We start from the raw sequence: 57,671 nt of genomic DNA, 5'->3' as shown, positions 1-57,671 counted from the left end.
CGAAGCGATTGTGGAGCACATGGGCGCGATGCTCGACGATGTCGAGGCGCGCGCCGCCCTGGAGCAACGCTTCGCCGCCCTGCACGCCGGACTGCAGCGCAATGCCAGTGCCAGGGCGGTCGAGGCCATAGAAGCTTTGGTCGAAGGGCGTACGCTGCCCGATTCGGTAGCGAGTGAAATGCTGGAACACGATACGGTGAAGCAAGGAAACAGGAGCGAGACATGAACGCGCCTCTCTTTCCCCCGTTGACGATCGACTATCAGGGCCATCTGCTGGCCGGCGTCGATGAGGTAGGCCGCGGGCCGCTGGTCGGCGCGGTGGTGGCCGCGGCGGTGATCCTCGACCCGCTGCAACCCATTGAAGGCCTGACCGACTCCAAGAAGCTGACGCCGGTGCGTCGCGAGGAGCTGGATGCGGAGATTCGCGACAAGGCGCTGGCGTTTGCCGTGGCCGAAGCGAGTCATGCCGAGGTGGATGAGCTGAACATCTATCACGCCACCCACCTGGCCATGCGCCGGGCGATCGATGCCTTGCCGCTGACCCCGGAGTACCTGCTGGTGGACGGCAATCGCCTGCCCGGGCATCATGTCCCCGGCCAGGCAATCGTCAAGGGCGATGCCCGTCACCCGGCCATCGCAGCCGCCTCGATACTGGCCAAGGTGGCCCGCGACGCCCAGATGGTCACCCTCGACGGCCTCTTTCCCGGGTACGGCTTCGCTCGCCACAAGGGCTACGCCACCCCCGAACATCTGGACGCCCTGGAGCGCTTGGGGCCGTTGCCCGAGCACCGTCGCTCCTTTGCGCCGTTGAAAGGCCAGCTGGTGCTGCTCTAGCTGTCTCGACGGCATCAGCCTGCGGGCTTTCGTATATCGTTCACCGCCACGCATTGAGTCCCTATGACCACGCCCTTCGTACACCTGCGCGTCCATACCGAGTACTCCCTGGTCGACGGCCTGGTACGGCTCAAGCCGCTGCTCAAGGCAACCGCCGAGCAGGGCATGCCGGCGCTGGCGGTGACCGACGAATCCAATCTCTTCGGCCTGGTCAAGTTCTATCGCGGCGCCCAGGGCAGCGGGCTGAAGCCGATCATCGGCGCCGATCTCTGGCTGGCCAATCCGCATGACGAGACGCACCCTCACCGGCTGACGCTGCTGGCCATGAACGACACCGGCTATCGCAACCTCACCGAACTGATCTCGCGGGGCTGGATGGAGGGGCAGCGGCAGGGGCGGGCGCTGCTCGACAAGCGCTGGGTGCTCGCCCAGAGCGAAGGCTTGATCGCCCTCTCCGGCGGCCGTGACGGCGAGATCTGTCGCCACCTGCTTGCCGACCACCGCGAGGAGGCGCGCGTGCTGCTCGAGGAGTGGCAGGGTGCCTTCCCGGGGCGTTTCTACCTGGAGCTGACCCGCACCGGGCGGCCGCTGGAAGAGGAGTGCGTACATCTGTCGGTGGAGCTCGCTATGGCGATGGGTACGCCGGTAGTGGCCACCAACGACGTGCGCTTTCTCGAACGCGGCGACTTCTGGGCTCATGAAACGCGGGTTTCCATCGGTGAGGGCAGGGCCCTTGACGACCCACGCCGCGAGCGCAAGTACACCGAGGAGCAGTATCTCAAGAGCCCGGCGGAGATGGCGGAGCTGTTCGCCGACATCCCCGAGGCGCTAGAAAACAGCGTGATGATCGCCACGCGCTGCAACGTCGACGTGCGCCTGGGCGAGATCTTCCTGCCGGAGTTCGAGATACCCGAAGGCATGACCCAGGACGAATTCTTCCGCAAGGTCTCCCACGACGGCCTCAACGAGCGCCTCGACTTTCTCTACCCGGCCGAGAAGTACCCGCGTGACGGCGCCGAATACGCCGAGATCGACAAGCGCTACCGTGAACGCCTCGACTTCGAGCTCGACATCATCATTCAGATGGGCTTCCCCGGCTACTTCCTGATCGTGATGGACTTCATCCAGTGGGCCAAGGACAACGATGTCCCGGTGGGGCCGGGGCGCGGTTCCGGTGCCGGCTCCCTGGTGGCCTACGCACAGAAGATCACCGACCTCGACCCACTGGAATACGACCTGCTGTTCGAGCGCTTCCTCAACCCCGAGCGGGTCTCGATGCCCGACTTCGACGTCGACTTCTGCATGGAGAAGCGCGACCGGGTGATCGAGTACGTGGCCGACCGCTACGGCCGCAATGCGGTATCGCAGATCGTCACCTTCGGCACCATGGCGGCCAAGGCGGTGGTGCGCGACGTCGCCCGCGCCCAGGGCAGGCCCTATTCGCTCGGCGACAAGCTCTCCAAGCTGATCCCCTTCGAGGTCGGCATGACCCTGGCCAAGGCCATCGAGGCCGAGCCGGCGCTCAAGGAGTTCGTCGAGAACGACGAGGAGGCCGCCGAGATCTGGGAGATGGCGGTCAAGCTTGAGGGCATCACCCGCGGCACCGGCAAGCACGCCGGGGGCGTGGTGATCGCGCCGACCAAGCTCACCGATTTCTCGCCGCTGCTGTGCGACGAGGAGGGCAACGGGCTGGTGGTGCAGTTCGACAAGAACGACATCGAGGAGGCGGGGCTGGTCAAGTTCGACTTCCTCGGCCTGCGTACCCTGACCATCATCGACTGGGCGCTGGAGATGGTGGACAAGGTCCGTGCCGTCAAGGGCCAGGGGCCGCTCAACATCGATAGCATCCCGCTCGACGACGCGCCCACCTTCGAGATGCTCAAGCGCGCCGAGACCACGGCGGTGTTCCAGCTCGAATCCCGCGGCATGAAGGAGCTGATCAAGCGGCTGCTGCCCGACTCGCTGGAGGACATGATTGCCCTGGTCGCGCTGTTCCGCCCAGGGCCGCTGCAGTCGGGCATGGTCGATGACTTCATCAACCGCAAGCATGGTCGCGCCGAGCTCTCCTATCCCCACCCGGACTATCAGCACGAGTGGCTAAAGCCGGTGCTCGAGCCCACCTACGGCATCATCCTGTACCAGGAGCAGGTGATGCAGATCGCCCAGGTGCTGGCGGGTTACAGCCTGGGCCAGGCCGACATGCTGCGCCGCGCCATGGGCAAGAAGAAGCCCGAAGAGATGGCCAAGCAGCGTGCCGGTTTCATGGAGGGTTGCGCGGCCAACGGCATCGACAAGGAGCTGGCCGGCAACATCTTCGACCTGGTGGAGAAGTTCGCCGGCTACGGTTTCAACAAGTCGCACTCGGCGGCCTACGGTCTGGTCTCCTACCAGACCGCCTGGCTCAAGACGCACTACCCCGGCCCGTTCATGGCGGCGGTGATGTCCACCGAGATGGACAACCTCGACAAGGTGGTGCCGCTGATCGAGGAGTCGCGGCGCATCGGCCTCACCGTGACCCCACCCGACGTCAACATCGGCGGCTACAAGTTCACAGTCGATACCGAAGGCCGCGTGGTCTACGGCCTGGGGGCGATTCGCGGCGTGGGCGAAGGCCCCATCGGCGCCATCGTCGAGGCGCGTGAGGCCGGTGGCCCGTTTACCGATCTGTTCGACTTCTGTCGCCGGGTCGACCCCAAGCGCATGAACAAGCGTACCCTGGAGGCGCTGATCCGCTCGGGAGCGCTGGACAACCTGGGGCCGAACCGGGCGGTGCTTGCCGCCGCGCTGGACGATGCGATCCGTGCAGCGGCCCAGACCCAAAGCAATCAGAACCTGGGCATGATGGACATGTTCGGCGAGGCCTTCGCCGACGACGAGGCAGAGAGCGACCCCTACGAGGCCTATCGCCGTGCCCGCGAGTGGACCGACAAGGAGCGCCTGGCCGGAGAGAAGGAGACCCTGGGGCTCTATCTCACCGGCCACCCCATCGACGAGTACGAGAAGGAACTCTCACGCTTCGTTTCCACCCGCATCAGCGACCTCAAGCCCTCTCGCGAGCCGCAGCGCGTGGCGGGTCTGGTAGTGGCGGTGCGCACCATGAAGTCCAAGCGCGGCGACACCATGGCCTTCATCACCCTGGACGATCGTACCGGGCGCATCGAGGCGTCGCTGTTCGGCGAGCTCTACGATCAGCTGCGCGGGCAGATCGAGGCCGATCAGGTGCTGATCGTCGAGGGCGAGGTCTCAAGCGACGACTTCTCCGGCGGCCTGCGCCTGCGCGGCAAGGAGGTCACACCGATGGTGGCCGCCCGTGCCCGCTTCGGCGAGGCGGTGGAACTATCGCTGGACGGCACCCGGGTCAACGGACGCTTGATCGACACTCTGCGCGACAGCCTCACACCGCACCGCGACGACGGCGGCCTGCCGGTGCGCCTGCGTTATCGCAACGACGCGGCCGCCGGCTGGCTGGAGCTCGATGCGCAGTGGCGCGTGGCCCCCAGCGACGAGCTGCTGATCGCGCTGCGCGAGGTAGAGGGGCAGGATGGTGTGCGTCTCAAATACCGTTAGGCCTAAGAAAAATGCCTGCGCTCGGTCATACGGCGTTAAAAAACGGCTTAAAATGCTCATTTACTAAAGTAAACTCCGCTTTTGCGCCGTTTTTTGCCTTGTCTGACCATCGCTCGCCGACTTTTCGACAGGACCTGGACTCACCACTTTGGCTGCGAGCGGCGCCGGGGACAGGTCGCAGCGGAGGTCTTTTGCCATGGATGGCAAAAGTAGCGCCCAGGGATGGGTTCACAGCGCCTCCGCAGAGACCTGTCGCCGGAAAAGCCGCTGTTCCGCGCCTTGCGCCGTGCGTTGAGGGTGCGATAATGCCCGACACTCGATTTTATGGCTTCCGGGGCGAACAGCGTTCATCATGCCCCGGCGACAGCAATGACAAGGCGGCCCAGCCACTATGAATCCCAACTACCTCGATTTCGAACAGCCCATCGCCGAACTCCAGGCCAAGATCGAAGAACTGCGCCTGGTCGGCAACGACAGCCAGCTCAACCTCAGCGACGAGATCAGCCGCCTCGAGGAGAAGAGCCGCAAGCTCACCGAGTCGATCTTCAAGGACCTGAGCCCCTGGCAGGTGTCGCAGCTCTCGCGCCACCCCCAGCGTCCTTACACCCTGGATTATCTCGAATATATCTTTACCGACTTCGACGAGCTGCACGGCGACCGTCGCTTCGCCGACGATCCGGCCATCGTCGGCGGCGTTGCCCGTCTCGACGGCCGTCCGGTGATGGTCATCGGCCATCAGAAAGGGCGCGAGGTTAAGGAGAAGGTGAGACGCAACTTCGGCATGCCGCGCCCCGAGGGCTACCGCAAGGCGTGCCGTCTGATGGAAATGGCCGAGCGCTTCAAGATGCCGGTGCTGACCTTCATCGACACCCCGGGCGCCTACCCCGGAATCGATGCCGAGGAGCGCGGCCAGAGCGAGGCCATTGCCTACAACCTGGCGGTCATGTCGCGGCTCAAGACCCCGATCCTCTCCACCGTGGTGGGAGAGGGCGGCTCCGGCGGCGCCCTGGCCATCGGCGTGTGCGACGAGCTGGCCATGCTGCAGTACTCCACCTATTCGGTCATCTCGCCGGAAGGCTGTGCCTCGATTCTGTGGAAGAGCGCCGAGAAGGCCGCCGATGCCGCTCAGGCCATGGGCATCACCGCCGAGCGGCTGAAGGAGCTGGGCTTCGTCGATACCCTGATCGAGGAGCCGCTGGGGGGCGCTCATCGCGAACCTCTGGTGACTGCCGAGCGGGTCAGGGATTCACTGCTGGCGAGCCTGGATCGGCTCGAAGCGATGGAAACCGACGCCCTGCTCGAACGCCGCTACGAGCGTCTGATGAGCTATGGCGCTCCAGCATAAGCGAGCGTCACTACAGGCCCTGATCGACGACGCCCTGGCGGAGACCCCGCCGGGGCGTGTCGTTTGGGTGGCGCTCTCCGGCGGGCTCGACTCCTCGCTGCTGCTCAGCCTGGCGGCGCAGGCGAGTCGACGCCATCCGCGACCGCTCCATGCGCTGCATGTTCATCACGGCCTGCAGTCCGCCGCTGCCGATTTCGAACGTCACTGCCGCCGGCTCTGCTCGCGCCTCGGCGTGCCTTTGTTCGTCGAGCGCGTGAAAGTCGAGCGCGACGCCGGCCTGGGGCTCGAGGGGGCGGCGCGCCAGGCGCGCTATGGTGCCTTTGCCTGCCGTGTGGGGCCGGGCGAAACGCTATGGCTGGCCCAGCACCGTGACGACCAGGCCGAAACCTTCCTGCTTGCCGCCATGCGTGGCAGCGGCGTGCGCGGCTTGGCGGGAATGCCGTCGGACCGCGAGTGGCTGGGAAGGCGCCTCGAACGCCCGCTGCTTGCACGTTCTCGGGCCGAGCTCGAATCCGAGGCATCGAATCGAGGGTTGAGCTGGATCGAGGATCCCACCAATGCCGACGAGGCGCTGGACCGGAACTTTCTGCGTCGCTCCGTGCTACCGCTGCTGGAGGCGCGCTGGCCCCATGCGGCGGCAGCGCTGGCGAGTAGCGCACGCCATGCTGCCGAGGCGGAATCGCTGATCGAAGAGCTGGCCGAGCGGGACCTCGGCGCGCTGGGCGGGAACCCGGGCCGCCTAGGGGTGGAGGGGCTGCTGGCACTGGCACCGAGGAGGAGGCGCGCGCTGGTGCGCCACGTCTGCCGCAAGCGAGGGCTGGCTGCACCGCCGGAGGCGCGTCTGGAAAGCCTGCTGTCACAGCTCGAGGCGCGATGTGACGCCCAAGTGCGGGTTGACTGGCGTGGCGGCGAGGCACGCATCTGGCGCGGTCACCTCTACCTGCTGCCCCCTTGCGACCCGCTGATGTCGGGGTGGAACGTCGGGTGGGACGGCAGGGCGCCGCTGCAGTCGCCCTGGGGCAAGAGCGAGGTCGGCTTGGAGCGTGTCGACGGCCAACCGGCACGGCTGACGCTGAAGGCTCGCCAGGGCGGCGAGCGGCTGCGTATCAGTGAAAGAGGCGGCCGCGACCTCAAGCGCCTGTTGCAGGAGACCCAGGTGCCGCCCTGGGAGCGCGAGCGCGTCGTAGTGGTCTGGCACGAGCAGACGCCGATAGCGGCACTGCTGGTGCCCGAAGGGCGCTGGTTGGCGGTGGCGGAGGGCTGGCGGGGCCGCACCGTCATTTCAGACTCAGCTTGAAACCTGCCGCCTTCTGGTAGGCGATCTCCTGCTCGAGGTCGGTACGCAGAAGAGCCTGATCGCTCTCATCGCCACCCAGCAGCAGGCACAGGGCCTCGCCATGGGCCTGTAGTTGGGGAGTCTCGGTAGGCGGCTCACCGCGCGAATGGTTGAGCAGTACCGCCAGGCGCAACAGCCGTGCCAGGCGTGCATGGGAAGCCTGCTGCGACTCCGGTAGCGCCCGCCATTCGCGCAGCGGGAACTTGCGGCGGTGTGCCCTGACCAGAAAGGCCAACAGCCGTTGCTCTGGGCGCGAGAAGCCTGGCAGGTCTGCATGCTCCAGCAGGTAGGCGCCGTGGCGGTGGAATTGGCTGTGGGAAACGCTCAGGCCAATTTCGTGAAGCCGTGAAGCCCAATCGAGAAAGCGTGCCTGTTCGTCATCCAGGCCCCACGCCGAACGCACCTGGACCAGTAGCTCACTAGCGGAGCGCGCTACATTGTCGGCGTGGCGCTCGTCTACGGCATGGCGCTGCGTGAGCGAGGCGAGAGTCTTAAGGCGAGAATCTTCGGGTCCGTTGCGACCCACCATGTCGTAGAGTACGCCTTCACGCAGGGCGCCGTCGGCATAGCGCAGTTGTTCCAGGTCGAAAGCCTCGAAGATAGCGCTGAGAATGGCTACCCCGGCGGGGAAGACCCGCGCTCGCTCTTCCTTCAGACCGGGCAAGGCCACGCGGTCCAGATGGCCGCATTCGACAAGCGAGCTGCGTACACGGCTGAGCCCTGCTCGGGTGACCATGCCCTCGGGCATGCCGTCCGCTGCGGCGATAACCGAGGCTGCGGCCTTTATCGTGCCGCTGGAACCCACCGGGTCGTCCCAGCCGAGCTCGAGGTAGGGGCGGCGAATGTTGGCTAGCTCCGACAGCGCTGCCAGCTCGGCACGGCGCATACGCTTTTCGTTGATTTCGCCCCCCTCGAAGAAGCGCCTGGTGTAGGTGACGCAACCCAACTGCAGGCTCTCCAACGCAAGCGGCTCGAAGCGTTCGCCGATGATGAATTCGGTGGAGCCACCGCCGATGTCGATGATCAGCCGACGCCCGTTTTCGGCCAAGGAGTGGGCAGCGCCGAGATAGATCAGGCGTGCCTCTTCGCGGCCGCCGATGATCTCGATACGGTGGCCCAGCAGGGCTTCGGCACGACCGATGAGCTCCTGGCTGTTGTTGGCGTCACGCAGGGCATTGGTGCCTACGACGCGCAGACTTCCCGGTGCTATGTCGGCGACGAATGGGGCAAAGCGAGCCAGGCAGTCCAACGCCCGCTGTATGGCGGCATGTTCCAGCATGCCCTCGGCGTCGAGTCCGGCGGCCAGCTGTACCTTTTCACCGCGGCGTGCGACGACCTGCAGTCTGTCGTCCTGATAATGGGCGACCAGCAGGTGAAAGCTGTTGGAGCCCAGGTCGATTGCCGCGAGTCGTTGCAGGCTCGCTTGCTGAGACGAGGCGGCGTTATTGTCGGTGGGTTGAAGCCGTTCCATGGGTGGATTCATCGAGGCGTCCTTATAGCGAATGAGTCAAGGTTGCGGCGATGGCCCGAGCGTGTCAATCGCGCCGGGTTGATAAGCAGGGTTGCGTTCGTCGCCGCCCTTGACTAACATCGAGACGTTCGCCTGTTCCGAATGCTTTCCGACCGCGTCGCGGTCAACATCAAGTCGTCAGTCAGCCCCTTCATTGTCGCTCGTTGTCATGTGCCGAGAGCCATGGTGGCACTTGAAACACATCAGGCGATGAGTTCAGCGACAAGAAGCGCTGCCCCCTCGAACACGATATCGTGCCAGCGACCCCCTCCCGCAGAGTGGTCGTACCGCGCAAGCATCGCGCATGAGTGGCAGCTTCAGGCTCTGAACGCACCCAAGCGGCGTACCGTCTTTTCCGTACTATTCTCCCGGCCGCCGTGCCGCCACGCTGACATGAGCCACTTCTGAACACACCGATGAATCTTACCGAACTCAAGCAAAAATCCGTGCCAGACCTCTTGGAGATCGCCCGTGAAATGGGCATCGACAACCTGGCCCGCTCACGCAAGCAGGACATCATCTTTGCCATCCTCAAGAAGCACGCCAAGAGCGGCGAGGACATCTATGGCGATGGTGTACTGGAAATTCTCCAGGACGGCTTCGGCTTCCTGCGCAGCGCCGACAGCTCCTATCTGGCCGGCCCCGACGACATCTACGTCTCACCGTCGCAGATTCGTCGCTTCAACCTGCGCAAGGGCGACTCGATTTCCGGCAAGATTCGTCCGCCGAAGGAAGGGGAGCGCTACTTCGCGCTGCTCAAGGTCAGCCAGATCAACTTCGACAAGCCGGAAAACGCCAAGCACAAGATCCTGTTCGAGAACCTCACGCCGCTGTTCCCCCAGGAGCGGCTGCGCATGGAGATCGGCAACGGCTCCACCGAAGACCTCACTGCCCGCATCATCGATTTGACTGCACCCATCGGCAAGGGTCAGCGCGGTCTGATCGTCTCGCCGCCCAAGGCGGGCAAGACGCTGATGCTGCAGAACATCGCTACCTCGATCACGCGCAACAACCCCGAGTGCCACCTGATCGTGCTGCTGATCGACGAGCGCCCCGAGGAAGTGACCGAGATGTCGCGCACCGTGCGCGGCGAAGTGGTTGCCTCGACCTTCGACGAACCGCCGGCCCGCCACGTGCAGGTCGCCGAGATGGTCATCGAGAAGGCCAAGCGTCTGGTCGAGCACAAGAAGGACGTGGTCATCCTGCTCGACTCCATCACCCGCCTGGCACGTGCCTACAACACCGTGGTGCCGAGCTCCGGCAAGGTGCTCACCGGAGGTGTCGACGCCCACGCCCTGGAGAAGCCCAAGCGCTTCTTCGGTGCCGCGCGTAACATCGAAGAGGGCGGTAGCCTGACCATCATCGCCACCGCGCTGGTCGATACCGGCTCGAAGATGGACGAGGTGATTTTCGAGGAGTTCAAGGGTACCGGCAACATGGAAGCCCATCTGGACCGCAAGCTCGCCGAGCGGCGCGTCTATCCTGCCCTCAACATCCGCCGTTCCGGCACTCGCCGCGAGGACCTGATCGCCTCCGAGGATGAAATGCAGCGCATGTGGATCCTGCGCAAGCTGCTCAACCCGATGGAAGATACCGCGGCAACCGAGTTCCTCATCGACCGTCTGAAAGACACCAAGACGAACCTGGAATTCTTCGAGGCGATGAAGCGCCGCTAGGCGGGATCGGCGGTGCGTGAAGGGGCAGCATGCTATGCTGCCCCTTTCGTCGTTCCGGAAACGGGAATTGCAATGAAGTACAAAGATCTGCGTGACTTCATCGCCGCGCTGGAGGCCCAGGGCGAGCTGATACGTGTTTCAGCCGAGGTGGACCCTTACCTCGAGATCACCGAGATCTGCGACCGCACCCTGCGTGCCGGCGGCCCGGCGCTGCTGTTCGAGAACGTCAAGGGCCACGACATGCCGCTACTGGGCAACCTGTTCGGCACGCCGAAGCGGGTCGCCATGGGCATGGGCCAGGACAGCGTCGAGGCGCTTCGCGAAGTAGGCAAGCTGCTCGCCTTTCTCAAGGAGCCGGACCCGCCCAAGGGCTTCCGCGACGCCTGGGACAAGCTGCCGATCTTCAAGCAGGTGATGAGCATGGGGCCCAAGACGGTGCGCAGCGCCCCGGTGCAGGAGGTGGTGCTGGAGGGCGACGACGTCGACCTCGGCCGCCTGCCGATCCAGCACTGCTGGCCCGGCGATGCGGCGCCGCTGGTCACCTGGCCGCTGGTGGTCACCCGTGGACCGCACAAGAAGCGCCAGAACCTGGGCATATACCGCCAGCAGAAGCTGGGCAAGAACCGCCTGATAATGCGCTGGCTGTCCCATCGCGGCGGTGCGCTCGACTTCCAGGAGTTCCAGCAGACGAATCCCGGCGAGCCCTTCCCGGTGGCGGTGGCTCTGGGTGCCGACCCTGCGACCATTCTCGGCGCGGTGACCCCGGTGCCGGATTCGCTCTCGGAGTACGCTTTCGCCGGGCTCTTGCGCGGCTCGCGTACCGAGCTGGTCAAGTGCGCTCACGCCGACCTCGAGGTGCCGGCTTCCGCCGAGATCATTCTCGAGGGCTTCATCTACCCCGATGACATGGCCCCGGAAGGCCCCTACGGCGACCATACCGGCTACTACAACGAAGTCGACGAGTTCCCGGTATTTACCGTGACGCGCATGACCATGCGCCGCGATGCCATCTACCACTCGACCTATACCGGGCGGCCGCCCGACGAGCCGGCGATACTCGGCGTTGCACTCAACGAAGTGTTCGTGCCGATCCTGCGCAAGCAGTTTCCCGAGATCGTGGACTTCTACCTGCCGCCGGAGGGTTGCTCCTATCGCATGGCGGTGGTGACCATGAAGAAGCAGTATCCGGGCCATGCCAAGCGCGTGATGATGGGCGTCTGGAGCTTCTTGCGTCAGTTCATGTACACCAAGTTCGTGGTGGTGCTCGACGACGACGTCGATGCCCGCGACTGGAAAGACGTGATCTGGGCGATTACGACCCGTATGGACCCGGCCCGGGACACGGTGATGGTGGAAAACACGCCCATCGACTACCTCGATTTCGCCTCGCCTGTGGCGGGGTTGGGCTCGAAGATGGGACTCGATGCCACTGCCAAGTGGCCCGGCGAGACCGATCGCGAATGGGGCACACCCATTGTCATGGACGAGGCCGTCAAGGCCCGCGTCAGCGAACGCTGGAACGAGCTGGGTATCGACCTGCCTTCACACCCTGACGACAAGAGGCCCGCATGACCCCGAGGACCCTGACCTGCCAGGTAACGGCAGTGGAGGACCTGACCCCCGACGTTTTTCGCGTACGCCTGGAAGGCCGCGCCGAGGCCATGGCCCATGAACCGGGCCAGTATCTGGAGCTCAAGCTCGACGACGAGACCTGGGTGCCGTTCTCCATTGCCAACGCCCATGTCGGCGACGGCATGCTGGAGCTGCACATCCAGCACTGGCCGGAACGCGAAAACTCCGCCCGCCTGCGTGAACTGATCGTGGTCGCTCACCATCTGACGGTGCGTCTGCCGGGAGGCGACTGCGTGCTCGATCCGACCAGCCGGCGTCCGCTGCTGCTGATCGCTGCCGGCACCGGTTTTTCCCAGATGAAGGCGATCGTCGAAGCCTCGCTGCACCAGTCGTCCGAACGGCCCATCGCACTGTGGTGGGCGGCCCGCGAACGGCGCGACCTGTATCTCGAAAGCCTGGCGCGGGAATGGGCCGAGAGCCATGTCAACGTGACCTTCCATGTGGTCACCGAAACGGCTCCTGAAACCCCGGTGGTGGGTCAGCGCATCCTGGGCCACGACGGCCGCATCGATCAGGCGCTGGCCGCTGGCCTCGAAGATGTCAGCGGCCACGATGTCTACCTTTCCGGCTCACCGGGCATGGTCTACGCCTGTGTCGACGTGCTGGCCTCGCTGGGGCTCGAGCCGACGCGGGTTTTTTCCGATGTATTCGCCTATGCGCCACGCCAGCCGCTGGTGCCCACCGCCGGTGTGTTGCGGCGGGGGAGTGCGGGGTGAGTGCCGCGCCGATCCTGATCACCGGCGGCGCCCAACGCCTGGGCCGCCACTGCGCCGAGCGGCTGTTGGACGATGGTCACCCGGTCATCGTCAGCTATCGTCGCGAACGGCCCGAGCTCGACGTTCTGCGTGGCCGGGGCGTCATCACCCTGCAGGCGGACTTCGCCACCGAGGCAGGCATTCTCGACTTCATCGCCCGGTTGAAGGAGGTAACGTCGTCGCTGCGTGCCATCGTGCATAACGCCAGCGACTGGGCGCCGGATAGCCGAGACGAGATGGCGGGCGCCAACTTCGAGCGACTATTCCGCGTACACATGCTGGCCCCCTACCTGATCAACCTGCACTGTCGCGAACTGCTCGACGCCTGCGGCGAACCCCAGCGCGACATCGTGCACATGACCGATTACGTAGTGCGCAAGGGCTCCAGGAAACATGCCGCCTACGCCGCCACCAAGGCGGGCCTCGACAACCTGACGCTCTCCTTCGCGGCGATGTATGCCCCCGAGATTCAGGTCAACGCCATTGCGCCGGCGCTGATCATGCTCAATGAAGGGGACGACGAGGCTTATGCCGAAGCAGCGCGGGCCAAATCGGCCATGGAGATGGTGCCGGGGCCAGGCGTGATCTACCAAAGCCTGCGCTACCTGCTCGACAACCGTTACGTGACCGGCATTACCCTGCCGGTCGATGGCGGGCGTCATCTTCGCTAGACTGACAGTCATGGACACCGATCCCTGTCGCTAGCGTACGGAGACAGGGAGAAAACGAGCTAGCTGACGCAAAGGAGGCGAACATGGCACCGCTGAAGGAGTATCACGACGAAAGTGGCCCCATTTGGTTGCTGGCCCTGGTAGCGGTCTTGGCGGTGAACCTGCTGCCGCTGATCATTGGCGTGGCACGAGCCGTACTGGCCTGAAGCCGGGCTTGCCAAGCTTGTCGCGATGCGGCACGATGATCCGAGAATCCATGGAGGCAACCATGACCCCGAGCCTTGAGACAACCAGCCCCGCTCTCGACCGCACCCCCGGTGCGGTGAGGTCGCGTGGTGTCGGTTTCGGCGGTCAGTATTGGTACTGGTTTAGCGCCGGTGTGCCGGCGGCCGGGTCCTGAATCGGACGCAGCTGCTAGGGCACACCCAACCGGGTTGCCTTCCTTCTAAAACCCCTGGTCGGCAACCCGACCGGGGGTTTTACGTTTGTAAGGCCCCATAAAAGATCGACTGAGGAGACGCACCATGACCGCATGCAGCGCCACTTTCGCCGCCCGCTCTCGCCACGACTATTATGGCTGGGGCTATGGCTGGCGATTTAGCGCCACGCGGTCGGCCCAGTGCGCCACCTCCGACCGTGAGATGACCGGTGGCAAGACGACACGATGTATGCCGAACTCACGGAGTTGACGATCATGAACGCCCCCGCATCCCTCGCTGAACGCCTAGCCGACGGCCATTCCGATATCATTGCCGGTCCGAGTCGGGCTCACAGGACCCTGCCGACCCCCGCAGAGCTGCGGCACCGACTGCCGGTATCGCGTCCGGTCGCCGAGCGCCTCGCGGCCCAGCGTCGCGCCATACAGGACATTATTGCCGGTCGCGACGACCGCATGCTGGTCGTGGTTGGCCCCTGTTCGATACATGACCCCCTGGCGGCACTGGAATATGCCCACCGCCTGGCCGAACTTGCCCCCCGGCTTTCCGATCGCCTGCTGCCGGTAATGCGGGTCTATGTGGAGAAGCCGCGCACCACGGTGGGGTGGAAGGGGCTGGCCTACGATCCCGATCTGGACGGTAGCGGCGACATGGCGCGTGGCCTGCATCTCGCGCGTCACATGATGCATGAGATCGCCGCGCTGGGCCTGCCGGTGGCCACCGAAGTCCTGCAACCGATGCTGGCCAGCTACCTCGACGATCTGCTGGCCTGGGTCGCCATTGGTGCCCGTACCACCGAGTCGCAGCTGCATCGCGAGCTGGCCAGCGGCCTAGAGGCGGCCGTGGGCTTCAAGAACGCTACGAGTGGCGACGTGGGCGTGGCCGTGGATGCCATACGTGCCGCTGCACACCCGCATCAGCATTTCGGCCTCGATGAGCAGGGCCGGCCCGCGCTGTGCGAAACGCCGGGCAATGCCCACACCCATGTGGTGCTGCGGGGCGGTCACCATGGTCCCAACTACGATAGCCGCTCGGTCGGGGAGGCCCGTCGTGCGCTGGAGCAGGCCGGGCTTGCGGCAAGGCTGATGGTCGACTGCAGCCATGCCAACGCGCGCAAGGACCATCGTCGCCAAGCCGAGGTGCTGCGCGACGTGTTGGCTCAGCGAGCAGCGGGTGAGACATCTCTCATGGGGCTGATGCTGGAGAGCCACCTCGAGGAGGGCAAGCAGCCGCTTACCCCCGGCGCGTTGCGCTATGGTATCTCCGTAACCGACCCCTGCCTGGGCTGGCAGGCCACCGAGGCCTTGCTGCTGGAGGCGGCCGAGCGGCTACGTTGACCCCAGCGTGGGCGACTGTACCTCGGCGGTCGATGCCGGGATAATCCCGGCATCGCATCGCCACAGGAGCCCCGCCATGTCCTTCATCTTCGAATATCACGAACCCGAGACCTACCGTCGCAAGGCGAAAATCATCAGCGTCGCCATGGCGGGTCAACTGATCGTCTTCGGATTGGTGTTTTCCCAGCTGCTGGTGGCGACCTTCGGCTCGAGCCTGTGGCTCAACGCGCTGGGCGTATTTTTCGGCTTGCTCGCTACCAGCTTGACCTTTGCCGTACTCCGCGAACGCCCCTGGATGAGCGAGATGCGCTATGTCTGGCAGCTCAAGCACCATCTATCCCGCCTCAGCGGCTATCTCGCCACCCTGCGCCGTGAAATGGACCAGGGCAATGCGGTAGCCCTGCACCTCATGACGGCCTACCACCAAGGCATGGCGCAGCTGGCCGAACTCAATGGCCGCACCCTGGACGACGATGCCGAGCTGCTGGGCGAGCGTGCCAGGATCGAGCGCCTGCGCGAGGAGCGGGGCTTGCCGGCGCGAGTTGAAGGCTTCGATCCCCACGACCTCGCTGCCTTCCGCAGGAGCTGATCAGGACCTTCGAGCGCGCTCATGCCTTGGTAGCATAGGCGTAGAGCAGCGTTTCCTGGGCGCTGATCGCCGCATAGGTGCCGGGTCGCTGTTGAAGATACCGACCGTCAGGCTGCAGTAGCCAGCTCTGGCAGTTGTCTACCAGATAGGTTTCCAAGTCCTTGCGCACACGTTCGGCAAGCTTGCGATCGAGCAGAGGAAATGCGGTCTCGACGCGATGGAACATGTTGCGTGCCATGAAGTCGGCGCTGGAGCACCAGGTTTCACTCTTGCCATTGTTATGGAAGTGAAATACCCGGGTGTGCTCGAGGAAGCGCCCGATAATGGAACGCACACGAATATTGTCCGATACTCCCGGCACGCCGGGCCGCAGACAGCACATGCCGCGAATGATCAGTTCGCACTCGACCCCGGCCTGTGAGGCCCGGTAGAGCGCCTGTATCAGCTTGGGCTCGGTCAGGGAGTTGCACTTGATGATGAGCTGCGCTCGATGCCCGTTTCGAGCGTACTCGGCCTCCCGCTCAATCATTGCCACGAGCCGCTCATGCAACGTGAAGGGAGCGTGAAGTAGGGTGGCAATGCGCTGGGCCCTGCCCATTCCCGAAAGCTGCTGGAACACCTTGTGTACGTCGGCACAGAGAGTGGGGTGGGCTGTCAGAAGACTGTAGTCGGTATAGAGCCTGGCGGTACGTGCGTGATAGTTACCGGTACCCAGGTGTGCGTAGTAGCGCAGCTTGCCACGCTCACGGCGTACGATGTGCATCATCTTGGCGTGTGTCTTGTAGGCCATTACGCCGTAGATCACGATGGCACCAGCCTCCTGCAGGCGAGATGCCAGAGCCAGATTGTCTGCTTCATCGAAACGGGCGCGCAGCTCGATCACCACCGTGACCTCCTTGCCGTTGCTCGCCGCTTCCACCAGCGCATTGACGATCCCAGAGTCAGCGCCGGTTCGGTAGAGCGTCTGCTTGATGGCTACCACGCCGGAGTCCCGTGCGGCCTCGCGCAGCAGATCCTCGACAGGCGAGAAAGCCTGAAAGGGATGGTGCAGCAGGATATCGCCGGCGGTGATGGCGTCGAACAGGCTCACTTTCTTGCGCATCGGCTTGGGCAGCCCCGGAATGAAGGGGCGATACAGCAGGTCGGGCCGATGCAGTTCGCTCAGTGCCGAGATCATGCGGGTCAGATTGACCGGACCATTGACCCGGTACAGATCGGCCTCGTCGAGCGCGAACTGCTTGAGCAGAAAGTCGGACAGCTCTATGGGACAGTTGTCGGCCACTTCCAAGCGCACACCGCTGCCGTAACGTCGAGCCAGCAGCTCGCCGCGCAGGGCCGAGGCCAAGTCAGAGATTTCGTCGGGGTCCACCGCCAGGTCCGCATTGCGTGTCAGCCGGAACTGGTAGCAGCCACGTACTTCCATGCCGGGGAAGACTTCTTCGGCATGGGCGTGGATCATCGACGATAAAAAGACGAACTCCTGGATGCCGGCTTGGCACAGCTCGGCTGGCAAGGCAATGACCCGTGGCAGTGAGCGTGGGGCAGGCAGTATCGCCAGCCCCCCCGCACGCCCGAAGGCATCCTTGCCTTCCAGTTCGACGATGAAATTCAGGCTCTTGTTGACCAGGCGCGGAAAGGGGTGGGAGGGATCGAGACCGATGGGGCTGATGACCGGGGCGATCTCGTTCTCGAAGTACTCCCGAATCCACGCATGCTGCGATTCAGTCCACTCGTCCCGCCGGCGGAAGTGTAGGCCCTGGGCTTCAAGGGCAGGGATCAGGGCATCGTTGAGAATCTGATATTGCCGTTCCACCTGCTCATGGGCGATCTGTGAAATCTCTCCCAGGAGAAGGCGCGGCAGAAGGCCATCGGCGCCGCTCGTCTCGTCGCCGAGAGCCACCTGATGCTTGATGCCGGCAACCCGTATCTCGAAGAACTCGTCCAGGTTGGACGAGAAAATCAACAGGAACATCAGTCGGTTGAGTAGAGGGTGTGCCTCGTCGAGCGCCTGCTCGAGGACCCTCACGTTGAACTGCAGATGCGACAATTCACGATTGAAATAAAGACTTGGGTCGCCGAGGTCTGCTACCGGGTCGGGCAGCGACTTGGGTTTGATACCGGCTCGGGTCTGGTTGAGACGTGGCTGGGCCGGCTCGGTGGGGTTGAGTTCCACCCCCCCGGCGGTGCTGACGTCGATGGATCTGTTGTCGGTGGCTTCCTGCTGGCCGGCTGGGTCGGGCGCGTCTACCATGGTTTCCCTCGTGGCGAACCGGCAGACGCACCCGGCCGTAGGCCGATCTCTGCCGTCAGGATGCGAGCAGTGTCGCTGCTCGCTTGGCGAAATAGGTCAGAATTCCATCGGCTCCGGCGCGCTTGAAGCAGACCAGAGATTCCAGCATCGCTTCGTCGGCGTCGAGCCACCCGTTGTCGAAGGCGGCCATGTGCATGGCGTACTCGCCGCTGACCTGATAGGCGTAGGTGGGCACCTTGAGCTCGTCCTTGATGCGCCGTACCACGTCCAGGTAGGGCATGCCGGGCTTGACCATGACCATGTCGGCGCCTTCGGCCAGATCGAGCATCACTTCGTGCAGTGCCTCGTTGCTGTTGGCCGGATCCATCTGGTAGGTGCGCTTGTCGGCCTTGCCCAGGTTGGCGGCCGAGCCCACCGCATCGCGGAACGGGCCGTAGTAGTGAGAGGCGTACTTGGCGCTGTAGGCCATGATGCGTACGTTGTGCAGGTGTTCCTGCTCGAGCACCTGGCGAATCTCACCGATGCGACCGTCCATCATGTCGGAGGGAGCGACCACGTCGGCACCGGCCTCGGCGTGGGAGAGGGCCTGCTTGAGCAGCGTTTCCACCGTGCGATCGTTGAGCACGTAGCCGCTCTCGTCGATGATGCCGTCCTGGCCGTGGATGGTGTAGGGATCGAGGGCCACGTCGGTCATGATGCCCAGTTCCGGCACGGCTTCCTTCAGCGCCCGCACGCTGCGCTGAACCAGCCCGCTGGCATTGTAGGCCTCCTCGGCCAGCTCGCTCTTCAGCGCCTGGTCCACCACTGGGAACAGGGCCAGCGCCGGTATGCCCAGTGCATGGGCCTCGCGTGCCTCTTCGATCAACAGATCCAGCGACAAACGCTCGACGCCAGGCATCGAGGGCACGCTTTCGCGGCGGTTCTCGCCCTCTAGGACGAATACCGGCCAGATCAGATCGGCAGCGGTGAGGGTCGATTCACGCATCAGGCGGCGAGAAAAATCGTCGCGGCGCATGCGGCGCATTCGGGTTGCGGGGAACTGGCGTGCGGTCATGTGACTCAAGATGTTCTACTCCGGCTGTGGGCCACATTCGCCATACGGTTTATTGGCGGCAGTGTGCCTGCAAAGGATGACGGTTCAATGACACTCGAAACGCATGGCCCGAGTATATCAGTGCCACCACAGGCAGGAAGTCGCGCCTTGTCGCACCCCTCGCGACTCTCTAAAGTGTTGGCTTCAGGATTCGAGGCAAAGCCCTGCTTTCAAGGCGCCTTCACAACAAGGAGAAAGGCATGAGCAAACAAGTGGCGGTCATCCTGTCGGGCTGCGGTGTCCAGGATGGCTCGGAAATCTACGAGACCACTCTGACCCTGTTGCGGCTTGATCAGTTGGGCATTGGCCATCGCTGCTTCGCGCCGGACATCATGCAGCACCATGTGATCGATCATCGTAGCGGGGAAGCGGTAGAGGGCGAGGCGCGTAATGTATTGGTCGAATCGGCGCGCCTGGCGCGTGGCAACATTGCGCCGCTCGATGAGCTCCAAGTCGATGAGTTCGACGCCGTGATCCTGCCGGGTGGCTTCGGTGCAGCCAAGAACTTGTCGAACTTCGCCGAAGCGGGCAGCGACATGGAGCCGCTACCCGAGCTGGTGGAGGCGCTGGCTCCCTTCTATGAGGCGCGCAAGCCCATCGGCCTGATGTGCATTACACCCGCGCTGGTGCCCAAGCTGCTGGGGCCGGGTATCGCCGTGACCGTCGGTCACGATCCCGGCGTGTCGGGAGCGATCAGCTCCATGGGGGGGCTGCATCGCAGCTGCGGCGTCGAGGATATCGTGGTGGACTTCGAGAACCGGGTGGTTACCACCCCAGCCTATATGCTAGCCACCCGCATCGGCGAAGCCGCCACCGGTATCTTCAAGCTGGTCGAGCGGATCGATGAGCTGATGGACATGTAACGCCGCGTCCGATACCAAGCGCCCCCGCTCGTGTCAGCGGGGGCGCTTGCGTTTGGAAGCGGCGCGATAGTTCGTCAGGCGTTATCGCGCTCTTCGTCGGACTGTGCCTCGGCCGCCTTGCGGCGGCGTCGGCGCACCAGGCGGCCAAACAGGATGCCCACTTCGTAGAGCAGGTACATGGGTACGGCGAGCAGGCTCTGGGAGATTACGTCGGGCGGGGTCAGCAGCATGCCGACCACGAAGCAGCCGAGGATGATATAGGGGCGCTTCCGCGCCAGGCTCTCCACCGTTGTCGCGCCCGAGGCGATCAGCAGGAAGGTGGCGATGGGAATTTCGAAGGCCACGCCGAAGGCGAAGAACAGCTTCAATACGAAGTTCAGGTACTGGTTGATGTCGGTCATCACCGCCACGTTCTCCGGCCCGGTCTGGGTGAAGAACTGGAACAGCAGCGGGAATACCGCATAGTAGGCGAAGGCCGCGCCGGCATAGAACAGGCCTACGCTCGATGCCAGCAGCGGCAGGGCCAGCGCCTTCTCGTTGTCATACAGCCCCGGGGCGACGAAGGCCCAGGCCTGGTGCAGTACGTAGGGAATGGCAACGAAGACCGCCACCACCAGTGTCAGCTTGAAGGGGGCCAGGAACGGGGATGCCACTTCGGTGGCGATCATCTGCGAGCCTTCCGGCAGCATCCCCATCAGCGGCTGAGCCACGAAGGTATAGATCTCGTTGGCGAACGGGTAGAGCCCGAGGAAAATCACGAAGATCGCCAGCACCGCGCGCAGCAGTCGCGAACGCAGCTCGATCAGGTGCTCGATCAGGGGGGCCTGGCCAAGTTCCTGCTTGTCATCGGAGTCGCTCATCGTGAAGCGGCATCCTTGTCATCGTCGTTGGGAGAAGAAGGCTGGCCAGCGGTGGCCCTGGCGTCGGCAAGGGCATCGTCGAGGCGCGCGGAGGCAGGCGGCGGCACGTCGCCATCTGGCTTTCGCGTAGCGGGCTCCTGGCTATCGTCATCGCCCTTGCGAGGCGTCGACGTCGAGTACGGCTTGGCGATGCTCTCCACGTCGCGCTTGGCCTTGTTCAGGCTCTCGTCGAGCTTGGTCTGCTGATCCTTGAGCTTCTGGCGCAGCTCCTCCGCCTCGAGCTGCGAGTTGATCTCCCGCTGCATGCTCGACACGGTGCGCTTGATCTTGCCGACCCACAGTCCCGCCGTACGCGCGGCCTTGGGCAGGCGTTCCGGGCCGAGCACCAACAAGCCGACGATCCCGAGAATCAGGAGTTCGAGGAAGCCGATATCAAACATAAGGGCTTACTTGCGCTCTTCTCGTTCCTCGACGCTGTCCGCCGCCTTTTTCTCTTCGGCGCGAACGTCATAGGTGTTGGGCTGCTCTTCGTGGCTCACCTTGGCCTGAGGCTTGCCATCCTTCTCTTCCTCATTGACGGCCTGCTTGAAGCCCTTGACCGCACCGCCCAGATCGGAGCCGACGTTGCGCAGCTTCTTGGTGCCGAAGATCAGGATGATGATGCCGAGTACAATCAGCAGTTGCCAGATACTGATGCCACCTAACATGAAGGTTACCTCTGAGTCGGGATTCCGGCGGATCCGGAAGTCAATTTCACTTTGACCTTGCGGCCTTCTCTTCGTGCCCGGAAATGCCGAAACGCCGGGCCAGCTCGTCGAGCACGTCCCGGTGGTCCAGGCCCAGGTGCGACAGCATCACCAGGCTATGAAACCACAGGTCGGCGGTTTCGGCGATCAACGCTTGGCGTTCGTCGTCACCACCGGCCTCGGCATCCTTGGCTGCCAGCAGGGTTTCCGTGGCTTCCTCTCCGACCTTTTCGAGTATCTTGTTTAGCCCCTTGCCATGCAAGGCGGCAACGTAGGATTCGGTAGGATCGGCGCTGCGGCGTTGGCTCAGTACGTCGAAGAGTTCATCGAGAATATCACGCATGCGAGCGACTCCGGTTGCGATGGATCAAGTTCATTGCCAAGCCAGCAGCAAGAGTCCGACGAGACCAGCCACGAGTACCGGCCAGGGCTGGTTCAAGGCCCATTGGGACAGCGGTTGCCAGGCCAATGCCAGGGCCGTCAGCAGCAGCCCCAGGCGCAGGCGTCGGCCGCCGCGGCGGCCGGCATGCAAGTGGTGCTGAATGCCGTGCAGGGCCAAGGCCTGGCGACGACGTTGCCGATGCTCCTGCTCGAGGCGGCTGAGCGCCTGATGGGCCACGCTGGGCAGCTCGGGGATCTGACGCGACAGTTCCGGTGCCTGGCGTTTGAGCGACTCCCACAGGCCGACGGCACCGGCCCGCTCCTGCATCCAGCGCTCCAGATAGGGCTTGGCGGTACTCCAAAGGTCGAGATCCGGATGGAGCTGGCGTCCCAGGCCTTCGATGTTGAGCAGGGTCTTCTGCAGCAGGACCAGCTGCGGCTGAACCTCCCTGTTGAAGCGTCTGGCGGTCTGGAACAGCCCCAGCAGCACCTGGCCGAAGGAGATGTCCTTGAGCGGTTTTTCCAGAATCGGCTCACATACCGTCCGAATCGCGGCGGCGAACTCATTGGCGCGGGTCTCTTCCCCTACCCATCCCGACTCGATGTGCAGCGCGGCGACTTCGTAGTAATCCTGATGGAAGAAGGCCAGCAGGTTGCGGGCGAGATAGTCCTGATCCTCGCGGGTCAGGCTGCCGACGATGCCGCAGTCGATGGCAATGTACTGTGGATCATTGGGGTTTTCACGGGAGACGAAGATGTTGCCCGGGTGCATATCGGCATGAAAGAAGTTGTCGCGAAACACCTGGGTGAAGAATATCTCCACGCCGCGCTCGGCGAGTCGCTTGAGGTCCGTACCCTGCGCCTTCAGCGCGGCGATGTCGGCGACCGGAATGCCGTGCACGCGTTCCTGGACCATGACCCGCTTGCGGGTGTGCGACCAGTGGATGGCCGGGACGTAGAGCAGCGGGGAGCCGGCGAAGTTGCGCTTGAGCTGTGATGTGTTGGCGGACTCCTTGCGCAGGTCGAGCTCGTCGAACAGGGTCGCTTCGTAGTCGCGCACTACCTCCACCGGGCGCAGCCGGCGCGCTTCGGGAATCAGCGTGAGCACACCGGCCACGCGGTACATCAGCGCCATGTCCTGGCGCATCACCCGGTCGATGGCGGGGCGGATGATCTTGACCACCACCTCCTCGCCGCTGTGCAGGCGGGCGGCGTGCACCTGGGCGATGGAGGCCGAAGCCAGCGGCTCGGGTTCGAAGTGAGCGAAGGCGACGTCGAGCGGCATGCGCAGCTCGGACTCTACCAGGGCGCGGGCCTCCTCGCCGGGGAAGGGCGGGACCTGATCCTGCAGCCGCCTGAGTTCATCGGCAATCTCCTCGGGCAGCAGGTCGCGACGGGTGGAAAGCAGCTGACCGAACTTGACGAATACGGGGCCGAGCGATTCCAGCGCCAGGCGCAGCCGCTCACCGCCCGAGCGCCGGCCCACCGGCACCACCCGTAGCGGTGAGAGCAGGAAGGCGAGCCGCAGCCACCAGGGCAGACGCTGCAACGGCAAGAGGGTATCGAGGCGGTAACGGGTGATGACCCAAATGATGCGCAGCAGACGAAGCCCCATCATGCCGTGGCCTCGCTGGCCAGTTGCCGGCGCAACCTGGCGAGACGGGCTTCCAGGCGATCGGCGGCCACTTCCAGCTCGGTTAGGTGATCGCGCAAGGTGTCGACCTGTTGGCGCCCGGGGAACAGACGCGCCTCCTCGAAGACGTATTCGGCGATATCGGCACGCATTTCCTGCCGGGCACGCTGGCCCCATCGAGTCATGCGTCGTAATCCTTCCGCCAGGCTATGGGCCGGGGTGTCGCCGAGCCAGCGGGCCAGCTCAGCTTCCCAGTCGATATCGAGATCCAGAAACAGGTCGCGGACCTCCTCGAGCAGGTGCACCCGCCCGTGGATGGTGAGTCGTCCACGGAGCATCAGGCGTTCCATTGGCTCCCCACCCAGCAGCTCGCCCAGCGTCTCGGCATCGAGTTCGACCACCGCGTCGGCGCCGCTTTCGTCGGCGCCGTCCGGGCGCAGGAGGTCGACCCCATGCGGGTGAAAGCTCAGCAACAGCGACAGGGCCGGGCGCTCCATGCGCAGCAGCAGCCGGCTACCGGCCAGCCGGGCCAGTCGCGTGGGGGCGGCCAGGTCGCGGGCAAGCAAGGCATTGAGTGTGCGCTCGATGCCGGCCAGCAGCAGAGTGGGAGTCAACGTCATTAGGCCCTCAAAGCTTGATGCCGCGATGCAGGGCGACGATGCCCCCGGTGAGATTGGTGTACTCGACCCGTTCGAGACCGGCGGCTTCCATCATTGCCTTGAGCGTCTCCTGGTCGGGATGCATGCGAATCGACTCGGCCAGGTAGCGATAGCTGTCGGCGTCGCCTGCCACCATCTGGCCCATGGCGGGCAGCAGACGGAAGGAGTATTCGTCGTAGGCGCGGGTCAGCACGGGGTTGTTGGGTTTGGAGAACTCCAGCACCAGGAGGCGGCCGCCAGGCTTGAGCACGCGAGCCATGGAGCGCAGCGCGGCGTCCTTGTCGGTGACGTTGCGCAGGCCGAAGGCGATGGTGATGCAGTCGAAGCTGTTGTCGGGGAACGGCAGGCATTCGGCATTGGCCTGTACGTACTCGACGTTGCCGCCGACACCGTTGTCGAGCAGCTTGTCGCGGCCTACCCGCAGCATGGACTCATTGATATCGGCCAGTACCACCCGGCCGCGTGGCCCCACCATACGCGAGAACTTCAGCGTCAGGTCGCCCGTGCCGCCGGCGATGTCGAGCACGCTGTGGCCGGGGCGCACCCCGCTGCGCTCGATGGTCAGGCGCTTCCACAGCCGGTGGATGCCGAACGACATCAGGTCGTTCATGACGTCGTAGCGCGCTGCCACGGAGTGGAAGACATCAGCTACGCGGGAAGCCTTCTCCTCGATCGGCACTTCCTGATAGCCGAAGTGAGTGGTGCTCTGGTCCCCGGGGGTGGAGTTAGGGCTCATTGCGTAAAGGCTCCCGAATCGCTGCGGAAAGGTGAGGACAAGCCTCATTTTGGGCCACATTGTAGCCTTCCCCAGCGGTTCTTGTCTTGACGCTCGCCTTTCTACAGCTGTTTGATTTCGATGCCCAGCGCTTCCCGAGATGCGCCGGCCTTCTCCAGACGCTGAAGATAGTCGGCCCAGTAGGCCTCGCGGTGCTGTGCCAGCTCGTAGAGATATTCCCAGCTGTACAGGCCGCTGTCATGGCCGTCATCGAAGGCCAGCTTGACGGCGTAGCGCCCCACCGGCTCGATGTTCTTCAGGCCGACGTCCTTCTTGCCGACCTGAAGCACGGCCTGGCTGGGGTGATGCCCGCGCACCTCGGCGGAGGGAGAGTAGACGCGCAGGTACTCCACCGGCAGGCGGTGGCTCTCACCGTCGGCGTAGGTCAGCTCCAGCTCGCGGGCCTTCTTGTGGTAGTGAATCTTGCTGGGGGTGGGGGCACTCATGCAGGACTCCGCTGACGTTGATGAAGCGCGGCTGTCCGGGCCGCGCTTGGGCAACTGCTCATATGACAGTTTAGAGAATATACCGCGACAGATCCTCGTCCATGGCCAGTTCGCCAAGCTGGGAGTCGACGTAGGCGGCGTCGATGGTCAACGGGCCACCGAAATCGGCGCCCTTGAACGAGGCGTCTTCCAGTAGGCGCTCCATCACCGTGTGCAGTCGCCGTGCGCCGATGTTCTCGGTGCCCTCATTGACCTTCCAGGCAATCTCGGCGATGCGTTCGATGCCGTCCTCGGTGAAGTCGATATCGAGCCCTTCGGTGGCCAGCAGTGCCTTGTACTGCTTGGTCAGAGCGGCGGAAGGTTCGGTAAGGATGCGCTTGAAGTCTTCCGGTGAAAGCGCCTCGAGCTCGACCCGGATCGGCAGGCGGCCCTGCAGCTCGGGAATCAGGTCCGACGGACGTGACAGGTGGAAGGCGCCGGAGGCGATGAACAGGATGTGATCGGTCTTGACCATGCCGTACTTGGTGGAGACCGTGGAGCCTTCGATCAGTGGCAGCAGGTCGCGCTGAACGCCCTCCCGGGAGACCTCGCCGCCGCTGGACTGACCGCTGCCCTTGGTGACCTTGTCGATCTCGTCGAGAAAGACGATGCCGTTCTGCTCTACGGCGTCGATGGCTCGGTGCTTGATTTCCTCTTCATTGACCAGCTTGGCGGCCTCTTCGTCGCGCAGCAGGGCGAAGGCGTCCTTGACCTTGACCCGACGGGTTTCGGTCTTGTGGCGCCCCATGTTGGAAAACAAGCTCTGCAGCTGGCTGGTCATCTCCTCCATGCCCGGCGGGGTCATGATGTCGATGCCCGGCCCCTGAGGGGTGATCTCGATGTCGATCTCCTTGTCGTCGAGATCGCCCTCGCGCAGTTTCTTGCGAAAGATCTGACGCGTCGAACTGTCGGTGCGCGGATTCTCCTCCTGGCCCCGCGGCGGCGGTAGCAGCGCGTCGAGGATACGGTCCTCGGCGGCGTCTTCGGCGCGGTGGCGCACCTCGTCCTTGGCCTGTTCGCGTACCAGCTTGATGGCGGCCTCGGTGAGGTCGCGGATGATCGATTCGACGTCGCGGCCAACGTAACCCACCTCGGTGAACTTGGTGGCCTCGACCTTGATGAAGGGGGCGCGGGCGAGCTTGGCCAGGCGCCGGGCGATCTCGGTCTTGCCCACCCCGGTGGGGCCGATCATCAAGATGTTCTTGGGCGTGACCTCGGGGCGCAGGTCGTCGTCGAGCTGCATGCGCCGCCAGCGGTTGCGCAGGGCGATGGCGACGGCGCGCTTGGCGTCCTGCTGGCCGACAATGTACTGATCCAGGGCGTGGACGATCTCGCGGGGGGTCATCTGGGACATGGTGGCGGCCTTCACAGCGTTTCGAGGGTGACGTGGTGGTTGGTGTACACGCAGATGTCGCCGGCGATCGCGAGTGATTTTTCGGTGATCTCCTGAGCCGACAGCTCGGTGTTCTCGAGCAGTGCGCGGGCGGCGGACAGGGCGAAGTTGCCGCCCGAGCCGATGGCGATGATGCCGCGCTCCGGTTCCACTACGTCGCCGTTGCCGGTGATGATCAGCGAGGCGTTCTTGTCGGCCACGGCGAGTAGCGCCTCGAGACGGCGCAGGGCGCGGTCGGTACGCCAGTCCTTGGCCAGCTCCACGGCCGCCTTGACCAGATTGCCCTGGTACTTCTCCAGCTGCGCCTCGAAGCGCTCGAACAGGGTGAAGGCGTCGGCGGTGCCACCGGCAAAGCCGGCCAGCACCTGACCGCGATAGAGGCGGCGCACCTTGCTGGCATTTCCTTTCATCACGGTATTGCCCAGCGATACCTGGCCGTCGCCCGCCAGCGCAACCTGGCCACCGCGGCGCACGGAAACGATCGTGGTCATGGAGAGAACTCCGTAACGGGGAGCCGGGGCTCCCGGTGACTTTCGGCGCCCGGGCGTGCCGGGGCCGTGAATGAGCGTTCAACTGAAGTGCGGGCGGTGACCGATGAATTCAAGCGCCTGCGGCGAAGGGGCGGCGGCTCAGTTGGTGGCGCGATGCCGCAGGGGCGTGATTCCCTGCGTCGTCATCAGGTCTTCGGCGCGGCTCAGCTCGCGGTTATCGTCATAGGGGCCGACCATCACCCGGTGCCAGGTCTGGCCGTCGGCCGACTGTACCTGGCTGACCTGGGCCATCAGGCTCAGGTTGCGCAGGCGTTGGCGCAGCTGTTCGGCGTCTCCCGGCTCGCGGAAAGAGGCGGCCTGCAGCATGTAGCGTGTGCCCTCCGGTGCCGCCACTTCGCGTTCGGGGGTGGCGTTGACCTCGTCTCGCAGATTGGCGGCAATGACCTGTGCGATGGGGTCGTCGTCAGGCGTCGGTTCGGCGGCGGCGCTGGGTTCGAGCGGCGGCGGCACGACCACCGTCGGATCGGGGGGCGAGGCGGTGGATGCTACCTCTCGCGGCGCCACGACCTCTTCCGGCAGCAGGGTGTAGAATTCGAACGTCGGCATTCGCGGTTCGCGTGGCTCGACGGTCGGGGCGGACTGCTCCGTAGGGGTTCGCGGCATCAGGCTGGCCAGCGGCGAGTCGCTGCCCTCCTGCCAGGGAGCGGTGCCGTGCTGGTGCTGAGCCAGCAGGAAGCCGGCCACTACGCCGCCGACCCCCCACACCCATCCGGGCAGGCGGAAGCCTTGGCGAGCAGCCGTTGATCGCTTGCGACTGCTGGTAGTGGCGCCGCGTTTCTTGGGCGTGCGACGGGCAGCCATGATTTACATCTCCTCCGGCGCGCTGACACCCAGCAGGTCGAGTCCGTTGCGCAGCACCTGGCGCGTGGCCAGGCCCAGCGCAAGGCGTGCATTGCGCAGTTCGTCGTCGTCGACCATCACCTTCACTGCGTTGTAACAGGAGTGGAATTCGGCGGCGAGATCGAGCAGGTACTGGGCGATCTGCTGCGGCTCGCGAGAGGCCGCGGCATGGGCAACTGCCTCGGGGAAGCGCGCCAGACGGTTCATGACGGCCTTTTCCTGGTCCTCTTTCAACTGCCCCAGGCTGACCATGGCCAGATCGAGCTCGAAGTCGAGCTGCTCGGCCTTGGCCTTGCGCAACATGCTGCAGACCCGGGCATGGGCGTACTGGACGTAGTAGACCGGATTGTCGTTGGACTGCGAGCGGGCCAGATCGATGTCGAAGGTGAGCTGCGAGTCGGCGCGGCGCGCGGCAAGGAAGAAGCGCGTGGCGTCGCGACCCACCTCGTCGATCAGGTCGCGCACGGTGACGTAGCTGCCGGCGCGCTTTGAGAGCTTCACCTCGACGCCGGAGCGGGTCACCATCACCATCTGGTGCAGCACGTAGTCGGGCCAGCCCTTGGGTATGCCGACTTCCAGCGCCTGCAGGCCGGCACGCACCCGGGTCACGGTGGAGTGATGGTCGGCGCCCTGCTCGTTGATCACCGTCTTGAAGCCGCGCTGCCACTTGTTCAGGTGGTAGGCGACGTCGGGTAGGAAGTAGGTGTAGCTGCCGTCCGACTTGCGCATCACCCGGTCCTTGTCGTCGCCGAAGTCGGTGGTGCGCAGCCACAGGGCGCCGTCCTGCTCGTAGGTATGTCCCTTCTCGATCAGGCGTTCCACGGCTTCTTCGACCTTGCCTTCGCGATACAGCGATGACTCGAGGAAGTAGACGTCGAAGGTGACACCGAAGGCCTTGAGATCGAGGTCCTGTTCACGGCGCAGCCAGGCCACGGCAAAGTCACGAATGGCGTCGAGATCGTCCGGGTCGCCCTTGGCCGTCACATGACGATCGTCGGCATGCACCGTTTCGCCGGCCAGATAGTCGTTGGCCACTTCGATGATGTAGTCGCCGCGATAACCGTCGGTGGGCCAGGCATCGTCTTCGGGAGTGAGCTTCTTGGCGCGGGCCTGCACCGACAAGGCCAGGTTGGCGATCTGGGCGCCGGCATCGTTGTAGTAGAACTCGCGGGTCACATCGAATCCGGTTGCCTCGAGCAGGCGGCAGATGCAGTCGCCGATGGCGGCGCCGCGGCCGTGGCCTACGTGAAGGGGGCCGGTGGGGTTGGCCGAGACGAACTCCACCTGCACCTTCTGGCCCCGGCCCTCGAGGCTGCGGCCGTAGGTGTCGCCGGCATCGAGCACCTGGCGTACCACCTGGGCGGCAGCATCGGTGGCGGCGAAGAAGTTGATGAAGCCGGGCCCGGCGAGCTCCACCTTGTCGATGGCATCGCTCTCGGGCAGCGCCGCGATCAGCGCCTCAGCCAGTTCGCGGGGCTTCTTGGCGGCCGGCTTGGCGAGCATCAGCGCCAGGTTGGTGGCGTAGTCGCCGTGAGCCTTGTCGCGAGTGGGGTCGACCTTGATGGCTGGCGAGGCATCGGCGGGCAGGATGCCCTGCTGCTTGAGCGTGTCGACGGCGTTCTCGAGCAGGGTAATGATCGTCTCTTTCATGAAGCGGTTATGTCCTGTAGCGACGGGCGCACGAGGTGACTTGAGGCACTGGCAAAAAGGCGCGGCCACGAGTGGGCTGGTCGGCCATTATCGGCAATTGTGCCGCGGCTTTAAAGGCCGCGTTCAGCCTAGCGTCTGCGGGTCGACATCCAGCGACCAGCGTACCCGGCGTGCCTCGGGCTTGGCTTCGAGCCAGGAGGTCAGCCGGGCGCAGGCAGCGTGCAGCTGGCTACGGCGCCCCGCGCTCAGCATCAACTGCATGTGATAGCGGTTCTGGCGCCGCTCCATGGGGGCGGGAACGGGCCCCAGGCAATTCACGTCGGGGGCATGTTCGGCGACCCATTGTCTCAGCATGTCCGCCGCTTCGCGACCGAGTACCGTGGCGGCTTCTTCCTTGGGGCTCTCCAGTCGCAACAAGGCAAGGAAACGGAAGGGGGGCAGGGCAGCGGCCCGCCGCTCCCCTAGCAGCTGCTCGGCCAGTGCATCGTAGCCCTGGTCGGCGAGCAGGCGCAGGTGGGGGTCGTCGGTATGCAGCGTCTGCACCAGCACCCGGCCCGGATGAGAGGCGCGGCCGGCACGCCCGGCCACCTGAACCAGCAGCTGAGCGCTGTGTTCCAGGGCGCGAAAGTCGCTTGCGTAGAGCCCGGCGTCGGCGTTGACGACGATCACCAGTGTCACGTGGGGCAGGTGATGGCCCTTGGCCAGCATCTGGGTGCCCACCAGCAGGCAGGGCTCGCCGCGCCTGACTTCGCCCAGCAGCTGTTCGAAGGCGTCGCGGCGCCGGGTGCTGTCGCGGTCGATACGGTGTACCGGGGCCTTGGGGAAGAGCGCGGCGAGGGTTTCTTCGGTGCGCTCGGTGCCGCTGCCCAGGGGGCGCAGATCGGCGCTGCCGCAGTTGGGGCAGGCATCCGGTACCGGTCGTCGCTTGTCGCAATGGTGGCAGGCCAGCATCGGCGGCTGGCGGTGAAGGGTCATGCGCGCGTCGCAGGAGTCGCAGTCGGCCAGCCAGCCGCAGGCATGGCAGGCCAGGGTAGGAGCGAAGCCGCGACGGTTGATGAACACCAGCACCTGATGGCCGGCCTCGAGGGTGGCGCGGATGGCCTCGATGGCCGGCGCGATGAGCCCGCCCTGGCGCGGCCGTCCGCGCAGGTCGACCAGCTCCAGCCGAGCCGGGGCGTGACGGCTGGCACGGCGGGTCAGATGCAGGTGGCGGTAATTGCCGCGGCCGGCGTGATAGAGGCTTTCCAGGGAAGGCGTGGCGCTGCCCAGCAGCAGCGGAATGGCGTGATGCTGGGCGCGGGCCACGGCCAGGTCTCGAGCGTGATAGCGCAGTCCCTCGTGCTGCTTGAACGAGCCGTCGTGTTCCTCATCGACGATGATCACCCCGGGGCGTGCCAGTGGCGTGAAGATGGCCGAACGGGTACCGATGACGATGGGTGCGCGGCCGCTGGCCACCGCCTCCCAGGCGTCGAGTCGTTCGTTGTCGGTGAGGCCGGAGTGCAGTGCCACCACCGGCACCCGGAAGCGACTGCGAAAGCGCGCCAGGGTTTGCGGCGTCAGGCCGATTTCCGGAACCAGCAGCAGTGCCTGGCGGCCGCGGGCGACCACCGCTTCGATCAACTGGAGATACACCTCTGTCTTGCCACTGCCGGTGACACCGTGCAGCAGGCAGGGGTGGAATGCGTCGAGGCGTTCGTGAAGCGCCGCCAGGGCCGCGGCCTGTTCGCGGTTGAGAGGCAGGGCCGGCTCGGCGAGCAGCTGATCGGTGGCGGGCTCGGCGGCAGTCAGCGGCGTCTCGTGACGGGTGGCGAGCTGCTTGTCCACCAAGGTCATCAGCTGTTCGCGGCTGTACCCCTGGGCCAGTATCGCCTGGGTGTGCAGTCCCTGCGGATGCTGGCACAGCATCGCCAGCAGCTCGAGCTGGCGGGGGGCGCGCTTGAGGCGCGGATCTGCTGCGTCGGGTTGCACCAGAGCCTGCCAGCGCTCGAGTATGCGTCCGGCCAGCGGTCGGCCCTGGCGCAGCAGCACGGGAAGGGCCTGGTGCAGGGTGTCGCCCAGCGAATGCTGGTAGTAGCGCGCGGTAAAGCGACACAGCCACAGCCAGTCTTCGGGTAGCGGCTCGGCATCCAGCCAGGCCGTCACCGGTTTCAGCTGGTCCAGGGGGAAGTCGCTATGGTCGCCGCACTCCATGATCACGCCGATGACCTGACGACGACCGAACGGCACGCGGACCCGGATGCCGGGCTGCCACCCACCCGGGGGGCTGTCGCGGCCCGGTCGATAGTCGAATAGGCGCCTCAGGGGGGTAGGCACCGCGACGCGCAGTATGCGAAACGGGGTTGAGGAGATAGGGTTTGACAATTGGCCTCCGCCGTCGGCTCTGCTAGAATGTGCGGCCGTCGTGGCGCCTGGCTCTTGTGAAGCAGGCCTGGCGGCTACCGGTTGGTTAAGAGTTCTGACGACAGACAACCCCGTATGCGGTGCCTGGCAACGGATCAGGTGGCGGCATACCGCTCCATGAGGCTCAAGATGAAACAAGGTATTCACCCGGATTACAAGAAGGTCACCGCGACCTGTTCCTGCGGCGCCACCTTCGAAGTCGGCTCTACCGTCGGCCACGATCTGTCACTGGACGTTTGCTCCCAGTGCCACCCCTTCTATACCGGCAAGCAGAAGCAGGCGACCACTGGTGGTCGCGTCGAGCGCTTCAACAAGCGCTTTGGTGCCGCCGTCAAGCGGGGCTGATTCGCTTCGCTGCGATGACTGCCGTAGAAAACCCGCCTACATGGCGGGTTTTTGTTTGCCTGTCATTCCAGTGGCAGGGGCAGGATAAGGTATGGGTTATGGCTGTGTCTTCAGCTATAAGTTGCAGTAAATGGCTGCAAAAATTGGCAAATACACGCCTAAAATACGCGAACGGGCGTTTCATTGAGTTATGGAAAGTTTTTCTATATGGTAGGTGACCCTTCACAAAGTTGGTTACCGGACTTTCAGCATGACAGACGCCAAGAAGCAGGCAGCCCTGGACTATCACGCCAAGCCCATTCCCGGAAAGCTCTCGGTGGAGCTGACCAAGCCCACCGCGACCGCTCGTGATCTCTCCCTGGCCTACAGTCCTGGTGTTGCCGAGCCGGTAAGGGAGATTGCCCGCGATCCCGAGAACGCCTACCGCTATACCGGTAAGGGTAATCTCGTGGCGGTGATTTCCGACGGCAGCGCCATCCTGGGGTTGGGTAATCTCGGCCCGCTGGCTAGCAAGCCGGTCATGGAAGGCAAGGGCGTGCTGTTCAAGTGTTTTGCCGGCATCAACTCGGTGGATGTCGAAGTCAACGCCGAGAGCCCCCAGGCCTTCATCGATACCGTGGCGCGCATTGCCGATACCTGGGGTGGCATCAACCTCGAGGATATCAAGGCGCCCGAATGCTTCGAGATCGAAGAGGCGCTCGTTGAGCAGTGCAATGTCCCGGTGTTCCACGATGACCAGCACGGCACCGCCATCGTGACCGCCGCCGGGATGCTCAATGCGCTGGAGATCGCCGGCAAGCGTCTGGATGAAGCCAAGATCGTCTGTCTTGGTGCCGGAGCGGCGGCCATTGCTTGCATGAAGCTGCTGCTGGCCTGCGGCGCTCGCGCCGAAAACCTGGTAATGCTCGACCGTCGCGGTGTGATTCACGCCGGGCGCGAGGGGCTAAACCCCTATAAGGCGATGTTCGCGGTGGAGACCGAAAAGCGCACCCTGGACGATGCCATCGACGGTGCCGACGTGTTCATCGGCCTCTCCGGGCCCAACCTGATGACCGCCGAGCACATGCGCAAGATGGCGCCCAATCCGATCGTCTTCGCCTGCACGAATCCGGATCCCGAGATTCACCCCGACGTGGCGCGGGAAGCGCGCCCCGACGTGATCATGGCTACCGGCCGCTCGGATTTCCCCAACCAGGTCAACAATGTGCTGGGCTTCCCCTTCATCTTCCGCGGGGCGCTCGATGTACGCGCCACCCGCATCAACGAAGAGATGAAGGTGGCTGCAGTGCATGCGCTCAAGGATCTTGCTCGCGAGCCGGTGCCCCGGGAAGTGCTCGACGCCTACGAGCGCGATCACATGGAGTTCGGCCCCGAGTACATCATTCCCACGCCGGTCGACATACGACTGCTCGAGCGCATCCCGGCCGCAGTGGCTCAGGCCGCGGTGGACTCCGGCGTGGCGCGACGCCCCTATCCGGCCCACTATCCGCTGCGTACGGTGGAAGACGTTTACGGCAGCTGAGCGACGCCGATTCAGCTGCACCGCCAACGCACTGCGCCGACCCCAGGGTCGGCGCAGTGCGTTTGGGCATCGAGCGCCCGTTTGGCTACCAGGTGAGAAGCAGCGTTGCGCTGGTGGTGTGGTCGGTTCTCGCCGACGCCGTCTCCGGTGGGTCCGAGTTGTGTCTGGCCTCATAGGAGAGGCGCAGCGAGAGGCGCGAGTTCAGCCTTGCGGTAAGCGAGGAGATGGAGCGTGACGTGGTGTTTTCACTGGCGGCTTCCACCGACATCTCCTGACGTACATAGGAGTAAGGGGAGAGCGTCCATATGTAATCGAGCGCAGCGTATGCCAGGCCCAGGCTGTCGTCCTCGTCGTCCCTGAGTCGATCATAGCGATAGCCCGGCCCCGCCTCGAGGGAGAGACGGTGTCGCTGACTGTCGATCACGTGGCGGCCGTAGCCCGCGATGGCGGTGAACTGGTGATCGTAACCGCTGAAGCGGTCTCGCTCCCAGCGGCCGAAGCCGAACAAGTAGTGGGGGCCGTTGAAGTCATAGCGTTCGCGAGCGGACAGGAGATACTGCTCGGCGCTGGTGGTGCCGTCCCGGGTCACGTTGCGCACTTCGCCACGCAAGGTATGGCTCAGGCGCCCCGTCAGCCAGGTCAGCCTGCTCTTGCCGATCAGGGTCTGGCTGTCGGTATTGCCGGCGAGGTGGGTATAGCCTAGCTCCGCTTCGCCGCTGAAGTTAGGGGCGTCCTCCCCCGGTGGGGGAGGAGCGTAAAAAACGCTGGCAGAAAGTACAGAGCTGGGCAAGAGCAATAGGGCGAACCCAGCGGCACGCCATGGCCTCGTTCGTAGCATAGACAACCAACCTGTCCTGTTTCCTGTTTTAGAGCCGCCTCGAAAAGCGGCGTTTCGGCAGTTGGCAAGACGGCGGCGGCATCCTTGCCGCCTGGCAACGGCGGGTCCCGCTAGAAGATCGCTTCGTAGCTCCCGGTACCCTGCGAGCCGCTGTGCTGTTCGACCTCCCTCTCGACGCGGCGAGGCTCCATGTCCGGCAGGTAGTTCGGATGAAATATCTCGCTGATACCACCGGGCTGGCCATCGGCCAGGCGGCGTCCGGTCTGCTCGTCGACGCGGGCCCTGACCAGCCCGGAGGGCGTTGCCGGCCTCGCTTCGGCCCGGCCATTGAGGGCGTTGCCCATGAAGTCGATCCAGATCGGCAGGGCCGCGTTGCCGCCGTACTCGGCAATGCTCTCGTTGTTGTCCTTACCGATCCAGACGGTGACCACCAGGTCGCTGTTGTAGCCGGCGAACCAGCCGTCGCGCTGATCGTTGGTAGTTCCGGTCTTGCCTACCACGTCGTTGCGGTTGAGCGACAGAGCGGCTCGGCCGGTACCGCTCTCGATCACGTCGCGCAGCATGTCGCGCAGGATGTAGACGGCGGTAGGGTCGGCGACTCGAGGGGCTATGTCATACGTCCTGCCGTCGATCACCACTTCGGTCTGGCCTTCATCGCAGTCACGACAGACGATGGCCGGGCGGGCTTCGTCGAGCACGTTCTCGTCGCTGCCCCGGCTGACGCGTTCGATGAACCAGGGTGAAACCCGGTGACCGCCGTTGGCCAGCACGGCGTAGGCGTTGGTCATCTCCAGCGGTGTCAGGTCGGCACTACCCAGCGCCAGCGACAGACCCCGTGGCAGCCGGCTCGAGGCGAAGCCGAAGCCCTCGAGATATTGAATGGTATTTTCGAGCCCCAGGGTCTGCAGAATGCGAATGGTGACCAGGTTGCGTGAGCGAGCCAGGGCCACTCGCAGCCGGGTCGGACCGAGGAAATCGCCGCTCGAATTGACCGGTCGCCACAGACTGCTGCCGTCGTGCATCACCACGGGGGCATCGTTGACCACGCTGGAGGCGGTCATCAGGCCGGTATCCAGGGCGGCCAGGAAAACGAAGGGCTTGAAGATCGAGCCCGACTGCCGCTGCGCCTGCACGGCTCGGTTGAACTTGCTGGCGTTGAAGCTGAAACCGCCCTGCAGAGCGAGAATGGCGCCGGTATCGGGTTCCATGACCACGATCGATCCCTCGGCGTCGGGGCGCTGGGAAAGCCGCCAGCTGCCGTCGTCACGCTGCAGGATACGCACCAGATCGCCGCGTGAGGCAATCTCGCTGGCCGAGCTCGGTTCCGGTCCGCGCGCCCTTGGGCTTCTGTAGGCGCGGGCCCAGGAGAGACCGTCCCAATTCAGGGTGATCAGTTCGCCGCCGCGGGCAAGCACGCGCATCTCGCGGCCTTCGCTGGCAACCACGATGGCCGGCTGCAGCGGGCCGAAGCCGGGCGTGCGCTCGAGCACTCGCAACCAATTGCTGACGTCGCCCTCAACGCCTTCGACGCGAGTCTGGCTGCGCTCCGCGGCTTGCCTGGCGGTCTCCATGATCTCCGGGGACTCGGCCAGCTCCTCTTCGAGGCCGCGGCGCTCGGTGCGCTCCTGCGCCTCGGCGATGCTCGAGGGGATGTCGTTCTCTTCCGCTCCGCGCCAGCCGTGGCGGGTATCGTAATCGATCAGTCCGCGAGCCAGGGCCTGACGGGCGTAAGGCTGCAGATCGCTGTCCAGCGTGGTGTGGATGCGATAGCCGCCGGTGTAAGCCTCTTCACCGAAGCGCTCCACGGCGTACTGGCGGGCCATTTCCGAGACGTAATCGGCATCGACCTCGATCTGGGCGACATGCCGCCGAGCCGAGACCGGCTCCTGTACGGCGGCTTCATAGGTGGCCTGATCGATGTTGCCCAGCTGGCGCATGCGATAGAGGATCCAATTGCGCCGGATCAGTGAGCGCTCGGGGTTGGCCAGGGGATTGAACGAAGACGGTGCCTTGGGCAGGCCGGCAATCATCGCCTTCTGTGCCAGGGTCAGCTCTTCCAGCGGCTTGTTGTAGTAAACCTCCGCGGCGGCGGCGATGCCGTAGGCGCGGTTGCCGAGGAAGATCTTGTTGACGTAGAGCTCGAAGATCTCCTCCTTGGTCAGGATGCGCTCCATCTGCAGCGCCAGGAGGATCTCGCGGATCTTGCGCGTGAAGGTCCGGTCGAGCGTCAGCAGGTAGTTGCGCGCCACCTGCATGGTGATGGTGGAGCCGCCCGACTGGATGTCGCCGCCGCTGGAGACGAGCTCCACGGCGGCGCGAGCCAGGCCGCGGGGGTCGACGCCGCGATGCTCGAAGAAGGCCGCATCCTCGGCGGCCAGCAGGGCCTCGATGAAGTCTTCGGGGATCTCGTCGTAGGAGACCGCCATGCGGCGCTCCTCGCCGAACTCGCCTATCAGCTTGCCGTCACGGGTGAAAACGCGCAGCGGCGTGTGCAGCTCGAAATCCTGCAGCTGCCGCACGTCGGGCAGGCCCGGGGCGAAATAGAGCGCCGCACCGGCCACGCTGAGCAGGGCCGCAGAGAGCAGTGCAATCAACAGCCAGAAGGCCGAGAAAACCAACGTCTTGATCCACTTCATGAAAAGGCGTTATCCGTGGTGAGAGCAGTAAGAAAATGGCGATGAAAGGGAGCCTTCACTGGCCTTTCCATTATAAAGAATTCGGGCTGTCGGCCACCAGCGTTGAGGAAGCGATAGGTCCAACTTTGTGATAGAGGGCCATTTATCATGTAACCTCGGGCATAGAGAGCGAGTATGATCTTTCTCAGCCTTGTCGTTTCACATTCATAAGGCGCTAAAGGACAATTGAGCACAAGCGTTCATCGCAGCGTTTACGCAAGGGCAACGTATAGATGCGACTCAGACCCTCCGGTAAAGGGTTGATCGGTGTCGATATTACCTCGGCCACGGTCAAGCTGATCGAACTCAGGCGGGTGGGCTCCCACTACCAGGTCGAAAGCTATGCCGTCAGGCCGCTGCGAGAAGGTGCCGTGGTCGAGCGGCGGATACGCGACATGGGCGAGGTAGCCGATGTGCTGCGACGTGCCGTCGAGAGCGCCCGGCCCTCTTCCCGCCTTGCCGTTGCGGCCGTGCCGGCCAGTGCCGCCATCACCAAGACCCTGACTTTTCCCGCCTCGCTCAACGATGACGAGATCGAGGCGCGCATTCAACTTGAATCCGACAAGCATATCCCGTTTCCGTTCAGTGAGGTCGCCTTCGATTTTCAGCGGCTGGGGCTCAATGCCCGCTATGGCGACCAGCAGGATGTCCTGCTGGTCGCCTGTCGCCAGCAGGACGTCAACCAGCTCACCGATGCGCTGAATCAAGCCGGGCTGCTGCCGGCCGCCGTGGATGTGGAAGCCTTCGCCATGGAGCGCGCCTTCGGCGAGCTGCGCCAACAGCTGCCTCCCGCTGCCGGTGACGACGACTGCGTGGCGCTGGTCGATGTCGGTGCCACCATGAACGCCTTTCACGTGCTGCGTGGCGGGCGCATCGTCTACAGCCGCGACACCGTTTTTGGCGGCCGCCAGCTCACCGAGGAAATCCGCGTGCGCTATGGCCTGACCCTGGAGGAAGCGGGCCTGGCCAAGAAACGCGGCGGCCTGCCCGAGGATTACCGTACCAGCGTCCTGACACCTTTCATCGAAACCCTGGTTCAGCAGATCGGCCGCTCGCTGCAACTTTATTACACCGCCGGGCGCAAGCACGAGGTCAAGCGCATGGTGCTTGCCGGCGGTTCCAGCGTCATTCCGGGCCTGGCCGAACGGCTCGCCCAGGAAACCGCCATGCAGGTGGTCATCGCCAACCCCTTCCTGCGTATGCGGATCAACTCGCGCATCGACGTGCAGACCCTGGCCAGCGATGCGCCGGCCATGGTCACCGCTTGCGGCCTGGCCATGAGGTCGCCGCCATGAGCATCGAGATCAACCTTCTTCCATGGCGGGAGAGCCAGCGCGCACGCCGCAGCCGGCGCTTCTTTCTGGCCTTGGCGTGCGTGGCCGTGATCGGGGTCGCGGGAGGGCTTGGCATGACGCACTTCTACGACATGGCGGTGACCGCTCAGCAGCAACGCAACGCCCATGCCCAGCAGCGCATGCAGCAGCTCGACGGCGACATCCGCTCGATCCGCGAGTACGAGGCGATACGTGAGCGCATGATCGGGCAGGTGCAGGTGTTCAGCGACCTGCAGCAGGGGCGCTCCCAAACCGTACGCGTCTTCCGCGACCTGACCCTGAGTCTGGTCGATGGCGTTCATTACACCCAAATGAGCCGGCAGGGCGACCAATTGCGCCTGTCGGGACGCGCCGAGAGCAACCATCGCGTTTCCGAACAAATGCGTGCCCTGGGGGCCGTATCCACCTTCTCCGAGCCGGTACTGTCGGAGGTCGAAGCCGACGGCGGCGAGCGCCGGCGCTTCAGTCTCAGCGTGCTGCAGCTGCTGGAGAGCCGAGTCGATGAAGAGGAGGATGGCTCATGAATCTGTCAGCCGAGCTTCGTCGCCTGCGGGAACTCGACTGGCGCGAGCTGGACCTCAAGGAGTCCGGCACTTGGCCATTGCTGCTGCAGTGGCTGTGCTGTCTGATGGTGCTCGGCCTGACCCTCGCCGTGACGCACTGGTACTTGGTCGGCCCCAAGGCAGAGGAGCTGCAGCGCGCCCAGGCCGAAGAGGCGCGCCTGCTGGCAGACTACCGCAACCGCGCCGCTCAGGCGGCTCAGCTGCCCGAGATGCTCGAGCAGATGGCACGGCTCGAATCCCGCATGAGTGAGCTGATGGCGATGCTGCCTTCCGGTGCGGAGATTCCGTCGCTGATCGACAGCATCAGTGAAAGCGCTCTCGATCATCATTTGACCATCGACTTCATCCGTCTACGCGCGACCGTGGAGCGCGACTTCTATATCGAGCGCCCCTTCGATGTCCAGGTCGAGGGCGAATACCATCATATTGCCGGATTTCTCGCCAGCGTCGCGGCGTTGCCTCGTATCGTCACGCTGCATGACTTCGTGCTGGCGTCGGCCGAGAGTGGCGAGCGCCTGCGGCTTTCCATGCTGGCCCGCACCTACAGCTATCGGCCTCAGGGCGCGGAGGGGGCGCCATGAGAGTGCGCTGGCCCCTGATGGCCGTAGTGCTGCTGACCGGATGTGCCGATCCTCAGCTGGGTGAGCTGGATCGGCGGCTGAGCGACATTCGCGATAATCCGGGTACGCCGCGTCCCTTGCAGATGCCGGATGTGCCCGGGTACGAAGCGGTCCCCTATCAGGCGAGCGATCGGCGCAGCCCGTTCAGGCCTGAGCTGCCCGAACCGGAACAGGTTCAGGCGGGCAGCAGCGATCTGGCGCCCGACCCCGAGCGGGCCAGGGAGCCGCTTGAATCCCATGACCTGGAAGCGCTGCGGCTGGTGGGGATATTGACCATGAGTGGCCAGACCCATGCGCTGGTCAGGGCGCCGGGTGGCGAGGTCCACCGCTTGCGCACCGGCAACCACCTGGGACGCAATCATGGCCGCGTCGTCGGTATTACCGGCTCGACAGTTCAGCTGGTGGAGCTGGTGCCTACCGGTGGTGGTGGCTGGATGGAACGAACGACTCGCCTGGCGCTAGATGGTGGCGCCGCCAGATGATGCACGCAGTGGGGAAACAGGCAGGGGGTAGGGGAAAATGAGATACATGATGGGCACATTGATGGTGCTCTGCCTGACGATCGTGGCGACGCCTGCTCTGGCAGCGTCTGCGCTGACCGATCTCGACTTTCGCCAAGGCGAACGTGGCGAGCTGCTGATCGACTTGAGTTTTCGTGGCGGCGTGCCCGAGGTTCGCGGCTATCGGCTGGATGAGCCGGCGCGGCTGACCATCGATCTCGTCGATACGACCAACGCGCTGGAGCGGCGGCGAATCGATCTGGGCATTGGCGGCGTCGAGCAGGTCATGGCCCTCGAAGCTGGATCGCGCACGCGGCTGGTCTTCAATATGGAAGGACCGCTGCCTTACGACACGGTGCAGCGAGGCGACCAGTTGAGACTCACCATTGGCGGCCAGGCGGAGGTGCCGTCAGCGGCGGCGAGTCCTGAGCCGGTCGCTGCCCCACGGAGTGCAGCGCCTGTTTCGCCTGCCCCAAGCGGTATGCCCAGCATTGCCGATATCGACTTTCGCCGCGGCGAGGATGGAGCCGGTCGTCTGATCGTCACCTTCGACCGCGCCGGCGTCGATGCCAGGGTGCGTGAGTCGGGTCGCCAGCGCATCGTGGCTGATCTCGTCGGGGTCGATTTACCCGAGTCGCACAACCAGGTTCTCGATGTCAGCGATTTCGGCACCCCATTGCGGCGCATCACCCCGCGGGTCGGGCGCGATGGCGTGACCCTGGAAATCGAGGGCAGCGGTGAATACGCCATGCTCTCCACCCAGAGCGGGCGTCAGCTCACCATCGAGGCGCAGCCCGTCACGCAGCAGGAGCGCGATCAGCGAGTGCGCCAGCAGTTCCCCTACACCGGTGAGCGCATCACGCTTAATTTTCAGGATATCGAGGTGCGCTCGGTGCTGGCCATCATCGCCGACTTCACCGGGCTCAACCTGGTGGCCAGCGACAGCGTGACCGGCCAGGTCACGTTAAACTTGCAGGACGTGCCCTGGGATCAGGCCCTGGATCTGGTGCTCAAGAGCCACGGGTTGTCCAGCCGTCAGGAGGGCAATGTCATCATGGTGGCACCGGCCAGCGAGCTGGCCAACATCGAGCGCCAGGAGATCGAGTCGCGGGCTCAGGTCGAAACGCTGGCGCCGCTGGTTTCCGAATATGTGCAGGTGCGCTACGCCCGGGCGGAGGATCTGGCCCAGCTGCTACGGGGCGGGGATGGCTTCGGCCTGCTCACCGAGCGCGGCCGCGTGGCGGTGGATCAGCGCACCAACATGCTGCTGATTCAGGATACCGCCGACCAGATTCAGGAGATTCTGAGTACCCTGGACCAGTTGGACGTGGCGGTGCGCCAGGTGCAGATCGAGGCACGTATCGTCATCGCCCGCGACGGGGTGACTCAGCAGCTGGGGGTCAACTGGGGAGTGTCGTCACGGGGCAGCAGTCGCTTGAATCTGGGCGGTGCGTCCAGTGGGGCTCCCATCGCCGTGTATGGCGATGGCTTCACTGGCCAGCGCGACTCGCGCGGGCAGTTTACCGGCGGCTTCGAGGATCCTTCCGGCAGTCAGTTCCAGCGTGGCGGCCTCGCCGTCGACCTGGGTAGCGCCAACCCCATGACCAGCTTCGGCTTCGGCTACCTCTCGGGCGACATCCTGCTTGACCTGGAGCTGCGTGCGCTGGAGAGCGAGAACAAGAGTCAGACCATCTCCCAGCCCCGCGTCATTACGGCCAATCAGCGCAAGGCCGTGATTCAGCAGGGGGAGGAGCGGGCATTCCAGACCGTCAGCGATCAGGGGACCGAAACCGACTTCAAGGAGGCGCTACTGTCGCTGGAGGTGACGCCGCAGATAACCCCCGACAATCGCATCATCATGGATCTGGTGATCACCAACGACAGTTTCAGGGAGGCTCTGCCAGGCCAGGCACCGCCCATCGATACCAACCGTATCGAAACCCAGGTGCTGGTGGACAATGGTGAAACGGTCGTGCTGGGCGGGATCCTGACCACCGAACAGCTCAGCCGTCTGGCCAAGACGCCGTTCTTCGGCGACCTGCCTGTGCTGGGAAGGCTTTTCCGGTACAATGAAAGCAGCAACCAGAAGGTGGAGCTGCTGGTATTCATCACTCCACGGATACTCGAGGACGGCTTGGCGATTCGCTGATGCAGGATTTGCCCAATCTGATACTGATCGGCCCAATGGGGGCCGGCAAAAGTACTATCGGCCGCCTTCTGGCGGCCGAACTTTCGCGTGAGTTCCTAGACAGCGATCATGCGATCCAGGCTCGCTGCGGCGCCGATATTCCGTGGATCTTCGACGTCGAGGGCGAGGCGGGCTTTCGTCAGCGCGAGACGCAAATGATCGAGGAGCTGACCGAGCTCGAGGGCGTGGTCATTGCCACCGGGGGGGGCGCCGTGCTGCGCGAGGAGAATCGCCGCCGGCTGCGCGAGCGTGGCAGCGTGATATACCTGTTCACCACGGTCGAGCAGCAGCTCAAGCGCGTCGCCAAGGACCGTAACCGCCCCCTGCTTCAGCGACCCGATCGCGAAGCCGTGCTGCGTGAAATGTTCGATCTGCGCGACCCGCTCTATCGCGCCACTGCCGATATCGTCGTGCGTACCGACCGGCGCAGCCCGCGGGCAGTGGTCAACGAGATAGTGCGCCGCGTGCAGCGGCTGGTCGATCCTCTACAAGCCAAGGCCTGATCCATGACCATGAGTGAAACTCCTTCAACCCAGCGTAGCCTGCAGGTGGCGCTGGGGGATCGTAGCTATCCCATCCATATCGGCTCCGGCCTGCTGGGCGATCCCACTTGGCTCTCTCCTTATCTCGCTGGCCGCCAAGTCTTGATAGTGACCAACGACGCGGTGGCCCCCCTCTACCTCGAGCGCCTGCGTCATGGGCTGCCGAGCGAGGCCGAAGTGCGTGAACTGGTGCTGCCCGACGGCGAGGCGACCAAGACCCTGGCGTGTGTCAGCCGCATCTGGGATGCGCTTTTGGAGGCCGGTTTCAACCGTCGTTGCACGCTGGTGGCGCTGGGCGGCGGGGTGATCGGCGACATGGTGGGGTTCGCCGCAGCCTGCTATCAGCGCGGCGTGGCTTTCATCCAGGTGCCCACGACGCTGCTCTCACAGGTGGACTCCTCGGTGGGCGGCAAGACGGGGGTCAATCATCCGCTGGGCAAGAACATGGTGGGTGCCTTCTGGCAGCCCCGGGCAGTGCTGATCGATACCGACACATTGAAGACGCTCCCGGCAGAGGAGTTTTCGGCGGGGCTTGCCGAGGTGATCAAGTACGGTTTGATCCGTGATGCCAAGTTCCTGGCCTGGCTCGAAACCGAAATGTCGGCGCTGCGCAATCTCGAGCCGGAGGCGCTGGCCTGGGCCATAGAGCGCAGCTGTCAGCTCAAAGCCGAGATCGTGGCCGCCGACGAGACCGAACAAGGCGTCCGCGCGCTGCTCAATCTCGGTCATACCTTCGGTCATGCCATCGAGGCGCACCAGGGCTACGGTAGCTGGCTGCACGGCGAGGCGGTGGGCGTCGGCATGCTGATGGCAGCCGAGCTGTCGTGCCGCCTCGGGTGGCTGAGCGCTGCCGAGGTAGAGCGCAGTGCGGCCATCATCGCTTCCGCCGGCCTTCCGCTCAAGGCGCCGGTGGACATGGGTGTAGAAGACTTCCTGTCGCGGATGCGGCTGGACAAGAAGAATCTCGATGATCGTCTGCGCCTGGTTCTGCTCGAGACCCTCGGGAAGGCGGTGGTCTATGACGAAACGCCTATGCCGTTGCTCCAGGAGCTGCTGGAGGGATTTCCTCGGCGCTGAGTGCCGGGTCCAGCCGCTGGTTTGATTGCAAGGCCGTGCGAAGCGATTCGCGCGGCCTTCTGCGTTGAGCTGTCGTTGCACGCTCTCGGGCCCCGGCGGGCATTACTGAAGGTTTCGGCATCAAATCCGCATGCCTCATGCCGCATCGGCATGGGGAGAGATGTGCAAATTAGACTAAAGTCGTAGTTTTGTTGAGTGGTGTGAAAAAAACGTTTATGGACTTCGCAAGTCGTTGAACTGATGGTTTTTTTTCCGCCGCATTGTTTCCCAAGTTGCGGATTTGGTGGAAGTTTTGGGGCAAGGGGAAAGGCAGGCGATTGCATGGGGGGGCACTAAGTGTCTATGCTGGGCGTCCTTTTTCTCGCGACGACAGCTGGCTGCTGCTCCAGCCATAATAAATAAAAAACCCATTAGAATATTCCAACGCTGTCGTTTGATCAATAGTCTTTCTTTGAGGCACGCCCATGAACCGAGGCCTTCATCAACCAGGCGAGTTCCGTGACAACTGCGGATTCGGCCTGATAGCACATATGGAAGGGCAGGCGAGCCATGACCTGCTGAGAACCGCCATCGAGTCCCTTACCTGTATGACCCATCGTGGCGGTATCGCCGCCGATGGCAAGACCGGTGATGGTTGCGGCCTGCTGCTCAAGATGCCCGAGGCGTTCATGCGCGAAGTGGCCGGCGAAGCTCTGGAAGTGGAGCTTGGCGAGCTGTTCGCTGTCGGTGCCGTGTTCCTGCCCGATGACGATGCCAAGGAAGCGCGTGCCCGCGGCATTCTCGAAGGTGAGCTGCGTGCCTGTGGTCTCGTGATTCGCGGCTGGCGCGACGTGCCGGTGGATCCCTCTTACTGCGGCCCCATGGCGCGGGCCTGTCTGCCGCGCATCCGCCACCTGTTCGTCGAGCCGGGCAAGCTCGGCGATCTCGAGCGCTTCGATGTCGACCTGTTCATGGCCCGCCGGCGTGCCGAACAGATGCTGCGAGACGAAGAGGACTTCTACGTCTGCTCGCTGTCATCCCAGGTGATCTCCTACAAGGGCCTGATGATGCCGGTGGACCTTCCCACCTTCTATCAGGATCTGGGCGACGAGCGGCTGCAGACCTCCATCTGCGTCTTTCACCAGCGCTTCTCTACCAACACTGCGCCGCGCTGGCCGCTGGCTCAGCCATTCCGCCTGCTCGCCCACAACGGTGAGATCAACACCATCGAAGCCAACCGCGGCTGGGCGAACTCGCGCAAGGCGAATTTCGTCAACGAGCGGTTGCCGGACATCGCCGAGCTGGATGAGATCGTCAACACCGTGGGCTCCGACTCCTCGAGTATGGACAACATGCTCGAAGTGCTGCTGATGGGCGGCATGGAGCTGCATCGCGCCGTGCGCATGATGGTGCCGCCGGCCTGGCAGAACGTCGAGACCATGGGCGCAGAGCTGCGCGCTTTCTACGAATACAACTCCATGCACATGGAGCCCTGGGACGGTCCCGCCGGTCTGGTCATGACCGATGGCCGTCAGGCCATCTGCATGCTCGACCGCAACGGCCTGCGTCCGGCGCGCTGGGTGATCACCAAGAACGGCTACATCACCTTGGCCTCGGAGATTGGCACTTACGGATACAAGCCCGACGACGTGGTTGCCAAGGGGCGTGTGGGGCCGGGACAGATTCTCGCCGTGGACACTCATACCGGCGAAGTGCTGCACACCGCGGACATCGACGAGCGGTTGAAGTCGGCCTACCCCTACAAGCGCTGGCTGAAGGAAGAGGCACACTATCTCGAGTCGGCACTGACGGAGCTGGCCAGCTTCCAGAACATGGATGCCGACGCAGTCAACACCTGGCAGAAGATGTTCCAGGTCAGCTTCGAGGAGCGCGACCAGGTGCTGCGCCCGCTGGCCGAGAGCGGCCAGGAGGCGGTGGGCTCCATGGGGGACGATACGCCCATGGCGGTGCTGTCGCGCAAGCAGCGCCTGCTCACCGATTACTTCCGTCAGAAGTTCGCCCAGGTGACCAATCCGCCCATCGATCCGCTGCGTGAAGCGATCGTGATGTCGCTGGAAACCTGCATCGGTGCCGAGCTCAACGTGTTCAAGGCCACGCCCGAGCACGCGCACAGGATCATACTGACCACTCCGGTGCTGTCGCCGCGCAAGTTCACGGCGCTGCTCGAGCAGGATGACCCGGCCTTTACCCATCACCGCCTGTGCCTGGGCTACGACCCCGAGCAAATGGGCCTGAAGGCGGCTATCGTCGAGCTGTGCCGCCAGGCCGAAGCGGCGGTACACGATGGTAAGGTGCTCCTGGTCCTTTCCGACGCCAACCTGGAGAAGGGGCAGCTGCCGATTCATGCGGCGCTCGCAGTGGGCGCGGTACATCATCATCTGGGCAAGTTGGCGCTGCGCCCGCGTGCCAACATCGTGGTCGAAACCGGCTATGCCCGTGACGCTCACCAGATGGCCGTACTGTTCGGCGTCGGTGCCACCGCGGTATTTCCGTGGCTTGCCTATCAGGTCATGGCCGACATGCACCGCACCGGCGAGCTCACCGGCAATCCTGCGGATGCCCGCGAGAACTACCGCAAGGGCATGCAGAAGGGGCTTTACAAGATCCTCTCCAAGATGGGCATCTCGACCCTGGCCTCCTATCGCGGCTCGCAGCTGTTCGAGGCCGTTGGCCTTTCGTCCGAAGTGATCGAGCTGTGCTTTTCCGGCATGGCCTCGCGCATCGAGGGCGCCGGCTTCAGCGAGCTGCAGCTGCAACAGGAGCTGCTGGCCCGTGACGCCTGGACGCCGCGCAAGGGTATCGTTCAGGGTGGGCTGCTCAAGTACGTCCACGACCATGAGTACCACGCCTATAACCCTGACGTGATCAAGGCGCTGCAGGAGGCCGTGCAGGAAGGCGACTACGTCAAATGGAAGAAGTTTGCCCGCCTGGTCAATGAGCGACCTGCGGCCACCATTCGCGACCTGCTGGGGCTCAAGCCTGCCGAGACGGCCCTGCCGCTGGAGGAAGTGGAGAGCATCGACGAGCTGATTCCTCGTTTCGACAGTGCCGGTATGTCATTGGGCGCGCTGTCGCCGGAAGCTCATGAGGCACTGGCTCAGGCCATGAACGAGGCCGGTGGGCGCTCCAACTCAGGTGAGGGCGGGGAGGATCCGGCGCGCTACGGCACCATTCGCAGCTCCAAGATCAAGCAGATCGCCTCGGGCCGCTTCGGCGTCACCCCGGCCTACCTGGTCAACGCCGAGGTATTGCAGATCAAGGTGGCTCAGGGCGCCAAGCCCGGCGAGGGCGGCCAGCTGCCCGGTGGCAAGGTCAACGATCTGATCGCGCGGCTGCGCTACTCGGTCCCCGGGGTAACGCTGATTTCGCCGCCACCGCACCACGACATCTACTCCATCGAAGATCTGGCGCAGCTGATCTTCGACCTCAAGCAGGTCAACCCCGAGGCTCAGGTATCGGTGAAGCTGGTCTCCGAGCCCGGCATCGGCACCATCGCCACCGGCGTGGCCAAGGCCTACGCCGACCTGATCACCGTGTCCGGCTACGACGGCGGTACCGCGGCGAGCCCGCTTACCTCAATCAAGCACGCCGGCAGCCCTTGGGAGCTGGGCTTGCCCGAGGTGCATCAGGCACTGCGCATCAACGGCCTGCGCGACAAGATCCGCCTGCAGACCGATGGTGGACTCAAGACCGGCCTCGACGTGGTCAAGGCAGCGATTCTCGGCGCCGAGAGTTTCGGCTTCGGCACTGCGCCGATGGTGGCGCTGGGCTGCAAGTACCTGCGTATCTGTCACCTCAACAACTGCGCCACCGGTGTGGCCACCCAGCATCAGTATCTGCGCGACGAGCACTTCCGCGGCACCGTGGACATGGTCAAGAACTACTTCCGCTTCATCGCCGAAGAGGTGCGCGAACTGCTGGCGGTGATGGGCGTGCGCAAGCTGACCGACCTGATCGGCCGTACCGACCTGCTCGAGGTGCTGGAAGGCGCTACCGCTTCTCAGCGCAAGCTCGACCTGTCGCCGCTGCTGGTCAACGACTTCGTCCCGGCCGATGCGCCGCAGTTCTGCCAGGTTAGCCGCAACGTGCCTCATGACCCGGGCGCCAAGAACCAGGAGGTGCTGGCGGCCATCGAGCAGGCCATCGCCGACAAGAGCGGCGGTGAGTTCGCCTTCACTATCACCAACTGCGATCGCTCGGTGCCGGCGCTCTCCTCGGGCGCAGTGGCCAAGCACTACGGCGAGGCCGGGCTGGAGGATGCTCCCATTACGCTGCGCTTCACCGGGGTGGCCGGTCAGAGCTTCGGCGTGTGGAACGCCCGCGGGCTCAATCTCTATCTGGAAGGCGATGCCAACGACTATGTCGGCAAGGGCATGAACGGAGGCAAGGTGGTGCTGGTACCGCCGCGTGGCAGCCGCTTCGAAAGTCACAAGACGGCGATCATCGGCAACACCTGCCTGTATGGGGCCACCGGCGGCAAGCTGTTTGCCGCGGGCACCGCCGGCGAGCGTTTCGGCGTACGCAACTCAGGCGCCCATGCCGTGATCGAAGGAGCCGGCGACCACTGCTGCGAATACATGACCGGCGGACTGATCTGCGTGCTCGGCGAAACCGGGGTCAACTTCGGTGCCGGCATGACCGGCGGCTTCGCCTATGTGCTCGACGAGGATCGCTCCTTCGTCGATCGTTACAATCATGAGCTGGTGGAGATCCACCGGGTCAATACCGAGGCCATGGAGGCCTACCGGCGTCACCTGCGGGAGATCATCGAGGAGTTCGTGGCCGAGACCGACTCGGCCCGCGGACGCGAGATCCTCGACGACTTCAGCGAATTCGTTCGCCATTTCTGGCTGGTCAAGCCCAAGGCGGCGAGCCTTGGCAGCCTGCTTGACGAATCGCGCAGACGTCCCGAGTAAGCCGGATATCCAGGAGACACGATCATGGCCAATCGCTTGACCAGAAACGACTTTCAGTTTCTCGACGTGGGTCGCCAGGACCCGCAGAAAAAGGACGCTCGCAAGCGCGCACGTGAATTCGGCGAGATCTACGAGCCGTACAAGCCCCAGGAGGCAGCCAGCCAGTCCCACCGCTGCCTGCACTGCGGCAACCCGTACTGCGAGTGGAAGTGCCCGGTGCACAACTACATTCCCAACTGGCTGCAGCTGGTGGCCGAGGGCAACATCCTCGAGGCCGCCGAGCTCTCCCACAAGACCAACTCGCTACCCGAGGTGTGCGGTCGGGTGTGCCCGCAGGATCGCCTGTGCGAAGGCGCCTGCACGCTCAACGACGGCTTCGGCGCGGTGACCATCGGTTCGGTGGAGAAGTACATTACCGATACCGCCTTCGCCATGGGCTGGCGCCCCGACATGTCTCAGGTCGTTTGGACCGACAAGAAGGTCGCCATCATCGGGGCCGGTCCGGCGGGACTCGGCTGTGCCGATATCCTGGTGCGCAATGGCGTCAAGCCGGTGGTGTTCGACAAATACCCCGAAATCGGTGGCCTGCTGACTTTCGGCATCCCCGAGTTCAAGCTCGACAAGACGGTGATGGAGCGGCGGCGTGCGGTGTTCGAGGAGATGGGCATCGAATTTCGACTCAACGTCGAGATCGGCCGCGACATCGACTTCGACACGCTGCTTGACGAGTACGATGCGGTGTTCCTCGGCATGGGTACCTACAAGTACATGACCGGAGGCTTCCCCGGCGAGGAGCTGCCCGGCGTACACAAGGCGCTGGACTATCTGATCGCCAACGTCAACCACTGCCTCGGTTTCGAGAAGGATCCGGCCGACTACGTCTCGCTGGAAGGCAAGAAGGTGGTGGTGCTGGGCGGCGGCGACACCGCCATGGACTGCAACCGCACGGCGATTCGCCAGGGTGCGGACACGGTGACCTGCGCCTACCGCCGCGACGAGGAGAACATGCCCGGCTCCAAGCGCGAGGTGGCCAACGCACGCGAGGAGGGCGTCGAGTTCCTGTTCAATCGCCAGCCGGTGGCGGTGGTGGGAGAAGGCAAGGTAGAAGGCGTCAAGGTCGTGCGCACCCGCCTGGGCGAGCCCGACGAGAACGGCCGCCAGCGTCCCGAAGTGGTGCCGGGATCCGAGGAGATACTGCCGGCCGACGCCGTGGTCATCGCCTTCGGCTTCCAGCCGAGCCCGGCGCCCTGGTTCGAGAAGGTCGGTATCGAGCTCGACGAGCGTGACCGTGTGGTGGCGCCGGAGAAGGGCACCTATGCCTTCCAGACCACCAATGAGAAGATCTTCGCCGGTGGCGACATGGTCCGCGGCTCCGACCTGGTGGTCACTGCCGTGTTCGAAGGGCGGCAGGCCGCCGAGGGCATCCTCGACTACCTCGGTGCGTAAGCGCTGCCAGGCGCTTTGCTCCTCGATTCGCCCCGGCCATGTGCCGGGGCGTTTCGTTTTTCACCTATGCGCTCTTTTCCAGCTTCTCGACAGCTTCTAGGCTTTGAGCAGGTACATTCCGCTGAGGAGCGATCATGGACGAGACGCGAACGGATCTTGGGCTTGCCGACGCGCAGGGCGAGCCGGTGGCACCCGAGCGGCTGATCTTTGCCGACGATGGGCGCATTCCCAACAGCCGTCTGGCAACGCTGGCCTTTCGCTCGCACGGTGTGAAACCGGTGCTCGATCGCGAAGCCATCGCCCAGCGCTTCGAGCGACTGTTCGCCGAAAACGGCTGGCATCCGAGCTGGCGTGGCGGGGTCTACGATTATCACCACTACCACTCCATCGCCCACGAGGCCTTCGGGGTGCTCTCGGGCTGGGGGCGGCTGCGCCTGGGAGGCGAGCGCGGCGACGACGTCGAGCTGCGCACCGGCGATGTCCTGGTGCTGCCGGCGGGTACCGGTCATTGTCACCTCGAAGCCAGCGACGATTTCCTGCTGCTGGCGGCCTATCCGGAGGACCAGCAAGAACTCGACTTGCTGAGAGCCGACCCGGCCGAGCACGCTGCCGCGTTGACGCGCATCGCCCGGGTCTCGCGCCCCCCGCACGATCCGCTGGGTGGCGACACCGCATGCTGGTGGCCATGAGTGCGGACACTTGGCAGCAAAATTGAGCCATTGGTCGTAATCTGCTACGCTGTCGTCCCATCCTGGCGCGGCTTTCTGCCAAGCCTCACGATCACGTTTCGACAGGTTCTTCATGACACGATATATCTTCGTGACCGGCGGCGTTGTGTCCTCACTCGGCAAGGGCATTGCGTCTGCCTCGCTGGCGGCGATTCTCGAGGCGCGTGGCCTCAAGGTCACCATGCTCAAGCTCGATCCCTACATCAACGTGGATCCGGGCACCATGAGCCCGTTCCAGCACGGCGAGGTGTTCGTCACCGAAGATGGCGCCGAGACCGACCTCGACCTGGGCCACTACGAGCGCTTCATCCGTACCAAGATGACCCAGCGCAACAATTTCACCACAGGGCGCGTCTACGAGCAGGTGCTGCGTCGCGAACGTCGCGGCGATTATCTGGGTGGCACCGTGCAGGTGATCCCCCACATCACCGACGAGATCAAGCGCCGGGTCTATGCCGGCGGCGAGGGCTTCGATGTGGCGCTGGTGGAGATCGGCGGCACCGTGGGCGACATCGAGTCGCTGCCGTTCCTCGAGTCGATCCGCCAGATCAGAAGTGAGCTGGGGGCGAGCCGGGCGATCTTCATGCACCTCACCCTGGTGCCCTACATCAAGACCGCCGGCGAGACCAAGACCAAGCCCACCCAGCACAGCGTCAAGGAGCTGCGCTCCATCGGTATTCAGCCCGACATCCTGATCTGTCGCAGCGAAGTGGAGCTGGAAGAGACGGAACGGCGCAAGATTGCGCTGTTCACCAACGTCGAGGAGCGTGCCGTGGTGCCACTGCAGGATGCCGATACCATTTATCGCATCCCGCTGATGCTGCATGAGCACGGCCTCGACGAGATCGTCTGCGACAAGCTGCGCCTCGAGGCGCCCCCGGCCGATCTGACCGAGTGGGTCCACGTGCTCGATGCCAAGCTCAATCCGCTCAAGTCGATCAACATCGCCATGGTCGGCAAGTACATGGAGCTGCTCGACGCCTACAAGTCGCTCAACGAGGCGCTGATTCACGCCGGCATCCAGACCCGGGTGAAGGTCAACGTCGACTACATCGACTCCGAGATCATCGAGCGCCAGGGCACCGAGCGCCTTGCCGGCAAGGATGCCATCCTGGTACCGGGGGGCTTCGGTGAGCGCGGCGTGGAAGGCAAGATCGAGACCGCCCGCTACGCTCGCGAGAACGGCATCCCTTACCTCGGTATCTGCCTCGGCATGCAGGTGGCGGTGATCGAGTTCGCTCGCAACATTGCCGGCTGGGCAGATGCCAACTCCACCGAGTTCACCCACGATACCCAGCATCCGGTAGTGGGTCTGATCACCGAGTGGATCACCGCCGAGGGCAAGATCGAGCTGCGTGACGAGGCTTCGGATCTGGGCGGCACCATGCGTCTGGGCGGCCAGGTCTGCCACCTCGAGCCAGGCACCAAGGCCCGCGAGGCGTACGGCAGCGACGAAATTGTCGAGCGGCATCGCCACCGCTTCGAGGTCAACAATCAGTTCATCGATCGGCTCGAACAGGCCGGTTTGGTGGTTTCCGGCAGGAGCGTGGACAACTCCCTGGTGGAGATGGTCGAGCTCCCCGACCACCCCTGGTTCGTGGCCTGCCAATTCCATCCCGAATTCACCTCCACGCCACGCGACGGCCATCCGCTGTTCACCGGCTTCGTCAATGCGGCGCTGGAGCACAAGGCGGCGCGAACCCGCGCGCTAGCCCCGCATCAGGAGTGAGTCCAATGACGCTTGCGACCCCCGCCCCCGAACGTCATGTCTCCATTGCCGGCCTCACCGCCGGCAATTCTTTGCCGCTGATGCTGCTCGGCGGCATGAACGTGCTGGAGTCCCGGGATCTGGCATTGGAAGTTGCCGCCGCCTACGCCGAGGTCACCGACCGACTCGGCATCCCCTATGTATTCAAGGCGAGCTTCGACAAGGCCAACCGCAGCTCCATTCACTCCTACCGCGGGCCGGGTCTCGAAAAGGGTCTCGAAATCCTGGCCGAAGTGAAGTCTCGCTACGGTGTGCCCGTGATTACCGACGTACACGAACCGTGGCAGGCCGAGCCGGTGGCCGAAGTGGCCGATATCATTCAGCTGCCTGCCTTCCTGGCGCGTCAGACCGATCTGGTGGTGGCCATGGCCAGGACCGGCGCGGTAATCAACATCAAGAAACCGCAGTTCGTCGCGCCTCACGAAATGCGCCATATCATTCGCAAGTGCGAGGAGGCGGGCAACGATCAAGTGTTGCTTTGCGAGCGTGGCTCGAGCTTCGGGTATAATAACCTGGTGGTCGACATGCTTGGCTTCGGTGACATGAAGCAGACGGGCTGCCCGGTATTTTTCGATGTCACTCATGCACTGCAGCGGCCGGGAGGTCGGGCCGACAGCGCCGACGGGCGGCGTCAGCAGGTCGCCGAGCTGGCACGTTCCGGCGTAGCCGTGGGGCTGGCCGGAATCTTTCTCGAGGCGCACCCGGACCCAGACAACGCTCTGTGCGATGGCCCCTGTGCGCTGCCGCTGGATCAGTTGGAGCCCTTTCTGGCCCAGATGAAGGCGCTCGACGATCTGGTCAAGGGCTTTCCCGCACTGAAGATAGAATAAGACCGATTACCAGGCAGCTGCTGTATAAGCCGAGAGAGAAAAAGCGCTTTCCCATCGACTCAATCAACGCTGACTGAAAGAAAGGACAACAGAGATGACCAAGATTGTCGAAATCCACGCCCTCGAGGTGCTCGACTCCCGTGGCAACCCCACGGTTCAGGCCGAAGTACGCCTGGAGAGCGGCGCCGTTGGCGTGGCCTGCGCGCCGAGCGGTGCTTCCACCGGCTCGCGCGAGGCCCTGGAGCTCCGCGATGGCGACAAGACACGCTATCTGGGCAAGGGCGTGCTGAAGGCAGTGGAGGCTGTCAACGGCGCCATCCGCGAGCGCCTGATCGGCATGGATGCCCGCGATCAGCGGGGTCTCGACAATGCCATGCTCGAACTGGACGGCACCGACAACAAGGCCAAGCTCGGCGCCAACGCCATTCTGGCCGTGTCGCTGGCGGCAGCCAAGGCGGCTGCCAATGCCAAAGGCATGCCGCTGTATGCACATATTGCCGAGCTCTATGGCCAACCGGGTCGCTACAGCATGCCGGTGCCGATGATGAACATCCTCAACGGCGGCGAGCATGCCGACAATAACGTCGACATTCAGGAGTTCATGGTGCAGCCGGTGGGTGCGCCCAACTTCCGCGAAGGGCTGCGCATGGGCACCGAGATCTTCCATGCGCTGAAGAAGGTTCTTTCCGCCCGCGGCCTGGCCACTGCGGTCGGCGACGAGGGCGGTTTTGCCCCCAACCTGGAGTCGAACGCCGAAGCGCTTGCGGTGATCAAGCAGGCCGTTGCCGATGCCGGCTATACGCTGGGCCGCGACGTCACCCTGGCCCTCGACTGCGCCTCCTCCGAGTTCTACAAGGATGGCCAGTACAACCTCTCCGGAGAGGGCAAGTCTTTCGATGCCAACGGCTTCGTCGACTACCTGGCGGAACTGTGCGACCAGTACCCCATCGTCTCCATCGAAGACGGCATGGACGAGTCGGACTGGGAGGGTTGGAAGGCGCTGACCGACAAGCTCGGCGACAAGGTTCAGTTGGTGGGCGACGACCTGTTCGTCACCAACACCAGGATTCTCAAGCGCGGTATCGACGAGAAGATCGGCAACTCCATCCTGATCAAGTTCAATCAGATCGGCTCACTCTCCGAAACCCTGGACGCCATCAAGATGGCTCAGGATGCCGGCTTCACTGCGGTGATCTCCCACCGTTCCGGCGAGACGGAAGACACCACCATTGCCGATCTGGCAGTCGGTACCTCGGCCGGCCAGATCAAGACCGGCTCGCTGTGCCGCTCCGACCGCGTCGCCAAGTACAACCGTCTGCTGGTGATCGAAGAGCAGCTCGGCGATCGTGTGAGCTACCCTGGACGCTCGGCGATCAAGGGTCAGTAAACCGAGTTTTGAAGTAGAGCCGACGTTATCGCTGACAAACGTGTAAGAGATCGCCTACACAGAAGCGACGAACTAAGCTTAGTCGTACTAGGAAAAACCGATACTTTGCGTGTCGGTTTTTTTCTATCTCATTGTTTTTCAAGTTTCTTCAAGGGGCTCTGTCAACCGGGAATCCCAGGCAAGGTTGTCTGGGCCGCATTTGCGTCTTCTACGGGAACTGCCAGAATGCATCTGGGACAAGGCAGAGCGGGAGGCTCTCCAGCAGGATGCAACGGGATGCTTGATTCGTGGCACGCCCGGTGTGACAGGATGTCGCCTCCGGGTAGGGAAGCTGCCACAGGAGAGAGGGCGGAAGGAACCGCCCAGGGGTAATGCTGGGTGCCGGGCGGCCTTATGGGCCGCCTTTTTTTTCGTCTTTTCTCTACGCTGATTCTGCCTCGGCTCGCGGCGCTCGGTGGTCGCGCCGCTCTAGCAGTGCTCGAGGCAGGCAGGGCGGGGAAGAGCCTTCAGCGCTTCAGATGAGCCTTCAGCGCTCCAGATACTGCAGCTTGCCGGGCTTGCCGTCCCACTCCTCGGCATCGGCGGGCGAATCCTTCTTCTCGGCGATATTGGGCCAAACCTCCGACAGCTCGGCATTGAGCTCAATGAACGCTTCCTGGCCCTCCGGCAGCTCATCCTCCGAGAAGATCGCTTCGGCGGGGCACTCCGGTTCGCACAGGGCGCAGTCGATGCACTCGTCCGGATGGATCACCAGGAAGTTGGGCCCTTCGTAGAAGCAGTCCACCGGGCAGACCTCGACGCAGTCGGTGTACTTGCACTTGATGCAGTTTTCGGTGACGACAAAGGTCATGCCTGTCTCCCTCCTCTCAGCCGGGACATGACGTCCCGGTTGGTGATGTTCGGTATCAGTCTTAATCCTGAAAGTTATAAAAAACTAACTTTTTATAAGGACGGAATAATTGGACGCTTCATTCTAGTCATGGCCACCAGCCTGAGCAAGCCGCAGGCTCACTAGAGTTGCTCGCGCCAGGCATAGATCAACTCCAGGGCCTGGCGTGGCGTCAATCCGTCCGGGTCGAGACCGGCGAGAACATCGAGCAGCGGGTGCGGCGCGCTGGCGAACAGATCGCTCTGCATTGGCTTGGCGTCACCTCCGGCATCGCCGCTTTTGCCGTGGCTGCTGCGATCGACCTCCTGCTGTTCCAACTGCGCCAGCTTGTCCCGCGCCCGTGCGATGACGGACTGCGGTACGCCGGCCAACTGGGCAACCTGCAGCCCGTAGCTCTGACTGGCGGGGCCCTCTTCCACGCGATGCATGAACACGATCCCGTCGCGATGCTCGGCGGCGGTCAAGTGTACATTGGCTACGCCATCGGCATGCTCGGCCAGCGCAGTCAACTCGAAGTAGTGCGTGGCGAACAGCGTAAAGGCTCGCGTGCGGGTCAGGTGCTCGGCGCTTGCCCAGGCCAGCGACAGCCCGTCGAAGGTGCTGGTTCCGCGGCCGATCTCATCCATCAGCACCAGGCTCTGGTCGGTGGCGTTGTGCAGGATGCTGGCAGTCTCGGTCATCTCCACCATGAAGGTTGAGCGTCCGCCCGCCAGGTCGTCTGAGGAGCCGATGCGGGTGAAAATTCGGTCGATGGGGCCGATGCAAGCCTCCTCGGCGGGCACGAAGCTGCCGGTGTGCGCGAGCAAGGTGATCAGCGCGGCCTGACGCATGAAGGTCGACTTGCCCCCCATGTTGGGACCGGTGATCACCAGCATGCGGCGGCTGTCATCGAGGACCAGATCGTTGGGCACGAAGGGGGCGTCGCTGACGTGCTCCACCACCGGGTGGCGGCCGCCGCGAATCTCGATGCCCGGCGCCTCGGCGAGCTGTGGCCGCGAGAAGCCCAGCGCCTGGGCGCGTTCGGCGAAGGCCGTCAGCACGTCCAGCGCGGCCAGGGCACGACCGCTGCCCTGCAGTGCGCCAAGTTCCGCGTTCAAGGAGTCGAGCAGGCCGTCGTAGAGCAGCTTCTCACGGGCCAGCGCCCGCGACTTGGCCGACAGGGCCTTGTCCTCGAACTCCTTGAGCTCGGGAATGATGAAGCGTTCGGCGTTCTTCAACGTCTGGCGGCGCACAT

General features: G+C 64.2%; 49 protein-coding genes (1 of these 49 running past the window's edge). 29 read left to right on the top strand and 20 right to left on the bottom strand.

Annotated elements, in window-relative coordinates; genetic code table 11:
• The 5 genes from lpxB to tilS form a co-directional block, all read left to right on the top strand.
• Positions 1-226: the 3' end of a lipid-A-disaccharide synthase gene (gene lpxB, locus AC2VNO_RS04195; RefSeq protein ID WP_486932958.1), read on the top strand. 998 nt of this gene lie to the left of the window's left edge; only the last 226 of its 1,224 coding nucleotides appear in the window; its start codon lies off the left edge, out of view; it ends in the stop codon at positions 224-226.
• Positions 223-834, top strand: a complete 612-nt coding sequence (gene rnhB / locus AC2VNO_RS04190) for a ribonuclease HII (RefSeq protein WP_486932957.1) — start codon at positions 223-225, stop codon at positions 832-834. The genes lpxB and rnhB overlap by 4 nt, the downstream gene beginning before the upstream one ends.
• Before the next feature lie 63 nt (positions 835-897).
• The gene (gene dnaE / locus AC2VNO_RS04185; protein WP_486932956.1) at positions 898-4,401 is read left to right on the top strand and encodes a DNA polymerase III subunit alpha; all 3,504 of its coding nucleotides are present in this window, start codon (positions 898-900) and stop codon (positions 4,399-4,401) included.
• 391 nt (positions 4,402-4,792) lie between these two features.
• Positions 4,793-5,746: an acetyl-CoA carboxylase carboxyl transferase subunit alpha gene (accA, locus tag AC2VNO_RS04180; RefSeq protein WP_486932955.1), complete on the top strand. Its 954-nt coding sequence runs from the start codon at positions 4,793-4,795 to the stop codon at positions 5,744-5,746.
• Positions 5,730-7,043, top strand: a complete 1,314-nt coding sequence (tilS, locus tag AC2VNO_RS04175) for a tRNA lysidine(34) synthetase TilS (protein WP_486932954.1) — start codon at positions 5,730-5,732, stop codon at positions 7,041-7,043. Before accA ends, tilS begins: the two co-directional genes overlap by 17 nt.
• Here tilS and ppx read toward each other — a convergent pair.
• Positions 7,024-8,553 carry an exopolyphosphatase gene (ppx, locus tag AC2VNO_RS04170; protein ID WP_486932966.1) on the bottom strand — a complete coding sequence of 510 codons (1,530 nt, stop codon included), beginning with the start codon at positions 8,551-8,553 and terminating at the stop codon, positions 7,024-7,026. The genes tilS and ppx overlap by 20 nt on opposite strands.
• A gap of 455 nt (positions 8,554-9,008) precedes the next feature.
• Between ppx and rho the strand changes: the two genes are divergently transcribed.
• From rho to AC2VNO_RS04130, 8 genes are all read left to right on the top strand, one after another.
• On the top strand, positions 9,009-10,268 hold the full coding sequence (gene rho / locus AC2VNO_RS04165; protein WP_228573818.1) for a transcription termination factor Rho: 1,260 nt from the start codon (positions 9,009-9,011) through the stop codon (positions 10,266-10,268).
• Positions 10,269-10,340: 72 nt separating this feature from the next.
• Positions 10,341-11,840, top strand: a complete 1,500-nt coding sequence (ubiD, locus tag AC2VNO_RS04160; RefSeq protein WP_228573819.1) for a 4-hydroxy-3-polyprenylbenzoate decarboxylase — start codon at positions 10,341-10,343, stop codon at positions 11,838-11,840.
• A complete protein-coding gene (locus AC2VNO_RS04155; RefSeq protein WP_486932953.1) occupies positions 11,837-12,616 on the top strand; it encodes an NAD(P)H-flavin reductase in 780 nt (259 codons plus the stop codon). The genes ubiD and AC2VNO_RS04155 overlap by 4 nt, the downstream gene beginning before the upstream one ends.
• On the top strand, positions 12,613-13,326 hold the full coding sequence (gene folM, locus AC2VNO_RS04150) for a dihydromonapterin reductase (RefSeq protein WP_486932952.1): 714 nt from the start codon (positions 12,613-12,615) through the stop codon (positions 13,324-13,326). Before AC2VNO_RS04155 ends, folM begins: the two co-directional genes overlap by 4 nt.
• An 83-nt stretch (positions 13,327-13,409) precedes the next feature.
• Positions 13,410-13,532: a hypothetical protein gene (locus AC2VNO_RS04145; RefSeq protein ID WP_486932951.1), complete on the top strand. Its 123-nt coding sequence runs from the start codon at positions 13,410-13,412 to the stop codon at positions 13,530-13,532.
• Positions 13,533-13,594: 62 nt separating this feature from the next.
• Positions 13,595-13,726: a hypothetical protein gene (locus tag AC2VNO_RS04140; RefSeq protein WP_486932950.1), complete on the top strand. Its 132-nt coding sequence runs from the start codon at positions 13,595-13,597 to the stop codon at positions 13,724-13,726.
• 294 nt (positions 13,727-14,020) lie between these two features.
• A complete protein-coding gene (locus AC2VNO_RS04135; RefSeq protein WP_486932949.1) occupies positions 14,021-15,100 on the top strand; it encodes a 3-deoxy-7-phosphoheptulonate synthase in 1,080 nt (359 codons plus the stop codon).
• A 76-nt stretch (positions 15,101-15,176) separates the two neighbouring features.
• Positions 15,177-15,689, top strand: a complete 513-nt coding sequence (locus AC2VNO_RS04130; protein ID WP_486932948.1) for a DUF3087 family protein — start codon at positions 15,177-15,179, stop codon at positions 15,687-15,689.
• A 19-nt stretch (positions 15,690-15,708) separates the two neighbouring features.
• Here the strand turns inward: AC2VNO_RS04130 and ppk1 are convergent, their stop codons facing one another.
• Both ppk1 and hemB read right to left on the bottom strand, forming a co-directional pair.
• Positions 15,709-17,940, bottom strand: a complete 2,232-nt coding sequence (gene ppk1 / locus AC2VNO_RS04125; RefSeq protein WP_486932947.1) for a polyphosphate kinase 1 — start codon at positions 17,938-17,940, stop codon at positions 15,709-15,711.
• A gap of 55 nt (positions 17,941-17,995) precedes the next feature.
• Positions 17,996-18,994 carry a porphobilinogen synthase gene (hemB, locus tag AC2VNO_RS04120; RefSeq protein ID WP_486932965.1) on the bottom strand — a complete coding sequence of 333 codons (999 nt, stop codon included), beginning with the start codon at positions 18,992-18,994 and terminating at the stop codon, positions 17,996-17,998.
• Positions 18,995-19,233: 239 nt separating this feature from the next.
• Between hemB and elbB the strand changes: the two genes are divergently transcribed.
• Positions 19,234-19,896, top strand: a complete 663-nt coding sequence (gene elbB, locus AC2VNO_RS04115) for an isoprenoid biosynthesis glyoxalase ElbB (protein WP_228573832.1) — start codon at positions 19,234-19,236, stop codon at positions 19,894-19,896.
• 74 nt (positions 19,897-19,970) lie between these two features.
• Here the strand turns inward: elbB and tatC are convergent, their stop codons facing one another.
• From tatC to AC2VNO_RS04050, 13 genes are all read right to left on the bottom strand, one after another.
• Positions 19,971-20,756 carry a twin-arginine translocase subunit TatC gene (tatC, locus tag AC2VNO_RS04110; RefSeq protein WP_486932946.1) on the bottom strand — a complete coding sequence of 262 codons (786 nt, stop codon included), beginning with the start codon at positions 20,754-20,756 and terminating at the stop codon, positions 19,971-19,973.
• A complete protein-coding gene (gene tatB / locus AC2VNO_RS04105) occupies positions 20,753-21,196 on the bottom strand; it encodes a Sec-independent protein translocase protein TatB (protein WP_486932945.1) in 444 nt (147 codons plus the stop codon). Before tatB ends, tatC begins: the two co-directional genes overlap by 4 nt.
• Positions 21,197-21,202: 6 nt before the next feature.
• On the bottom strand, positions 21,203-21,463 hold the full coding sequence (gene tatA, locus AC2VNO_RS04100; protein ID WP_228573838.1) for a Sec-independent protein translocase subunit TatA: 261 nt from the start codon (positions 21,461-21,463) through the stop codon (positions 21,203-21,205).
• A gap of 46 nt (positions 21,464-21,509) precedes the next feature.
• On the bottom strand, positions 21,510-21,845 hold the full coding sequence (locus tag AC2VNO_RS04095) for a phosphoribosyl-ATP diphosphatase (protein WP_486932944.1): 336 nt from the start codon (positions 21,843-21,845) through the stop codon (positions 21,510-21,512).
• Positions 21,846-21,875: 30 nt separating this feature from the next.
• Positions 21,876-23,498: a ubiquinone biosynthesis regulatory protein kinase UbiB gene (ubiB, locus tag AC2VNO_RS04090; protein ID WP_486932964.1), complete on the bottom strand. Its 1,623-nt coding sequence runs from the start codon at positions 23,496-23,498 to the stop codon at positions 21,876-21,878.
• Positions 23,498-24,136: a ubiquinone biosynthesis accessory factor UbiJ gene (locus AC2VNO_RS04085; RefSeq protein ID WP_486932943.1), complete on the bottom strand. Its 639-nt coding sequence runs from the start codon at positions 24,134-24,136 to the stop codon at positions 23,498-23,500. The genes ubiB and AC2VNO_RS04085 overlap by 1 nt, the downstream gene beginning before the upstream one ends.
• A gap of 7 nt (positions 24,137-24,143) precedes the next feature.
• Positions 24,144-24,911, bottom strand: a complete 768-nt coding sequence (gene ubiE / locus AC2VNO_RS04080) for a bifunctional demethylmenaquinone methyltransferase/2-methoxy-6-polyprenyl-1,4-benzoquinol methylase UbiE (protein ID WP_228573843.1) — start codon at positions 24,909-24,911, stop codon at positions 24,144-24,146.
• A gap of 101 nt (positions 24,912-25,012) precedes the next feature.
• Complete coding sequence (locus tag AC2VNO_RS04075) at positions 25,013-25,396, bottom strand: gamma-butyrobetaine hydroxylase family protein (protein ID WP_486932942.1); 384 nt, start codon at positions 25,394-25,396, stop codon at positions 25,013-25,015.
• Positions 25,397-25,466: 70 nt separating this feature from the next.
• Positions 25,467-26,789: an ATP-dependent protease ATPase subunit HslU gene (gene hslU / locus AC2VNO_RS04070; RefSeq protein ID WP_486932941.1), complete on the bottom strand. Its 1,323-nt coding sequence runs from the start codon at positions 26,787-26,789 to the stop codon at positions 25,467-25,469.
• A gap of 11 nt (positions 26,790-26,800) precedes the next feature.
• Positions 26,801-27,319, bottom strand: coding sequence for an ATP-dependent protease subunit HslV (gene hslV, locus AC2VNO_RS04065; RefSeq protein WP_486932940.1), 519 nt, complete (start codon positions 27,317-27,319; stop codon positions 26,801-26,803).
• 138 nt (positions 27,320-27,457) lie between these two features.
• Positions 27,458-28,180, bottom strand: a complete 723-nt coding sequence (locus tag AC2VNO_RS04060) for an SPOR domain-containing protein (RefSeq protein ID WP_486932939.1) — start codon at positions 28,178-28,180, stop codon at positions 27,458-27,460.
• 3 nt (positions 28,181-28,183) lie between these two features.
• Positions 28,184-29,869, bottom strand: a complete 1,686-nt coding sequence (gene argS / locus AC2VNO_RS04055; protein ID WP_486932938.1) for an arginine--tRNA ligase — start codon at positions 29,867-29,869, stop codon at positions 28,184-28,186.
• 123 nt (positions 29,870-29,992) lie between these two features.
• A complete protein-coding gene (locus AC2VNO_RS04050; protein ID WP_486932937.1) occupies positions 29,993-32,230 on the bottom strand; it encodes a primosomal protein N' in 2,238 nt (745 codons plus the stop codon).
• Between the two features lie 168 nt (positions 32,231-32,398).
• Between AC2VNO_RS04050 and rpmE the strand changes: the two genes are divergently transcribed.
• Both rpmE and AC2VNO_RS04040 read left to right on the top strand, forming a co-directional pair.
• Positions 32,399-32,614, top strand: a complete 216-nt coding sequence (rpmE, locus tag AC2VNO_RS04045) for a 50S ribosomal protein L31 (protein WP_486932936.1) — start codon at positions 32,399-32,401, stop codon at positions 32,612-32,614.
• Between the two features lie 250 nt (positions 32,615-32,864).
• Positions 32,865-34,136, top strand: coding sequence for a malic enzyme-like NAD(P)-binding protein (locus AC2VNO_RS04040; RefSeq protein WP_228573858.1), 1,272 nt, complete (start codon positions 32,865-32,867; stop codon positions 34,134-34,136).
• Positions 34,137-34,221: 85 nt separating this feature from the next.
• On the opposite strand, the gene AC2VNO_RS04035 is transcribed toward AC2VNO_RS04040, so the two are convergent.
• Both AC2VNO_RS04035 and AC2VNO_RS04030 read right to left on the bottom strand, forming a co-directional pair.
• Positions 34,222-34,974: a DUF481 domain-containing protein gene (locus tag AC2VNO_RS04035; RefSeq protein WP_486932935.1), complete on the bottom strand. Its 753-nt coding sequence runs from the start codon at positions 34,972-34,974 to the stop codon at positions 34,222-34,224.
• Between the two features lie 110 nt (positions 34,975-35,084).
• Complete coding sequence (locus AC2VNO_RS04030; protein WP_486932934.1) at positions 35,085-37,610, bottom strand: penicillin-binding protein 1A; 2,526 nt, start codon at positions 37,608-37,610, stop codon at positions 35,085-35,087.
• Positions 37,611-37,882: 272 nt separating this feature from the next.
• Here AC2VNO_RS04030 and pilM point away from each other — a divergent pair, with 272 nt between their 5' ends.
• The 13 genes from pilM (at position 37,883) to eno (ending at position 55,548) form a co-directional block, all read left to right on the top strand.
• On the top strand, positions 37,883-38,944 hold the full coding sequence (gene pilM / locus AC2VNO_RS04025; protein ID WP_486932933.1) for a type IV pilus assembly protein PilM: 1,062 nt from the start codon (positions 37,883-37,885) through the stop codon (positions 38,942-38,944).
• The gene (locus AC2VNO_RS04020; RefSeq protein ID WP_486932932.1) at positions 38,941-39,507 is read left to right on the top strand and encodes a PilN domain-containing protein; all 567 of its coding nucleotides are present in this window, start codon (positions 38,941-38,943) and stop codon (positions 39,505-39,507) included. The genes pilM and AC2VNO_RS04020 overlap by 4 nt, the downstream gene beginning before the upstream one ends.
• Entirely contained in the window at positions 39,504-40,127 is a 624-nt protein-coding gene (locus AC2VNO_RS04015; RefSeq protein WP_486932931.1) for a type IV pilus inner membrane component PilO, read from the top strand. Before AC2VNO_RS04020 ends, AC2VNO_RS04015 begins: the two co-directional genes overlap by 4 nt.
• On the top strand, positions 40,124-40,648 hold the full coding sequence (locus AC2VNO_RS04010) for a pilus assembly protein PilP (RefSeq protein ID WP_486932930.1): 525 nt from the start codon (positions 40,124-40,126) through the stop codon (positions 40,646-40,648). Before AC2VNO_RS04015 ends, AC2VNO_RS04010 begins: the two co-directional genes overlap by 4 nt.
• Before the next feature lie 46 nt (positions 40,649-40,694).
• Positions 40,695-42,815, top strand: a complete 2,121-nt coding sequence (locus tag AC2VNO_RS04005; RefSeq protein ID WP_486932929.1) for a type IV pilus secretin PilQ — start codon at positions 40,695-40,697, stop codon at positions 42,813-42,815.
• Positions 42,815-43,357, top strand: a complete 543-nt coding sequence (gene aroK / locus AC2VNO_RS04000; RefSeq protein WP_486932928.1) for a shikimate kinase AroK — start codon at positions 42,815-42,817, stop codon at positions 43,355-43,357. The genes AC2VNO_RS04005 and aroK overlap by 1 nt, the downstream gene beginning before the upstream one ends.
• A gap of 9 nt (positions 43,358-43,366) precedes the next feature.
• Positions 43,367-44,473 (top strand): 3-dehydroquinate synthase, encoded by a 1,107-nt coding sequence (aroB, locus tag AC2VNO_RS03995; RefSeq protein ID WP_486932963.1) that lies wholly within the window; start codon positions 43,367-43,369, stop codon positions 44,471-44,473.
• 464 nt (positions 44,474-44,937) lie between these two features.
• Positions 44,938-49,389: a glutamate synthase large subunit gene (gltB, locus tag AC2VNO_RS03990; RefSeq protein WP_486932927.1), complete on the top strand. Its 4,452-nt coding sequence runs from the start codon at positions 44,938-44,940 to the stop codon at positions 49,387-49,389.
• A gap of 24 nt (positions 49,390-49,413) precedes the next feature.
• Positions 49,414-50,835, top strand: a complete 1,422-nt coding sequence (locus tag AC2VNO_RS03985; protein WP_486932926.1) for an FAD-dependent oxidoreductase — start codon at positions 49,414-49,416, stop codon at positions 50,833-50,835.
• A 134-nt stretch (positions 50,836-50,969) separates the two neighbouring features.
• Positions 50,970-51,524, top strand: a complete 555-nt coding sequence (locus AC2VNO_RS03980; RefSeq protein ID WP_486932925.1) for a cupin domain-containing protein — start codon at positions 50,970-50,972, stop codon at positions 51,522-51,524.
• 112 nt (positions 51,525-51,636) lie between these two features.
• Entirely contained in the window at positions 51,637-53,292 is a 1,656-nt protein-coding gene (pyrG, locus tag AC2VNO_RS03975) for a CTP synthase (protein WP_486932924.1), read from the top strand.
• Positions 53,293-53,297: 5 nt separating this feature from the next.
• Positions 53,298-54,161: a 3-deoxy-8-phosphooctulonate synthase gene (gene kdsA, locus AC2VNO_RS03970; protein WP_486932923.1), complete on the top strand. Its 864-nt coding sequence runs from the start codon at positions 53,298-53,300 to the stop codon at positions 54,159-54,161.
• 94 nt (positions 54,162-54,255) lie between these two features.
• Positions 54,256-55,548 (top strand): phosphopyruvate hydratase, encoded by a 1,293-nt coding sequence (eno, locus tag AC2VNO_RS03965; protein ID WP_486932922.1) that lies wholly within the window; start codon positions 54,256-54,258, stop codon positions 55,546-55,548.
• Positions 55,549-56,074: 526 nt separating this feature from the next.
• Here eno and fdxA read toward each other — a convergent pair.
• Together fdxA and mutS are read right to left on the bottom strand one after the other, a co-directional pair.
• Positions 56,075-56,398, bottom strand: a complete 324-nt coding sequence (fdxA, locus tag AC2VNO_RS03960; protein WP_486932921.1) for a ferredoxin FdxA — start codon at positions 56,396-56,398, stop codon at positions 56,075-56,077.
• Between the two features lie 161 nt (positions 56,399-56,559).
• Positions 56,560-57,671, bottom strand: a 1,112-nt coding sequence (mutS, locus tag AC2VNO_RS03955) for a DNA mismatch repair protein MutS (protein ID WP_486932920.1), incomplete at its 5' end; no start/stop codon positions are given.

The sequence above is a fragment of the Halomonas sp. TH-94 genome (assembly GCF_057473365.1).
The sequence above is the reverse complement of the archived record's forward strand: the minus strand, read 5'-3'. Positions and strand labels throughout refer to the sequence as shown.

Coding starts and splice junctions, on each gene's coding strand:
- AC2VNO_RS04085 (WP_486932943.1), bottom strand. CDS start 24,136: ATGACGTTGACTCCCACTCTGCTGCTGGCCGGCATCGAGCGCACACTC.
- AC2VNO_RS04020 (WP_486932932.1), top strand. CDS start 38,941: ATGAGCATCGAGATCAACCTTCTTCCATGGCGGGAGAGCCAGCGCGCA.
- AC2VNO_RS04060 (WP_486932939.1), bottom strand. CDS start 28,180: ATGGCTGCCCGTCGCACGCCCAAGAAACGCGGCGCCACTACCAGCAGT.
- gltB (WP_486932927.1), top strand. CDS start 44,938: ATGAACCGAGGCCTTCATCAACCAGGCGAGTTCCGTGACAACTGCGGA.
- dnaE (WP_486932956.1), top strand. CDS start 898: ATGACCACGCCCTTCGTACACCTGCGCGTCCATACCGAGTACTCCCTG.
- hslV (WP_486932940.1), bottom strand. CDS start 27,319: ATGACCACGATCGTTTCCGTGCGCCGCGGTGGCCAGGTTGCGCTGGCG.
- aroB (WP_486932963.1), top strand. CDS start 43,367: ATGAGTGAAACTCCTTCAACCCAGCGTAGCCTGCAGGTGGCGCTGGGG.
- AC2VNO_RS04095 (WP_486932944.1), bottom strand. CDS start 21,845: ATGCGTGATATTCTCGATGAACTCTTCGACGTACTGAGCCAACGCCGC.
- tatA (WP_228573838.1), bottom strand. CDS start 21,463: ATGTTAGGTGGCATCAGTATCTGGCAACTGCTGATTGTACTCGGCATC.
- hslU (WP_486932941.1), bottom strand. CDS start 26,789: ATGTCCCAGATGACCCCCCGCGAGATCGTCCACGCCCTGGATCAGTAC.
- hemB (WP_486932965.1), bottom strand. CDS start 18,994: ATGACCGCACGCCAGTTCCCCGCAACCCGAATGCGCCGCATGCGCCGC.
- aroK (WP_486932928.1), top strand. CDS start 42,815: ATGCAGGATTTGCCCAATCTGATACTGATCGGCCCAATGGGGGCCGGC.
- pyrG (WP_486932924.1), top strand. CDS start 51,637: ATGACACGATATATCTTCGTGACCGGCGGCGTTGTGTCCTCACTCGGC.
- AC2VNO_RS03980 (WP_486932925.1), top strand. CDS start 50,970: ATGGACGAGACGCGAACGGATCTTGGGCTTGCCGACGCGCAGGGCGAG.
- ubiB (WP_486932964.1), bottom strand. CDS start 23,498: ATGGGGCTTCGTCTGCTGCGCATCATTTGGGTCATCACCCGTTACCGC.
- ppx (WP_486932966.1), bottom strand. CDS start 8,553: ATGGAACGGCTTCAACCCACCGACAATAACGCCGCCTCGTCTCAGCAA.
- AC2VNO_RS04135 (WP_486932949.1), top strand. CDS start 14,021: ATGAACGCCCCCGCATCCCTCGCTGAACGCCTAGCCGACGGCCATTCC.
- tatB (WP_486932945.1), bottom strand. CDS start 21,196: ATGTTTGATATCGGCTTCCTCGAACTCCTGATTCTCGGGATCGTCGGC.
- rpmE (WP_486932936.1), top strand. CDS start 32,399: ATGAAACAAGGTATTCACCCGGATTACAAGAAGGTCACCGCGACCTGT.
- eno (WP_486932922.1), top strand. CDS start 54,256: ATGACCAAGATTGTCGAAATCCACGCCCTCGAGGTGCTCGACTCCCGT.
- AC2VNO_RS04005 (WP_486932929.1), top strand. CDS start 40,695: ATGATGGGCACATTGATGGTGCTCTGCCTGACGATCGTGGCGACGCCT.
- ppk1 (WP_486932947.1), bottom strand. CDS start 17,940: ATGGTAGACGCGCCCGACCCAGCCGGCCAGCAGGAAGCCACCGACAAC.
- elbB (WP_228573832.1), top strand. CDS start 19,234: ATGAGCAAACAAGTGGCGGTCATCCTGTCGGGCTGCGGTGTCCAGGAT.
- tilS (WP_486932954.1), top strand. CDS start 5,730: ATGGCGCTCCAGCATAAGCGAGCGTCACTACAGGCCCTGATCGACGAC.
- kdsA (WP_486932923.1), top strand. CDS start 53,298: ATGACGCTTGCGACCCCCGCCCCCGAACGTCATGTCTCCATTGCCGGC.
- AC2VNO_RS04075 (WP_486932942.1), bottom strand. CDS start 25,396: ATGAGTGCCCCCACCCCCAGCAAGATTCACTACCACAAGAAGGCCCGC.
- AC2VNO_RS04035 (WP_486932935.1), bottom strand. CDS start 34,974: ATGCTACGAACGAGGCCATGGCGTGCCGCTGGGTTCGCCCTATTGCTC.
- accA (WP_486932955.1), top strand. CDS start 4,793: ATGAATCCCAACTACCTCGATTTCGAACAGCCCATCGCCGAACTCCAG.
- rnhB (WP_486932957.1), top strand. CDS start 223: ATGAACGCGCCTCTCTTTCCCCCGTTGACGATCGACTATCAGGGCCAT.
- AC2VNO_RS04030 (WP_486932934.1), bottom strand. CDS start 37,610: ATGAAGTGGATCAAGACGTTGGTTTTCTCGGCCTTCTGGCTGTTGATT.
- AC2VNO_RS04140 (WP_486932950.1), top strand. CDS start 13,595: ATGACCCCGAGCCTTGAGACAACCAGCCCCGCTCTCGACCGCACCCCC.
- AC2VNO_RS04145 (WP_486932951.1), top strand. CDS start 13,410: ATGGCACCGCTGAAGGAGTATCACGACGAAAGTGGCCCCATTTGGTTG.
- AC2VNO_RS04130 (WP_486932948.1), top strand. CDS start 15,177: ATGTCCTTCATCTTCGAATATCACGAACCCGAGACCTACCGTCGCAAG.
- rho (WP_228573818.1), top strand. CDS start 9,009: ATGAATCTTACCGAACTCAAGCAAAAATCCGTGCCAGACCTCTTGGAG.
- argS (WP_486932938.1), bottom strand. CDS start 29,869: ATGAAAGAGACGATCATTACCCTGCTCGAGAACGCCGTCGACACGCTC.
- AC2VNO_RS04015 (WP_486932931.1), top strand. CDS start 39,504: ATGAATCTGTCAGCCGAGCTTCGTCGCCTGCGGGAACTCGACTGGCGC.
- AC2VNO_RS03985 (WP_486932926.1), top strand. CDS start 49,414: ATGGCCAATCGCTTGACCAGAAACGACTTTCAGTTTCTCGACGTGGGT.
- tatC (WP_486932946.1), bottom strand. CDS start 20,756: ATGAGCGACTCCGATGACAAGCAGGAACTTGGCCAGGCCCCCCTGATC.
- AC2VNO_RS04040 (WP_228573858.1), top strand. CDS start 32,865: ATGACAGACGCCAAGAAGCAGGCAGCCCTGGACTATCACGCCAAGCCC.
- fdxA (WP_486932921.1), bottom strand. CDS start 56,398: ATGACCTTTGTCGTCACCGAAAACTGCATCAAGTGCAAGTACACCGAC.
- AC2VNO_RS04010 (WP_486932930.1), top strand. CDS start 40,124: ATGAGAGTGCGCTGGCCCCTGATGGCCGTAGTGCTGCTGACCGGATGT.
- AC2VNO_RS04155 (WP_486932953.1), top strand. CDS start 11,837: ATGACCCCGAGGACCCTGACCTGCCAGGTAACGGCAGTGGAGGACCTG.
- pilM (WP_486932933.1), top strand. CDS start 37,883: ATGCGACTCAGACCCTCCGGTAAAGGGTTGATCGGTGTCGATATTACC.
- ubiD (WP_228573819.1), top strand. CDS start 10,341: ATGAAGTACAAAGATCTGCGTGACTTCATCGCCGCGCTGGAGGCCCAG.
- ubiE (WP_228573843.1), bottom strand. CDS start 24,911: ATGAGCCCTAACTCCACCCCCGGGGACCAGAGCACCACTCACTTCGGC.